This window comes from Shewanella holmiensis (genome assembly GCF_025370255.1).
In the GTDB taxonomy this organism is placed as follows: domain Bacteria; phylum Pseudomonadota; class Gammaproteobacteria; order Enterobacterales; family Shewanellaceae; genus Shewanella; species Shewanella holmiensis.
This window is the reverse complement of record NZ_JAMTCD010000006.1, coordinates 57,672-115,342: the sequence shown is the minus strand read 5'-3', so window position 1 is coordinate 115,342 and position 57,671 is coordinate 57,672. Positions and strand designations below refer to the sequence as shown.

58 protein-coding genes and 1 riboswitch (2 of these 59 cut by a window edge) are annotated in these 57,671 nt (G+C 41.7%); of the genes, 26 read left to right on the top strand and 32 right to left on the bottom strand.

Annotated elements, in window-relative coordinates; genetic code table 11:
* From sucA to NE535_RS06665, 8 genes are all read left to right on the top strand, one after another.
* Positions 1 to 1,508: the 3' portion of a 2-oxoglutarate dehydrogenase E1 component gene (sucA, locus tag NE535_RS06695; protein ID WP_261297884.1), read on the top strand. 1,315 nt of this gene lie to the left of the window's left edge; 1,508 of the gene's 2,823 nt are visible here — the last part of the coding sequence; its start codon lies beyond the left edge, outside the window; its stop codon occupies positions 1,506 to 1,508.
* Positions 1,509 to 1,536: 28 nt separating this feature from the next.
* Complete coding sequence (odhB, locus tag NE535_RS06690; protein ID WP_261297883.1) at positions 1,537 to 2,724, top strand: 2-oxoglutarate dehydrogenase complex dihydrolipoyllysine-residue succinyltransferase; 1,188 nt, start codon at positions 1,537 to 1,539, stop codon at positions 2,722 to 2,724.
* 78 nt (positions 2,725 to 2,802) lie between these two features.
* Positions 2,803 to 3,969 (top strand): ADP-forming succinate--CoA ligase subunit beta, encoded by a 1,167-nt coding sequence (gene sucC / locus NE535_RS06685; RefSeq protein WP_188739245.1) that lies wholly within the window; start codon positions 2,803 to 2,805, stop codon positions 3,967 to 3,969.
* Positions 3,969 to 4,841: a succinate--CoA ligase subunit alpha gene (sucD, locus tag NE535_RS06680; RefSeq protein WP_188839882.1), complete on the top strand. Its 873-nt coding sequence runs from the start codon at positions 3,969 to 3,971 to the stop codon at positions 4,839 to 4,841. Before sucC ends, sucD begins: the two co-directional genes overlap by 1 nt.
* 40 nt (positions 4,842 to 4,881) lie before the next feature.
* Positions 4,882 to 5,151 (top strand): hypothetical protein, encoded by a 270-nt coding sequence (locus NE535_RS06675; RefSeq protein ID WP_261297882.1) that lies wholly within the window; start codon positions 4,882 to 4,884, stop codon positions 5,149 to 5,151.
* Between the two features lie 130 nt (positions 5,152 to 5,281).
* Positions 5,282 to 5,479 carry a serine hydrolase gene (locus NE535_RS18740; RefSeq protein WP_371931112.1) on the top strand — a complete coding sequence of 66 codons (198 nt, stop codon included), beginning with the start codon at positions 5,282 to 5,284 and terminating at the stop codon, positions 5,477 to 5,479.
* A 782-nt stretch (positions 5,480 to 6,261) separates the two neighbouring features.
* The gene (locus NE535_RS06670) at positions 6,262 to 7,755 is read left to right on the top strand and encodes a lytic polysaccharide monooxygenase (protein ID WP_261297881.1); all 1,494 of its coding nucleotides are present in this window, start codon (positions 6,262 to 6,264) and stop codon (positions 7,753 to 7,755) included.
* A 529-nt stretch (positions 7,756 to 8,284) separates the two neighbouring features.
* Complete coding sequence (locus NE535_RS06665; protein ID WP_261297880.1) at positions 8,285 to 8,689, top strand: NUDIX hydrolase; 405 nt, start codon at positions 8,285 to 8,287, stop codon at positions 8,687 to 8,689.
* A gap of 114 nt (positions 8,690 to 8,803) precedes the next feature.
* Here the strand turns inward: NE535_RS06665 and NE535_RS06660 are convergent, their stop codons facing one another.
* Genes NE535_RS06660 through NE535_RS06645 form a run of 4 tightly spaced genes read right to left on the bottom strand, consistent with a single transcriptional unit; the run spans position 8,804 to position 11,080 of the window.
* Positions 8,804 to 9,205 (bottom strand): CBS domain-containing protein, encoded by a 402-nt coding sequence (locus NE535_RS06660; protein ID WP_261297879.1) that lies wholly within the window; start codon positions 9,203 to 9,205, stop codon positions 8,804 to 8,806.
* A complete protein-coding gene (locus NE535_RS06655) occupies positions 9,202 to 9,552 on the bottom strand; it encodes a P-II family nitrogen regulator (protein WP_261297878.1) in 351 nt (116 codons plus the stop codon). Before NE535_RS06655 ends, NE535_RS06660 begins: the two co-directional genes overlap by 4 nt.
* The gene (locus tag NE535_RS06650) at positions 9,542 to 10,336 is read right to left on the bottom strand and encodes a DUF1538 domain-containing protein (RefSeq protein WP_261297877.1); all 795 of its coding nucleotides are present in this window, start codon (positions 10,334 to 10,336) and stop codon (positions 9,542 to 9,544) included. Before NE535_RS06650 ends, NE535_RS06655 begins: the two co-directional genes overlap by 11 nt.
* Before the next feature lie 9 nt (positions 10,337 to 10,345).
* Positions 10,346 to 11,080 carry a DUF1538 domain-containing protein gene (locus NE535_RS06645; RefSeq protein ID WP_261297876.1) on the bottom strand — a complete coding sequence of 245 codons (735 nt, stop codon included), beginning with the start codon at positions 11,078 to 11,080 and terminating at the stop codon, positions 10,346 to 10,348.
* Positions 11,081 to 11,282: 202 nt separating this feature from the next.
* Between NE535_RS06645 and NE535_RS06640 the strand changes: the two genes are divergently transcribed.
* From NE535_RS06640 to NE535_RS06630, 3 genes are all read left to right on the top strand, one after another.
* Complete coding sequence (locus NE535_RS06640) at positions 11,283 to 11,696, top strand: PliI family lysozyme inhibitor of I-type lysozyme (RefSeq protein WP_261297875.1); 414 nt, start codon at positions 11,283 to 11,285, stop codon at positions 11,694 to 11,696.
* The gene (locus NE535_RS06635) at positions 11,693 to 12,862 is read left to right on the top strand and encodes a lipid-transfer protein (protein ID WP_261297874.1); all 1,170 of its coding nucleotides are present in this window, start codon (positions 11,693 to 11,695) and stop codon (positions 12,860 to 12,862) included. The genes NE535_RS06640 and NE535_RS06635 overlap by 4 nt, the downstream gene beginning before the upstream one ends.
* A gap of 83 nt (positions 12,863 to 12,945) precedes the next feature.
* A complete protein-coding gene (locus NE535_RS06630; protein ID WP_261297873.1) occupies positions 12,946 to 14,058 on the top strand; it encodes a TonB family protein in 1,113 nt (370 codons plus the stop codon).
* Here the strand turns inward: NE535_RS06630 and NE535_RS06625 are convergent.
* The 5 genes from NE535_RS06625 to NE535_RS06605 form a co-directional block, all read right to left on the bottom strand.
* On the bottom strand, positions 14,055 to 14,399 hold the full coding sequence (locus NE535_RS06625) for a hypothetical protein (RefSeq protein WP_261297957.1): 345 nt from the start codon (positions 14,397 to 14,399) through the stop codon (positions 14,055 to 14,057). The genes NE535_RS06630 and NE535_RS06625 overlap by 4 nt on opposite strands.
* Before the next feature lie 201 nt (positions 14,400 to 14,600).
* Positions 14,601 to 15,023 (bottom strand): CBS domain-containing protein, encoded by a 423-nt coding sequence (locus NE535_RS06620; RefSeq protein ID WP_261297872.1) that lies wholly within the window; start codon positions 15,021 to 15,023, stop codon positions 14,601 to 14,603.
* A gap of 116 nt (positions 15,024 to 15,139) precedes the next feature.
* Positions 15,140 to 16,873, bottom strand: coding sequence for a bifunctional ornithine lipid synthase OlsF (gene olsF, locus NE535_RS06615; protein ID WP_261297871.1), 1,734 nt, complete (start codon positions 16,871 to 16,873; stop codon positions 15,140 to 15,142).
* Positions 16,873 to 17,853, bottom strand: a complete 981-nt coding sequence (locus NE535_RS06610; protein WP_261297870.1) for a UDP-2,3-diacylglucosamine diphosphatase — start codon at positions 17,851 to 17,853, stop codon at positions 16,873 to 16,875. Before NE535_RS06610 ends, olsF begins: the two co-directional genes overlap by 1 nt.
* 314 nt (positions 17,854 to 18,167) lie before the next feature.
* A complete protein-coding gene (locus NE535_RS06605) occupies positions 18,168 to 19,199 on the bottom strand; it encodes a Glu/Leu/Phe/Val dehydrogenase dimerization domain-containing protein (RefSeq protein WP_261297869.1) in 1,032 nt (343 codons plus the stop codon).
* 392 nt (positions 19,200 to 19,591) lie between these two features.
* On the opposite strand from NE535_RS06605, the gene NE535_RS06600 reads away from it, so the two are divergent.
* Positions 19,592 to 20,032, top strand: coding sequence for a DUF4826 family protein (locus NE535_RS06600; RefSeq protein WP_261297868.1), 441 nt, complete (start codon positions 19,592 to 19,594; stop codon positions 20,030 to 20,032).
* A 70-nt stretch (positions 20,033 to 20,102) separates the two neighbouring features.
* On the opposite strand, the gene NE535_RS06595 is transcribed toward NE535_RS06600, so the two are convergent.
* From NE535_RS06595 to rluE, 6 genes are all read right to left on the bottom strand, one after another.
* The gene (locus tag NE535_RS06595; protein WP_261297867.1) at positions 20,103 to 21,233 is read right to left on the bottom strand and encodes a ribosomal protein uL16 3-hydroxylase; all 1,131 of its coding nucleotides are present in this window, start codon (positions 21,231 to 21,233) and stop codon (positions 20,103 to 20,105) included.
* A gap of 105 nt (positions 21,234 to 21,338) precedes the next feature.
* Entirely contained in the window at positions 21,339 to 22,709 is a 1,371-nt protein-coding gene (purB, locus tag NE535_RS06590) for an adenylosuccinate lyase (RefSeq protein WP_261297866.1), read from the bottom strand.
* Between the two features lie 44 nt (positions 22,710 to 22,753).
* Positions 22,754 to 23,374 carry a high frequency lysogenization protein HflD gene (gene hflD, locus NE535_RS06585; protein WP_261297865.1) on the bottom strand — a complete coding sequence of 207 codons (621 nt, stop codon included), beginning with the start codon at positions 23,372 to 23,374 and terminating at the stop codon, positions 22,754 to 22,756.
* A gap of 12 nt (positions 23,375 to 23,386) precedes the next feature.
* Positions 23,387 to 24,502, bottom strand: coding sequence for a tRNA 2-thiouridine(34) synthase MnmA (mnmA, locus tag NE535_RS06580; RefSeq protein ID WP_261297864.1), 1,116 nt, complete (start codon positions 24,500 to 24,502; stop codon positions 23,387 to 23,389).
* Between the two features lie 153 nt (positions 24,503 to 24,655).
* Entirely contained in the window at positions 24,656 to 25,114 is a 459-nt protein-coding gene (locus NE535_RS06575; RefSeq protein WP_261297863.1) for an NUDIX hydrolase, read from the bottom strand.
* Positions 25,115 to 25,118: 4 nt separating this feature from the next.
* Entirely contained in the window at positions 25,119 to 25,817 is a 699-nt protein-coding gene (gene rluE, locus NE535_RS06570; RefSeq protein ID WP_261297862.1) for a 23S rRNA pseudouridine(2457) synthase RluE, read from the bottom strand.
* A 517-nt stretch (positions 25,818 to 26,334) separates the two neighbouring features.
* On the opposite strand from rluE, the gene NE535_RS06565 reads away from it, so the two are divergent.
* Positions 26,335 to 28,560, top strand: coding sequence for an NADP-dependent isocitrate dehydrogenase (locus NE535_RS06565; RefSeq protein ID WP_261297861.1), 2,226 nt, complete (start codon positions 26,335 to 26,337; stop codon positions 28,558 to 28,560).
* A 124-nt stretch (positions 28,561 to 28,684) separates the two neighbouring features.
* Here NE535_RS06565 and cspD read toward each other — a convergent pair whose 3' ends face one another.
* Positions 28,685 to 28,891 (bottom strand): cold shock domain-containing protein CspD, encoded by a 207-nt coding sequence (gene cspD / locus NE535_RS06560; protein ID WP_188839529.1) that lies wholly within the window; start codon positions 28,889 to 28,891, stop codon positions 28,685 to 28,687.
* 195 nt (positions 28,892 to 29,086) lie between these two features.
* On the opposite strand from cspD, the gene clpS reads away from it, so the two are divergent.
* Both clpS and clpA read left to right on the top strand, forming a co-directional pair.
* Positions 29,087 to 29,395: an ATP-dependent Clp protease adapter ClpS gene (clpS, locus tag NE535_RS06555; protein WP_188839530.1), complete on the top strand. Its 309-nt coding sequence runs from the start codon at positions 29,087 to 29,089 to the stop codon at positions 29,393 to 29,395.
* A gap of 38 nt (positions 29,396 to 29,433) precedes the next feature.
* Positions 29,434 to 31,692, top strand: coding sequence for an ATP-dependent Clp protease ATP-binding subunit ClpA (gene clpA / locus NE535_RS06550; RefSeq protein ID WP_261297860.1), 2,259 nt, complete (start codon positions 29,434 to 29,436; stop codon positions 31,690 to 31,692).
* Between the two features lie 199 nt (positions 31,693 to 31,891).
* Here clpA and infA read toward each other — a convergent pair whose 3' ends face one another.
* The 3 genes from infA to aat form a co-directional block, all read right to left on the bottom strand.
* Positions 31,892 to 32,110, bottom strand: coding sequence for a translation initiation factor IF-1 (gene infA, locus NE535_RS06545; RefSeq protein WP_011496276.1), 219 nt, complete (start codon positions 32,108 to 32,110; stop codon positions 31,892 to 31,894).
* Positions 32,111 to 32,187: 77 nt separating this feature from the next.
* Positions 32,188 to 32,907 carry an arginyltransferase gene (locus NE535_RS06540; protein WP_261297859.1) on the bottom strand — a complete coding sequence of 240 codons (720 nt, stop codon included), beginning with the start codon at positions 32,905 to 32,907 and terminating at the stop codon, positions 32,188 to 32,190.
* A complete protein-coding gene (gene aat / locus NE535_RS06535) occupies positions 32,897 to 33,604 on the bottom strand; it encodes a leucyl/phenylalanyl-tRNA--protein transferase (protein WP_261297858.1) in 708 nt (235 codons plus the stop codon). Before aat ends, NE535_RS06540 begins: the two co-directional genes overlap by 11 nt.
* A gap of 53 nt (positions 33,605 to 33,657) precedes the next feature.
* On the opposite strand from aat, the gene NE535_RS06530 reads away from it, so the two are divergent.
* Entirely contained in the window at positions 33,658 to 34,146 is a 489-nt protein-coding gene (locus NE535_RS06530) for an outer membrane lipoprotein (RefSeq protein ID WP_261297857.1), read from the top strand.
* A gap of 222 nt (positions 34,147 to 34,368) precedes the next feature.
* On the opposite strand, the gene NE535_RS06525 is transcribed toward NE535_RS06530, so the two are convergent.
* Both NE535_RS06525 and NE535_RS06520 read right to left on the bottom strand, forming a co-directional pair.
* The gene (locus tag NE535_RS06525) at positions 34,369 to 34,746 is read right to left on the bottom strand and encodes a hypothetical protein (RefSeq protein ID WP_261297856.1); all 378 of its coding nucleotides are present in this window, start codon (positions 34,744 to 34,746) and stop codon (positions 34,369 to 34,371) included.
* Between the two features lie 145 nt (positions 34,747 to 34,891).
* A complete protein-coding gene (locus NE535_RS06520) occupies positions 34,892 to 35,062 on the bottom strand; it encodes a hypothetical protein (protein WP_261297855.1) in 171 nt (56 codons plus the stop codon).
* Positions 35,063 to 35,237: 175 nt separating this feature from the next.
* On the opposite strand from NE535_RS06520, the gene NE535_RS06515 reads away from it, so the two are divergent.
* Positions 35,238 to 35,990, top strand: a complete 753-nt coding sequence (locus NE535_RS06515; RefSeq protein ID WP_306134335.1) for a Nif3-like dinuclear metal center hexameric protein — start codon at positions 35,238 to 35,240, stop codon at positions 35,988 to 35,990.
* Between the two features lie 59 nt (positions 35,991 to 36,049).
* Here NE535_RS06515 and NE535_RS06510 read toward each other — a convergent pair whose 3' ends face one another.
* The 6 genes from NE535_RS06510 to NE535_RS06485 all read right to left on the bottom strand — a co-directional run bounded on the left by NE535_RS06510 (position 36,050) and on the right by NE535_RS06485 (position 42,013).
* Positions 36,050 to 36,373 carry a YdbL family probable chaperone protein gene (locus NE535_RS06510; RefSeq protein WP_261297853.1) on the bottom strand — a complete coding sequence of 108 codons (324 nt, stop codon included), beginning with the start codon at positions 36,371 to 36,373 and terminating at the stop codon, positions 36,050 to 36,052.
* 11 nt (positions 36,374 to 36,384) lie between these two features.
* Positions 36,385 to 36,576 carry a YnbE family lipoprotein gene (locus NE535_RS06505; RefSeq protein ID WP_261297852.1) on the bottom strand — a complete coding sequence of 64 codons (192 nt, stop codon included), beginning with the start codon at positions 36,574 to 36,576 and terminating at the stop codon, positions 36,385 to 36,387.
* 10 nt (positions 36,577 to 36,586) lie between these two features.
* Positions 36,587 to 39,706: an intermembrane phospholipid transport YdbH family protein gene (locus tag NE535_RS06500; protein ID WP_261297851.1), complete on the bottom strand. Its 3,120-nt coding sequence runs from the start codon at positions 39,704 to 39,706 to the stop codon at positions 36,587 to 36,589.
* Between the two features lie 103 nt (positions 39,707 to 39,809).
* Positions 39,810 to 40,655, bottom strand: coding sequence for a D-hexose-6-phosphate mutarotase (locus tag NE535_RS06495; RefSeq protein WP_261297850.1), 846 nt, complete (start codon positions 40,653 to 40,655; stop codon positions 39,810 to 39,812).
* A 96-nt stretch (positions 40,656 to 40,751) separates the two neighbouring features.
* The gene (locus NE535_RS06490; RefSeq protein ID WP_425347446.1) at positions 40,752 to 41,351 is read right to left on the bottom strand and encodes a DUF938 domain-containing protein; all 600 of its coding nucleotides are present in this window, start codon (positions 41,349 to 41,351) and stop codon (positions 40,752 to 40,754) included.
* Positions 41,351 to 42,013, bottom strand: a complete 663-nt coding sequence (locus tag NE535_RS06485) for a response regulator transcription factor (RefSeq protein ID WP_261297849.1) — start codon at positions 42,011 to 42,013, stop codon at positions 41,351 to 41,353. The genes NE535_RS06490 and NE535_RS06485 overlap by 1 nt, the downstream gene beginning before the upstream one ends.
* A 650-nt stretch (positions 42,014 to 42,663) precedes the next feature.
* Between NE535_RS06485 and katG the strand changes: the two genes are divergently transcribed.
* Positions 42,664 to 44,817, top strand: coding sequence for a catalase/peroxidase HPI (gene katG, locus NE535_RS06480; protein ID WP_261297848.1), 2,154 nt, complete (start codon positions 42,664 to 42,666; stop codon positions 44,815 to 44,817).
* A 488-nt stretch (positions 44,818 to 45,305) separates the two neighbouring features.
* Here katG and NE535_RS06475 read toward each other — a convergent pair whose 3' ends face one another.
* From NE535_RS06475 to kdnA, 5 genes are all read right to left on the bottom strand, one after another.
* Positions 45,306 to 45,746, bottom strand: a complete 441-nt coding sequence (locus tag NE535_RS06475) for an acyl-CoA thioesterase (RefSeq protein WP_425347445.1) — start codon at positions 45,744 to 45,746, stop codon at positions 45,306 to 45,308.
* A 259-nt stretch (positions 45,747 to 46,005) separates the two neighbouring features.
* Positions 46,006 to 46,221, bottom strand: coding sequence for a DUF2897 family protein (locus NE535_RS06470; RefSeq protein ID WP_261297847.1), 216 nt, complete (start codon positions 46,219 to 46,221; stop codon positions 46,006 to 46,008).
* Positions 46,222 to 46,241: 20 nt separating this feature from the next.
* Positions 46,242 to 46,979 (bottom strand): 8-amino-3,8-dideoxy-manno-octulosonate cytidylyltransferase KdsB, encoded by a 738-nt coding sequence (gene kdsB / locus NE535_RS06465; RefSeq protein WP_261297846.1) that lies wholly within the window; start codon positions 46,977 to 46,979, stop codon positions 46,242 to 46,244.
* A gap of 71 nt (positions 46,980 to 47,050) precedes the next feature.
* The gene (gene kdnB, locus NE535_RS06460) at positions 47,051 to 48,121 is read right to left on the bottom strand and encodes a 3-deoxy-alpha-D-manno-octulosonate 8-oxidase KdnB (RefSeq protein WP_261297845.1); all 1,071 of its coding nucleotides are present in this window, start codon (positions 48,119 to 48,121) and stop codon (positions 47,051 to 47,053) included.
* A 77-nt stretch (positions 48,122 to 48,198) separates the two neighbouring features.
* Positions 48,199 to 49,383 carry an 8-amino-3,8-dideoxy-alpha-D-manno-octulosonate transaminase KdnA gene (gene kdnA / locus NE535_RS06455; protein WP_261297844.1) on the bottom strand — a complete coding sequence of 395 codons (1,185 nt, stop codon included), beginning with the start codon at positions 49,381 to 49,383 and terminating at the stop codon, positions 48,199 to 48,201.
* 498 nt (positions 49,384 to 49,881) lie between these two features.
* Positions 49,882 to 49,981: riboswitch (TPP riboswitch) on the top strand.
* A 190-nt stretch (positions 49,982 to 50,171) separates the two neighbouring features.
* Between kdnA and thiC the strand changes: the two genes are divergently transcribed.
* The 8 genes from thiC to NE535_RS06415 all read left to right on the top strand — a co-directional run.
* A complete protein-coding gene (gene thiC, locus NE535_RS06450; RefSeq protein WP_261297843.1) occupies positions 50,172 to 52,148 on the top strand; it encodes a phosphomethylpyrimidine synthase ThiC in 1,977 nt (658 codons plus the stop codon).
* On the top strand, positions 52,148 to 54,037 hold the full coding sequence (locus NE535_RS06445; protein ID WP_342454495.1) for a bifunctional hydroxymethylpyrimidine kinase/phosphomethylpyrimidine kinase: 1,890 nt from the start codon (positions 52,148 to 52,150) through the stop codon (positions 54,035 to 54,037). The genes thiC and NE535_RS06445 overlap by 1 nt, the downstream gene beginning before the upstream one ends.
* A gap of 2 nt (positions 54,038 to 54,039) precedes the next feature.
* On the top strand, positions 54,040 to 54,819 hold the full coding sequence (locus NE535_RS06440) for a HesA/MoeB/ThiF family protein (RefSeq protein ID WP_261297953.1): 780 nt from the start codon (positions 54,040 to 54,042) through the stop codon (positions 54,817 to 54,819).
* Between the two features lie 45 nt (positions 54,820 to 54,864).
* Complete coding sequence (thiS, locus tag NE535_RS06435; RefSeq protein WP_261297842.1) at positions 54,865 to 55,068, top strand: sulfur carrier protein ThiS; 204 nt, start codon at positions 54,865 to 54,867, stop codon at positions 55,066 to 55,068.
* Between the two features lie 2 nt (positions 55,069 to 55,070).
* The gene (locus tag NE535_RS06430; protein ID WP_261297952.1) at positions 55,071 to 55,847 is read left to right on the top strand and encodes a thiazole synthase; all 777 of its coding nucleotides are present in this window, start codon (positions 55,071 to 55,073) and stop codon (positions 55,845 to 55,847) included.
* Positions 55,847 to 56,974 carry a 2-iminoacetate synthase ThiH gene (gene thiH, locus NE535_RS06425; protein ID WP_261297841.1) on the top strand — a complete coding sequence of 376 codons (1,128 nt, stop codon included), beginning with the start codon at positions 55,847 to 55,849 and terminating at the stop codon, positions 56,972 to 56,974. Before NE535_RS06430 ends, thiH begins: the two co-directional genes overlap by 1 nt.
* Before the next feature lie 69 nt (positions 56,975 to 57,043).
* A complete protein-coding gene (locus tag NE535_RS06420; protein WP_261297840.1) occupies positions 57,044 to 57,325 on the top strand; it encodes a chemotaxis protein in 282 nt (93 codons plus the stop codon).
* Between the two features lie 65 nt (positions 57,326 to 57,390).
* Positions 57,391 to 57,671: the beginning of a putative metalloprotease CJM1_0395 family protein gene (locus NE535_RS06415; RefSeq protein WP_261297839.1), read on the top strand. It continues 1,174 nt past the right edge of the window; only the first 281 of its 1,455 coding nucleotides appear in the window; it begins with the start codon at positions 57,391 to 57,393; its stop codon lies off the right edge, out of view.

Sequence of the window (57,671 nt, the reverse complement as noted above, 5' to 3'; positions counted from 1 at the left end):
TTATTTCTCAATTGGCTGTTGATTACCGTAACGAGTTCAAACGTGATGTTGTGATTGATTTAGTGTGTTATCGCCGTCACGGCCATAACGAAGCGGATGAGCCGAGTGCAACGCAACCGCTAATGTATGCAAAAATCAAAAAACACCCAACCCCACGTAAGATTTATGCTGACAAGCTGATTGCTGAAAACAGTATTCCTGCAGATGAAGTAACAGGGTTAATCAACCACTATCGTGACGCGCTTGATGCGGGTGATTGTGTCGTTAAAGAGTGGCGTCCAATGACGCTACATACGGTTGATTGGACTCCTTATCTGAATCGCGAGTGGGATGAAGATTACGCAGGTGCTATGTCTATGGAGCGTCTACAAAACTTAGCCAATAAGTTAGTGGATATTCCAGAAAGTCATAAATTACAATCACGTGTTGAAAAGATTTACGGTGACCGTGTATTAATGGCTAAAGGCGAGAAGCTATTAGACTGGGGGTTTGCAGAAACCTTAGCCTATGCTTCAATCCTTGAAGACAAGAAACGTGTCCGTATAACCGGTCAAGATTCTGGTCGTGGTACTTTCTTCCATCGTCATGCGGTATTGCATAATCAAAAAGATGCATCTACTTACATGCCGCTGCGCAATATTGCCGAAGAACAAGCCCCGATTGATATTACCGACTCAGTATTGTCAGAAGCGTCAGTGTTAGCATTTGAATACGGTTATGCTACTGCAGAACCTGGCGGATTAACCATTTGGGAAGCTCAATTTGGTGACTTCGTTAACTGTGCCCAAGTAGTGATTGACCAATTCTTATCGTCAGGTGAGCAAAAGTGGGGCCGTTTATGTGGTCTAACTATGTTGTTACCTCACGGCTATGAAGGTCAAGGTCCAGAGCATTCAAGTGCCCGTTTAGAGCGTTTCTTACAGTTATGTGCTAACCATAATATGCAAGTGTGTGTTCCTTCAACACCGGCACAGGTTTATCATATGCTGCGTCGCCAAGTGGTGCGTCCAATGCGTCGTCCACTGGTTGTGATGTCACCAAAATCTTTGTTACGTCATCCATTAGCCGTGTCTAGCATGCAAGAGCTTGCTGAAGGAACTTTCCAAAATATCATTGGTGAGATTGATACCTTAGATGCAAGCAAAGTTGATCGCGTGGTGTTCTGTAGCGGTAAGGTGTACTTCGAGCTACTTGAACGACGTCGTAAAGAAAACATCACTAACATTGCAATCATTCGTGTTGAGCAGTTGTATCCGTTCCCAGATGTGGAAATGCGTGCAGCATTAGAAACATATCAACATGTTACTGATTTTGTTTGGTGTCAGGAAGAGCCTCAAAACCAAGGTGCGTGGTACTGTAGTCAGCATCACTTCTGGGCTAATATTCCAGCAGGCGCTCAATTAACTTATGCGGGTCGTGAAGCGTCAGCTGCACCTGCTTGTGGTTATCCAGGGTTGCATGTACAACAGCAAGAATCATTATTGAATAGCGCATTAAAACTGTCGTAAAGATAATTTATATAAAGGGAAGCTTTCCATGAGTATCGAAATTAAGGTACCGGTATTACCAGAATCAGTTGCTGATGCAACTATTGCAACTTGGCATGTTCAACCTGGCGAACAGGTATCTCGTGATCAAAACTTAGTTGATATTGAGACCGATAAAGTTGTTCTAGAAGTTGTTGCCCCTGAAGATGGTTCAATTTCTGAATTATTGTTCCAAGAAGGCGACACCGTTTTAGGTGAGCAAGTTATTGCAAAGTTCATCGCAGGTGTTGTTGCTGGTCAAGAAGTGACTAAAGCGGAAGCTAAGGCTCCTGCTGCAGACGCTGCACCAGCTACTGATGAGTCTAATGACGCATTAAGCCCATCTGTACGTCGTTTAATTGCTGAGCATAATCTTGATGCTGCAAAAATTAAAGGTACTGGTGTTGGCGGTCGAATTACTAAAGAAGACGTTGAAGCGTTTGCTAAATCAGCTCCTGCAGCAAAACCTGCGGCAGCGCCAGTAGCACCTTTAGAAGGCCGCAGCGAAAAGCGTGTGCCAATGACGCGTTTACGTAAAACAATCGCAACGCGTTTGTTAGAAGCGAAAAACTCTACAGCAATGTTAACAACGTTTAACGAAGTTAACATGAAGCCAATCATGGATATCCGTAAGCAATATCAAGATATCTTTGAAAAGCGCCACGGTATCCGTTTAGGCTTTATGTCTTTCTACATCAAAGCGGTCACTGAAGCACTTAAGCGTTTCCCTGAAGTAAACGCATCTATTGATGGCGATGATATTGTTTACCATAACTATTTTGATATCAGCATTGCTGTATCTACACCACGTGGTCTGGTTACTCCTGTGCTACGTGATACCGATACTATGAACCTTGCTGAAATTGAAAAAGCAGTGCGTGAATTAGCAATCAAAGGCCGTGACGGAAAATTATCTGTTGCAGACATGACCGGCGGTAACTTTACCGTCACTAACGGTGGTGTTTTCGGTTCGCTTATGTCGACCCCAATTTTGAACCTGCCGCAAAGCGCTATCTTAGGCATGCATGCTATTAAAGATCGCCCAATGGCTGTCAATGGTCAGGTTGAAATCCTGCCTATGATGTACCTAGCACTCTCTTATGACCATCGTATCGTTGATGGCCGTGAGTCAGTTGGCTTCTTAGTCGCTATTAAGGACTTCTTAGAAGATCCAACTCGTCTATTGCTTGACCTATAAGAGTCAACTAGACACACCCTCGTCGCTGGCTCAAGTTGAGCCAGTAGGATTTGATTAGAAGTATATGGATAGATCATCATGAATTTGCATGAGTATCAGGCAAAATCTTTATTTGCCGAATATGGTTTACCAGTCTCTGAAGGCTTTGCATGTGATACTGCTCAAGAAGCAGTTGAAGCGGCTGGCCACATTGGCGGAAATATGTGGGTTGTTAAGTGTCAAGTACACGCAGGCGGCCGTGGTAAAGCAGGTGGCGTTAAAGTTACCGGCAATAAAGACGAAATCAGAGCATTCGCTGAAAACTGGTTAGGTAAAAACTTAGTAACATATCAGACTGACGCTAAAGGTCAGCCAGTTGCTAAAATCCTAGTTGAAAGCTGTACTGATATCGCCAACGAATTGTACTTAGGTGCAGTTGTTGACCGTAGCACGCGTCGCGTTGTCTTTATGGCATCGACAGAAGGCGGCGTTGAAATTGAAAAAGTGGCTGAAGAATCTCCAGAGCTTATTCACACAGCGATCATCGACCCGTTAACAGGTCCTCAAGCATACCAAGCACGTGATCTTGGCTTCAAGTTAGGTTTAAACCCAACTCAAATGAAGCAGTTCACTAAGATCTTTATGGGTCTAGCTAACATGTTTAACGACCATGATTTTGCGTTATTAGAAATCAACCCACTTGTTATCACCACTGAAGGCAACCTTCACTGTTTAGATGGCAAAATTGGTATTGATGGCAACGCATTATTCCGTCAACCAAAAATCAAAGCGATGCACGATCCATCTCAAGATGACGCTCGTGAAGCGCACGCGGCTAAGTTTGAATTAAACTATGTTGCGTTAGATGGCAACGTAGGTTGTATGGTTAACGGTGCAGGCCTAGCAATGGGAACAATGGACATCGTAAACCTACATGGCGGCAAGCCAGCTAACTTCTTAGATGTTGGCGGTGGAGCAACTAAAGAACGTGTTGCTGAAGCATTTAAGATCATTCTTTCTGACAGCAATGTTAAAGCGGTATTGGTTAACATCTTCGGTGGTATCGTTCGTTGCGATATGATCGCTGAAGGTATTATCGGTGCAGTGAAAGAAGTTGGCGTTAAAGTGCCAGTAGTTGTGCGTCTTGAAGGTACTAACGCCGAATTAGGTCGTGAAGTATTGGCTAAGTCTGGTCTTGATATCATCGCGGCAACAAGTCTAACTGACGCGGCTGAGCAAGTTGTTAAAGCTGCGGAGGGCAAATAATGTCTGTTTTAATTAACAAAGATACCAAGGTAATCTGTCAAGGTTTCACTGGTGGTCAGGGTACTTTCCACTCTGAGCAGGCGATTGCTTATGGCACGCAAATGGTTGGTGGTGTTTCTCCTGGTAAAGGTGGTCAAACTCACCTAGGTCTTCCAGTATTTAACACTGTTAAAGATGCTGTAGCGGCAACAGGTGCAACTGCAACTGTTATTTACGTACCTGCACCATTTTGTAAAGATGCCATTCTTGAAGCAATCGATGCAGGCCTTGAGCTAATCGTTTGTATCACTGAAGGCATTCCTACACTTGATATGCTTCAAGTGAAAGTGAAGCTAGAAGAAACTGGCACACGTATGATCGGTCCTAACTGTCCAGGTGTTATCACTCCTGGTGAATGTAAGATTGGTATCATGCCTGGTCACATTCACAAACCAGGCAAAGTCGGTATTGTTTCTCGCAGCGGTACATTAACGTACGAAGCGGTTAAGCAAACGACTGACGAAGGTTTCGGCCAATCTACTTGTGTAGGTATCGGTGGTGACCCAATTCCTGGTACTAACTTCATCGACGTATTGGAAATGTTCCAAAACGATCCACAAACTGAAGCGATTGTTATGATCGGTGAAATTGGTGGTAATGCTGAAGAAGAAGCGGCTGAATATATCAAAGCACACGTAACTAAGCCTGTTGTATCTTACATTGCTGGTGTGACAGCACCAGAAGGTAAGCGCATGGGCCATGCTGGCGCAATTATCGCTGGTGGTAAAGGTACAGCTGCTGATAAATTTGCTGCTCTTGAAGCGGCTGGCGTAACTACTGTTCGCTCTTTAGCTGACATTGGTAAAGCATTACGTACTCGTACTGGTTGGTAATATCGTTACTTACTAGAAAAAAGGCGCTTAGGCGCCTTTTTTGTTGCGCATTTTTTGTGTAATTTTTTTAGGTTTAACAAGCTTAATGGATAAAAAATATTACTTTAAGGATGAATTTCATGAAACCAAAAGTCGCGCTATTTTTACAATAATCGTCTCGTCATTTGTTGTTCAGCCAGTATTGGTTTCGGAACATAATTTTAACGCTAATTCTGACAAAATTGAGCGTGTTTCGCAGGGATTACCGGGACATATTGGCGTGGCTGCACAGGAAATAGCATCACGGTTAATGACGATGAATCGCTTGTGATTGCCAATACCTATAAATTGCGGTTACCTTGTTAAATCGTGTTGAGAAAGGTCAGGTTAAGTTGTCTGATTTAATTGATGTCACACCTGATCTGATGGTTGCTGGTGATAATGCATGAGCTGAAGCCTTTATTCATTCCGGTTTAAAGTTATCTGTAGCAAACTTGATTGAATTGATGCTAACCGCCAGTGACAATACGGCGACCGATATATGTTTAACACTTGCTGGAGGGCGAGAAGCCGTAACCAAGATGTTGCGTCGTCTTGGTATAAATGACCAGCGAGTTGATCGCTACACGAGTGAAATATTAAGGGGTTTTATGGTTTAGCTTTTTAGCTGACAAGGTTATCTGTTGTCGCCAAAGCTGCTGCCAATGATTTTTCTCTTATTGTCACTATGGCTGATCGAAATATGGATTTCGAAAAGGCCTCTCATGATCAATCTACCGCAAAAGCCATTTGGTATTTATCTAATAATTAGCCACAGCAGGTATTTTATGGCTGCTGTAGAAATGCCAATATTTTCTTTAAAACGACTTTAGTTGGTATTAAGCTGCACAATACCTCATTAGTCTTCAAGTGAATGTTATCTGGATTTTTCGCGTTAGTTTAGTTCGGTCAAAATGTTTGTTCATAGCTATGTTCAATGGTGTCAGCGAACTAAAACGCTTTTATTTCAGCGTTCATCCACAGTCCAATTCACCCATTAATATACTTCGTAGCTCCAAATTTAACACAAGATTGAACGCAACTTAATCAGCTTTAAGTATTGTTATGTTCAATCGTCATTTCTCTAGCTGCGCTATAAGCACATTCCCATTCAGGATTAGATTCAATCATTGATACATTGCAAATTCGTAACATAAAACGAGCGTAGAAAGTAAACTCATTACATCAATGAATGTTTACATAACAGGTGCATCATGTCTGGATGCGAATTAACAGCCTAAATGAGTATTAAGTAATCGTATGAGAGTTTAAAAAGTAAATTATTCATAAAGTTAACTAAAAATAATCTAAAGTCGTTTTATAATATTGGGCTGTGACTTAACACATGTTAGATGTTGAAAAAGATCACAGATTTTCTCATAAAATAATAAAGGACTTTTTAATGAAAAGTACAACATATTGGGGTGTAGCAATTGCTTTAACTGCAATTCAAATCACTCTCCCTGAACAACAAGCTCATGCGCATGGTTGGACCGAATTTCCTGAGGCGAGACAATCAATCTGTTATGAGCAAGGTGGACTGTGGTCTGGGACACCACCAAATGCTGCCTGTGCGCAAGCTAAAGCGCAATCTGGTACTTATCCATTTGTGCAACGTAATGAGTTTGCCATCAATATTGCCGCACCTCATTACAATAATATGGACGCAGTTAAAGCGGCAGTGCCAGATGGCAGTTTATGTTATGCCAACGATCCACAAAAAAGTGGTATGGGTGCTGAACATTCTGAGTGGACGCGGACTAAAATGCAGCCAGGCACTTTTGAATTAGTGTTTAATGCCACGGCACCGCATAACCCTTCTTTCTGGCAATTTTATATCACTAAAGCCGGTGTTGATGTTTCTAAGCCTTTAAAATGGGATAACTTAACGCTTATCCAGGAATATGGCAACGTCGCTGTGGATAGCGACAAAAAATACCGCATGAATGTGACTATTCCAGCTAATCGTAATGGTGATGCAATTTTGTATACTCGCTGGCAACGTGATGATGCTGTTGGTGAGGGGTTTTATAACTGCAGTGATATTACCATTTCAGATGAAGGTGCTATCAACCCACCTGAGCCAGGCTTGCCTTATTTAGAGCAGGGTGATGCATTTATTCCAAGTGATATTGAGTTATCGACGCCTAAAATTGGCGAGTCGGTTAACTACACTGTATTTAATAAAGATGGGGTCGAGCATAGCCGATTTTCATTAACCATCACTCAAGAAAATATCACAGATTGGGATCGTTTATTGGCCTCGCAAGTTAATGGCTACTATGAAACCAATTTCGGTGGTCATGTGTTTATTGGTCGTTGGCATGCACAAATGAATCACTATATGTATTTCCGTGATGAATTACATAATAACTTCATTAACACTAAAAACAGTGAAGCATCTGGTCAGTTCAGTATTTCGCCACCTAATCAATATGTCGAAGCGGTTATAACACCTACCGTTTTGCAAGCGATTGAAAATGCTACAGTTAACTATGGCGATTATGTTGTGTTAACGCCAAAAGACAGTGTAGGCGATATCGATTCGGTATCGTGGAATCAAATAAGTGGCTCAGCTGTTGAAACTGAAATTGGTTCGAATAATGAATTGATGATTCACACTGGTTCACTTGATAATTCTGAGCATCAGTTGAGTTTTGAATTAACCATTTCAGCTCAAGATGAGCAAGACACAACTGTGTATAGTTTTACGGTTTTACCTACTCAGGTCGATCCTGGTCCGGGGCCAAGCCCAGAGCCTGGTTCAAATTGGGATCCTAAAGCGGTTTATACTGGTGGCGACAAGGTTGATCATAAAGGCAAAGAGTGGACCGCACAGTGGTGGACTCAAGGTGAAGAGCCTGGAACCACTGGCGAATGGGGAGTATGGCGTTAGATTGTTAAAGGTAGGATTGGTTATATAGGGTTATTTATGCAATTTGGTGAATGCTCATGAGATTCGATCAGATTTAGCTATAGCCCATCACTATCGATTTTCAATTGATATTGATGCAACCTAACACAATATACCTTAACTCTTTGCATGCTCGCTGGTTATCTTTTTTTTGCTAACTAGGGCTGTTGATTTTGCTGGTTGAGTTTAGTTCGAGTTAAAAATGTTTTTAGCCGAACCCTTCGGGCAGCGTTTGTGGGTCATTTGTACTGCGTTATCGACTTATTCTGTAGAATAACTACACCACAAAGTCTCTGGCTTGTACAAATTACCAATAATTTGCTGCAAAATAACCTTGAAAGATCAACAGCCCTAGCGAGTATGCAACGGGTTGTTTGAGGTTTAAAGTGATGTTTTGCTTATTATCTGAGCGTTAATGACCGTAGAGGTTTTACCTTCAAATAATGGTGGCTATTTACTTTGTCGCTAAGCTCTATTTGGCGTTCAAATAATGAAATAGACAGGAATGACAATGGCATTTAATGATATGTTTCGGCTTAGTGCCCATGCAGTGATAACGAACACCCAAGGGCAGGTATTACAGGTTAAAGCGACTTATGGTGATAAATGTTGGGGCTTACCTGGTGGTGCACTAGAGTTAGGCGAAACAATACACCAAGCGGTTAAACGCGAATGCTTGGAAGAATTAGGCTGCGATATTAACATTGATTATCTTTCAGGTGTTTATTATCACAGTGCTTATCAATCACAAGTGTTTATTTTTAAATGCACACTTGTTGAACCTTTTACCATTAAGCTAAGTAATGAACACAGTGAATATCAATATACTGATTTATTAGCCTTGTCAGCAGTGCAGTTGCACAGAGTCAAAGCTTGTATTGGGTTTGTTGGCGAAGTCGACAGCCGAGTATTTTAATTCGGATTAAATGTAAACAGCAAAAATAAATAGAGCCGAGGTTTGAATACGGCTCACTTGTTTACACTTAATGATGCTTATGGCGTATGTCTTGTTAAAAACCATGTTATTTAATTAGGTGTTGATCATGCCTTTTAACACAATATCATCGTAGGTTACGAACCCTTTGATATCGTTGTCTTCTAACACTGGCGCTTTATTGATGTCAAAACGCTCAAATAGTCTGGCGGTATAACGTACGTCCATATCGGCCGAGACAGAAAAAACCGGTTTGATCATAATTTCATATACGTTGGTGCGATCTGGTGACTTGTCTTTAGCCAACACTTTGCGTGCAATGTCACTCATCAAAACTAATCCGTATTCGTCATGTTCAGAACGCTTGTTTACCACTAACACTTTGACATTTTTAGCCAAAGCCACGGCAATAGCCTCTGAAACCGTAATTGTGCCTTCTACCATGGCGTAATCTTGGTTTAATACATCGCGGTTTCTGACAGGGGTTTTAGCGTTCATATCTGGTCCTCAATTTCTTTTGTCAGCTCTTGCACTTGATGGGCAACCCCAACAGCGTCTTCCACATCAATTTGAATGGCAATGCCACGGCCTTTGTTAGTGTCAAACTTACCCACTTTGGCGATCTTTTCCAAAATATGGCGTGACATGTGCTCTTCAACTAACCATAAAATGACATCTCGTTGTACATCTAATCCTAAGCCCATAAAGGTTTTTTTCTTAATTAGCCCTTCGCCGCGCGCGTGATTAATGACTGTTGCGCCAGTCGCACCGGCTTCACGGGCCGCATCTAAAATGTCATCGGTACAGTCGTCATCAACAAAGGCGACAATTAATTTAAAGCGCATCTGTATGCTCCTCTTGCTGCTTAGCAGCAGCTTTACGTTTAGAGATATATTCGACTATTTGGGCATAGGCCATCACGGAAATAATCGGAAATAAACTGGCAAAAGCAATAAGGCCAAAGCCATCAATTAAAGGGTTACGACCTTCTACATTGGTGGCTAAACCTAACCCTAGGGCGGCAACAAGCGGCACGGTAACGGTTGAGGTGGTGACTCCACCAGAGTCATATGCCAATGGAATTATCATTTTAGGGGCGTAAAAGGTTTGAATGACCACAATAATATAGCCGCCCATAATGTAGTAATGAATGGGATCACCTACCACAATACGAAAACAGCCTAAAGAAATCCCAAAGGCGACACCAATCGCCACCGAGATCCGTAAACCCTGAATACCTATGGTACCGCCGGATACTTCATTGGCTTTAATTGCCACGGCGATTAGGGATGGCTCGGCAATGGTGGTACTAAATCCAATGGCGGCAGCAAAAATATAAACCCATAAATAGTCTTGCCAAATAAAGGGGGTAAGTGAGCCATCAGGGTGTAAAAACTCTGGTGTGGTTAATTGGTTCGCCATGCTTTCGCCAATGGGAAATAATGCCAATTCAAGGCCGACTAAGAAAAACGTCAGCCCAATAATGACATATACAAAACCCAGCGCGACTTTACGCCAGTTAGGAATAGGGCGTTTTAGTACACCTAGTTGAAAACCAAATAAGATAACGGCAATGGGGACAACGTCTCTGGCTGTCAGTAATAAGGTTTCCAATAACTGATAAAACATCTTGGCTCCTTATAAAAAAATCATGCCGTAAACCATTACAAAAATCATCGGAGTAAGGCTAGCAAATGCAATTAATCCAAATCCATCAAGCATGGGGTTTCGTCCTTTAATGACGGTCGCTAAGCCAACACCCAGCGCGGTCACTAAAGGAACCGTAATGGTAGACGTGGTGACGCCGCCGGAATCGTAAGCGATACCTATGATGCTAGGTGGTGCGAATGAGGTGAGGATCATCACTAATACATAACCGCCAATAATGATGTAATGAATAGGCCAGCCTTTTAAAATACGAATTACGCCGAGTAAAATGGCTAATCCCACAGATATCGCTACCGTTAAGCGCAATCCCATGGCGTAATCATCTAATGATGTTTCATCATTAGCGATTGCACCTGATTCGGCCGCAACTTTTGCGGCCTCATTGGCAACCGCGGTTAGGGCCGGTTCAGCTAAGGTGGTACCAAAACCGAGCGAAAATGAAAATATGACCAACCAAAAAACACTGCCTTTTCGGGCGAGGGCTTCTGCAAGAGATTCCCCAATCGGAAATAACCCCATTTCAAGGCCGAACACGAAAAAGGTTAGTCCAAGGACAATAAACATTAAGCCAATTAAGATTGAGCCTAAATGATCGGGTGCTTGTTGTAAGATAAAAATTTCGAAAAAGCCAACAACTAAGATAATCGGCACCAAATCTTTAAAGCTACTGAACATTGAGGTTAAAAGCTTCAGCACTGCAGACATCTATCCTCCATAAAAATCAGTAAGTCATATTTTCAGTGTGCCTTAGTAATCAAGGAACTCAACAAATTGTTTACAAAAGTCACCATTTGTTTGATGTTAATCAATAAATGTGCAATTGCTGTGAGATAGGTAACTGTGTTTAGCATTCACATTGCAATCATTCAGGGTATGATAACTTTCAAGATTTAAAAGGAGTTTTGTGATGTGGAAAACATGTAATATTTTAATGTTAGTGTGTGTATTTGTGTTCAATAGCCCCGCTATGTGTGCTGATAATGACGTAAGTAACATCACGGTCAATCAGTCTGATGGTTATTTACAGGTGCTAAGGTTGAAAAATGGCATGTCAGTAGTGATTGAAGAAGGGCGTTTAGAACCGCGTTCCATTGGGAGTATTAGCGTAAAACTGTATCGTGATATAGACGTTGGTGACTTTGCCTCGGCGGTAACTTTTGTGCGTGATGGGACGATTATCAACACAGCACTCAAGGATAATCTTGATGCAGGTAGTGAGATTGCAATAACGACTCTCACAGCCGGTAGCGGCCAATTTCAGGCTATTCATAATGTTTGTGTAACGGGTGATGTTGTTGCAATATGTCAGGTCGCGCCATGAATAACGTCGTGATCGCTGGCGTGGGAATGACGCCGTTTTGTAAGCCTGGTCAGCATCAGCCTTATCGGGTTATGGCTGCCAAGGCGATAGCATTAGCTTTAGCAGATAGTGGTTTATCGGCAGGCAATATTCAGCAGGCTTTTGGTGCTTATATTTATGGTGACAGCACCTGCGCGCAACATGCGTTTTATGATGTGATCCAAAGTGGTATTCCAATCATTAATGTAAACAATAATTGCGCTAGTGGCTCTACCGCGTTGTATTTAGCCAGACAGGCCGTGTTATCGGGTGAAGTGGATTGTGCATTAGCGTTTGGCTTTGAAGAAATGCAACCCGGAGCTTTAGGCGCACATTGGCAGGACCGTGAAAGCCCATTTACCAGAATGGACCCGGTATTATCAACCTTCACTGCTCCCGATGGTCCGATTGCTTTGCGTGCTTTTGGCTCGGCGGGTAAGCATTACATGGATAAATACCATGTGTCTTCTAAGCTATTTGCTCTGGTGGCGGTCAAATCTCGCCGTCATGCTATTAATAACCCTAACGCGTTATTTAGAATGCCACTGTGCACTGATCAGGTGTTAGCAGATAAGGTCATATATGACGGGTATTTAACTCGCCTAATGGCATGTCCGCCGACTTGCGGCGCCGCCGCGGTGATAGTGTGTAGTGAGCGCTTTGCAAAACAGCACAACCTTGGGGCAGCGGTGAAAATTTTGGCTCAGTCTATGGCAACTGATACTCAGGTTTCATGGCAAGATCCTATCAATGCCGTTGGTAAGTCAATGACAATGATGGCCGCAGCGAACGTGTATAATACAGCGGGTATTGCACCACAAGATATTGATGTGATTGAATTACATGATTGTTTTACCCCAAATGAAGTGATCACCTACGAGGCATTAGGCTTGTGTGCTGAGGGCGAAGCGGAGCAGTTTATCAATGCGGGCAATAATACCTATGGTGGTCAATTTGTTATTGGGCCGTCAGGTGGACTTATGTCAAAAGGTCACCCAATCGGGGCGACAGGCATAGCACAATGTGCTGAACTTGTTTGGCATTTACGCGGTCAAGCAGGTGATCGTCAAGTACAAGGTGCTCGCTTAGCTTTACAACATAATCTGGGTTTAGGTGGGGCTGTTGTGGTGACTTTGTACGGTAAGTGATGTTATTGTATCTGATGTAACATCTTATCTTTTGAGTGCCAAGTATAGGTACTTTACACTGACAAAAAGAGAATGGAATCTATATGAAACATAAAACCTTCCAGTTTAATTCTAATACTATTACTGCAAACATCAAAATGTGTGTTTACGGCAGTGTTTTAGTGTCGAGCATGCTTTCGCCTATGGTGCAAGCAGATGATTTTTCATCAAGTTATCAAGCTTATCAGCAAGCCGTTGCCGCAAATGATAGTAAGCAAACATTAGTCTTCGCTCAGCAAGCTTATGATTTAGGAAAAGTCAGCTTTGGTGAAAACCACATCGATACAGCGAAGTTACTGATGAACCTTGCCAATGCGCAGCGTAATAGTGGTGATAAGGTTTCCGCAAGTCAGAATTACAACAAAGTGCTGGCCAGCTACCAGGCACATTATGGTGACGATAACATTGAAGTGTTAGATCCTATGTTGTTAGCTGCAGAGTCAACAATCAATGATAAAAAGGCCCAAGCACTGTTTGAAGATGCCATTGATGTGGCTAAGTCATTAAATGATCCTCTAGTGATAGCTGAAGTGTATACTGCGGCATTTAAACACTTATATAAAACCCCCGAATATAATCACACCATAAAAAACTATGGTTTAAAGGCGTATGACATTTACAGCCAACATCTTCCAGAGGATGCTATTATCCGCGTTGATGCCACTTACTTGGCCGCATCCATCCAGTTTGCTGAAAAACACTATGACACAGCAGAGCGCTTATTTCTTGAGGTGATAAAACAGTATCAAGCCCTTGATTATAGCCATCCATCAGAGTTACATGCCCACGCTGTGCTGGTTGAGTTGTACGAGAAACAAAATAATAGCCAACAAGCGACGGCACACTGTATTGCGATCGGTAAGATGAAACCTTGGTCGGATGATCAGGATCAAGTGCCCTTATTTAGACATCATCCAAATTATCCAAAATCCTATGCAAAAGACAGAAAATCGGGATGGGTTGATATGGTGTTTACCATTGATGCAAATGGCTTTGTGAAATCGGCATCGGTATTAGACTCAAAGGGCGGAAAACGTTTTGAAAAAGAATCGTTAGAGGCCATTCAAAAATGGCGCTATGCCCCTAAGTTTGTTGACGGGAATCCGGTTGAAGCCGAAGCCAAAGTGCGTCTAGATTTCACCATTGCTGATAGCTAAATTACCATGTAAACCGTGACTAGCGAGAACAGCATACACACTAAGCCAGCCTCAATAAGTCGCTGGCTTTTTTGTAGCTGATTTTTGCCTTGTTTCAATACGGTGATTAAATTTTGTTGGTTATAAATTCTGCATGTGAGCAGATCAGTTTGTGGATCGACTAATAATTGTAGATTATATTGTTTACCATTTTTCAATAAGATATCGTGATTGCTTAAAATGCCAAAGTTGAACTTTTGCGATACCACTTTACCATTAAGCAGTACTTTTTCTAAGCCGCACCAATTGCTGGCTTGTAACTCAAAATTGTCCTGATTTAAAAGATAACTGAACTTAATCATGGCATCGCTCCATTGCACTTTACTCTCCTAAAGGTGTATTAATCTAAGCAGAGTAATGTGACAGTTTCCAGTACCAAAATATGACGATTTTAAGAATATGGGCTAATTGATTGGTGGCTAAACGAAAAATATATTTATCTATTTTTTCTTGCAAAATGTCTGGCTATACACTTATTTGAGATTGCGGAGACTGACCTCTATTTAGTCGTTATCGCTATAGGCTCTTAGTAAGTCTTTCCAGGTGATAATGCCCACTAAAGTACCATTATCTAATACTGGCAAACTGCCAATGCCGTGCTCAAGAATGATTTCACAGGCTTGTTTTAAGGTGGTATGAGGTGCAACTGTGATTGGATTGTGACTCATGACTTGATGTACGCGTTTGTTGAGGGTTTCAGTGTCTCTAATCAGTTCAGCAGCAGTGCCGAGATTGGGGCTTAGTGCTTTCAAAAAATCACGATGGGATAAAATACCCTGTAAATTGTCATCTTCATCAATGGCTAACAAATGATGAAAGCTGACATTATCGAAAATGTGTTTAGCAACAGATAAACGATCATCAATTGAAATAGTGACAATTCGCTTGGTCATAATGTGGCTAACAAGTGTGATTGCTGCAGGCATATTTATCCTCTTTAACTCGGCATCTTCAGCTTTGCTTAGCCGCGTTATTAATTTATAGCAGATAAACTATATTACAACAACGAGTTAGCCACATTGTTAAGTCATTCAAGTCAATTTTAAGGGGTGAGGCCAAGGTATTTTTGTGCCTTATGGGGTTTGAGCTGATGAATATCCACTAAGACTAAACCATCAATACAATCACCAAATTCAGCATCAATGCCAAAATCAATAAACTGCACGCCCTGATCTTCACACAGCTCACCATATTGCTTAAATAGTGTCGGTACTGATACACCCATGTTTGCTAATGTCCTTTTAAGAATTTTAAAATTGTCAGCATAATTATCCCCGTTAAATAGGCGGTGTAATTGGTGTGACCGTTCATCAGTTATAAAAAACGCGTTATGTGATTTGGCTAAATCAACCTGGCTTGGAAATTGGTTTTGATAGAAATGGATGAGTAATTCTTTCGCAGGTTCAGGATAGCTGTTACTTATCGTCACTGGGCCAAACAAGTATCGATATTGTGGGTGTTTTGCCAAAAAGGCACCAATACCTTGCCAAAGGTATTCAAGGCTTCTGCGGCCCCAATATTTTGGTTGTACAAAGCTTCTGCCTAACTCTAATCCCTGTTCAAAATAGGGGGCGAAATTGGCATGGTAAGTGAACAAGGTTTCGCTATATAAGCCATTGGCTGTATTTTGCTGATGCATATGTTTGGCACTGACAAAACGATATGCGCCGACTATCTCTAAATCGTCTTTGTCCCATAACACTAGATGCCAATAATCATTGTCATATTTATCTATGTCTCTGTGTTTTCCCGTACCTTCACCCACAGCTCTGAAAGCGATTTCCCGTAAACGACCAATTTCACGCATAATCGCGCTACTTTTTTTATGCTGGTAAAGGTAGATCACTTTATTGTCAGAAGTGTGTCCCAATGGCTCACATAATTGTAATTCCTGTTGTAAGTTGGTTCGAGATTCTGGGTGAGCAACGGCATTTTGGGTACTAAATAAAGGTGGCCGGTTTTTACCAATACGGTAAAGGTGATTTTTGAGTAACTTCACCTGTGTTTTTAGCGGAAAGTCATTGTTGGCAACGGTTTCTTTAGCAATCAATTTACCAATTCGAACTGGCATCACTTGGTTGACTTGACGAAACATCTCTTTGACCAGTAATAGTGTCGCTAAGGGTTTATACAGCATCGATGCGCCATAGAATGTAGCCGAGTTTTTCGCATCAACAAACATCGGCAGTAACGGCGCATGGCAGGCTTTGGCCATTTTGACAAAACCCGTTTGCCAGAGTAGATCTGTCACACCGCTGGGGCGTAAACGTGACACTTCACCGGAGGGAAATATTAATAACGCCCCTTCAGATTTTAAATGCTGGTGGATATTGTCTAAATGCTGTTTTGGGGTGCCACCTGTCATGTTTCTTACCGGTAGCAAAATGGCATGTAATGGCTTAATGGCCATGAGTAATTCATTGGCGACGACTTTGATATCAGGTCGAACTTTACTGATTAACTTTATCAGTGCCAATGCATCAAGCGAGCCGATTGGATGGTTGGCATAAATGATCACACGACCGTCAATGGGGATATTTTCAATTTCATTGTTGGGAACGCTATAACTGAAATTAAAGCTGGCGAGCACCTGTTCAACAAAATCTACGCCGGTAAGATGTTGGTGCTGCTGAGCGATATCATTACACTGCTGTTCGTGCAGCAAGTAGCGAAGCATGGCTTTAGTGGGTTTAGCTAACCAGGGTTTATTGGCTAATAGTGGCAGGTTTTGTTCCACCATTTGGTCGACTGTAAACATCATTTGCCTTGATTTCATTATGCCACCTTCTGGTTTGGCTGTTGTAATGGCTGTTGTAATGGCTGAAATGTGGCTGTTGGTAGAGGCTGATCCGTTTCAACACGTTCAATGATATTAGGGATTTTGTTCTGCTCATCCCACTTTAATAACTGAAACTCGCCTAATAAGGTTTCAACCACCAAGGTGCAGTTTTCAACCCAATCTCCGTCATTTGCATAGATGATTTGCCGTTCACCACTGTGATGAATGGAAAGCTCTGGTTGGTGGATATGGCCACAAATGACCATGTCGACCTGCTGTTTATCGGCAAATCGAATGACCGCATCACGAAAACTATTTATGGCCTGCTGTGCTTTGTTTACGCGTAATTTGATGTAACTTGCCAATGACCAATAGGGGTATCCCAGTTGACTACGTACATGGTGTAGATTGCGATTTAGCCACAATAAGACATCATATAAATGGTCTCCTAATTTGGCATAGGTGCGACTTACACACACTTCAGAATCAAATTGATCACCGTGTAACATTAAGCATCTTTTACCCAAGATTGATTGATGTACATAATCGGGTGCAATGGTGATCCCCCTAAAATGACTGTTAACATAGGCTTTAAATAACTCGTCGTGATTGCCTGGTATATAGAATACTTGGGTGCCGTTTTGGGCTAGTTCGAGTATTTTTGTCAACACGGCTTGATGGCTATCTGGCCAAAATACCCGTTTTTTTAATGCCCAAATATCGATAATATCGCCGACAAGATATAAATGCTGACAGTGAGTGTTATTCAAAAAATCTAATAAAAACTCAGCCTTACAATCGATACTTCCTAGGTGAACATCGGATAACCACACAGCATAAAAACCTTGTTGGCTATTTGATTCATGGGCTGTTTTTTTTGCTTTGGATAATGAAGAGGTTAAGGCGGGGGGCACATAGGTTGATGAATGCGCGTTAGCTTGAGTCGCTTGCTTGAATAGTGTGCTTATTTTATTCATTTATTTACTCTCTACCAAATAGCACTGTATTAAGTTAGCTTCAGCTTAATGGCGGAAATTGACTAAACGGTGACGGAAATATTGCAATTGGATGAATAATACGAGGGGGAATATTTACTGGTGGCATGTTGTTCGAGATCAAACGAATTTAGTGCGGTGAGTGTGGACTGGCTAGCTCTAAGGACGATGCACTGCAAAACAGTCTTGCAAGTTCAATCGACCCTATTGATGCTAGTAACAAAAAAGGGAAGCTAAGCTTCCCTTTTAAACGGTATAGTCTTGAACAATATAGTCTTTAAGATTATCGCGATGAACTATCGTGCAGCATCAATAATGGCTCTTGCCATTTCATCTGCCACAGAGCCTGTGGTGCGATTTTCTGCATCTGCGCGAGTAAAGATGGTCAGCAAGGTTTGATAGATTTGTTCTACCTTGGCAATAGATGCCGCTTTGTCGTAGTTATTTTCAAATGATACGTTAATAATACCACCGGCATTAATGACGTAATCTGGTGCATACAAAATGCCCATTTCTTTTAACTTTTCACCGTGACGCACTTCTGCCAGCTGGTTGTTGGCACAACCAGCAACAATCGTCGCTTTCAATAATGGCAGGGTAATATCGTTTAAGGTTGCCCCTAGCGCGCATGGTGCATACACATCAACATCTTGATTGTAGATATCTTGTGGTTCAACCACGGTTGCGCCAAATTCACTGGCAACACGATCTAACGATGCTTGATGAATATCGGTCACGACTAATTCAGCGCCTTCTTCATGCAAGTGCTTACAAAGGTAATATCCCACGTGTCCGACGCCTTGCACGGATACCTTAATGCCCTTAAGGCTATCAATACCACGTTGATGTTTTACCGCAGCTTTAATACCTAAATAAGTGCCTAAAGCGGTAAGAGGTGACGGGTCACCCGATTTGCCTTCTAATCCAGCAACATATGGCGTTTCGCGGTTTGCAATCATCATATCTGAAGTTGATACACCCACATCTTCGGCAGAATAGTATTTACCGCCTAAGCTATTAACGAAACGGCCAAATGCAAGAAATAATTTTTCACGATCTGTGGTTTTTGGATCAGCAATAATAACCGCTTTACCACCACCCATAGTTAAGCCTGCAAGGGCATTTTTATAGGTCATACCGCGCGACAGGCGCAATACATCGGTGAGCGCTTCATCGTCAGATTGATAATTCCACATTCTACAACCACCAACGGCAGGGCCTTTGTTGGTGTTATGCACTGCAATAATAGCTTTTAAGCCACTTTCTTTATCATGACAAAACACAACTTGTTCGTGCTCATCAAACGAGACATGATTAAATACAGCCACGTAAATTCTCCACTTGCTTTATGGTCGTGTGTTAGTTTTGACTAACACTTAATTATTAACGCTTTGGTTATTTATTCTGACGCTTAAGATAACAGTTATAACAACGCCAAAGTAGGGTAGATTAAGCTACCACACAGGCTTGGCGATACTTTATATCCTGTTCATATTAAATGTCGTAAATGAATCAAATTCGATATTTAGTATTGCAGCACGATAGCATTTAGCGATACTCTCAACAAAGCCTGATGACGTAATTTTTGTGATCAAGCTGGCAATTTTGCTTGCCACTTTACGTAAACGTAAAGTATTTTAGTGTTGAGTGTGAATTTCAGCATAATGGATGAATAAAAAATAACCCATGTATGCTTAATAACAATAAGATAGGAAGTGTTATGGCTGATGAAGTAGTTGAACAGGTTGCAGAGCCTGCTGTTGATCAAGAAGCATTAAGACAGCAATGGGTAAAAACACAATTCCAAAAAGCAAATCGTTTTCTCGCGGAAAAAGGCGTGATCCCTAATAAGGTTTTTGCAGATGAAAGTCGTTATCTTGCGCCATACCTTGCGATTTGGAAAATGGACTCAAAACAGCCTACCAAACAAACATTTTGGGTCATGTCAGGTGATTTACCGTCTGACTATGTTGATGTAAAAGTTGCACAAACTGCTCGTGATGCACTGCGTCACTTTTCAATGATGTGGCAACTTAAAGCTGAAAACCTTCATAAATCTGGCGCAACACGCGATGCGACTCAGTTGAAGTTTGCTAATTTGTTAGTTTCACGCGCAGAAAGCTTATACAAAATGCATGAAGATGAAAAACTCTGGTCTTAAACCTCATTTCATTCTGGCTAAATAAAAAAGGCACATAATGTGCCTTTTTTATTGTTCCCGCGAGTGGATGTTATTCAGCCAGGTAATATAACCCTTGATTGATTAGCTCAACTAGCAGTTGCCCAATAGATGCGTTTGCCAATAAATCAGTGGCGTTTTCGCTATCTAAAGTCATTGTGTTGGCTAACAGGATTAGCTGTGCTTCTGTAACATCTTCAAGTGGGTATACTTCGCCATTAATAAATAAACGACATTGTTGGTCGTTCTCTAAACGCAACACTTTTAACCCGCCGATGCGCGCAATAATGGCATTGTCTTGTACCATTTCTTGTAATTCTTCGAGTGTGACAGGTTCTTCACCTTCACAAATATCGAGTTCAAAACGGTTTTGACTTAATAATTTACCAAGCATGGTTTGATATTTTTCAGGTTGAGTGGCTAGCTCTGCCAATAACTGCATAATACCTTGCTGCTGAGTTTGACTTACCACACCTGGATCTGTTGCCTCAGACTTTGAGGTGAAACGTTTGTGACCGCTGTTATTATCAATCAGCGAATCTGCAAGTTGAGTTAGCAGTTCTTGCTGGCTAGGGGCTCTAAAGCCAATTGAATAGCTTAAGGCTAGAGACAATGTCTCGCCACAGTGTGGATAACCTGGTGGGATATATAACACGTCACCCTTTTTTAATACAACGTCGATAATAGGTTCAAAATCGTCCACTAATGGCGATGTAGCATCACCACCGCGACGTTGATGATTGCCTTTGTCGCCCACTTTCCAGCGACGTTCACCTTCACCTTGAATAATAAACACATCATAATTATCAATGTGTGGGCCTACGCCGCCTTCTGGTGTGGCAAATGACACCATTAAGTCGTCAAAGCGCCAATCGGGTAAAAAACGAAATGCATCAACCAATGGTTGAGAGTCTGGATACCAGTGATTTACCGCTTGCACTAATAGTTGCCATTTCGTTTCACCATAAGCATCGTAATCTTCAAAGGGGCCTTGGATAACGTCCCATTGATTGTCTTTAGTGACAACAATACGCGATGAAATTTCTTCTTCGCAAGCAAGACCAGCTAATTCATCTGCGGCAATTGGGTCAACAAAGTCAGCGAAGGCTTGTGTGAGTACCACAGGGGTTTGTTGCCAGTGCTGCTTAATGAAGGCTTGGGTGTCAAAAGTTAATTGATACATGGTCTTACTCTCTGTACGTTGTGAAAGCAGTGTAAAAGAAAAGCGGCAACTCGAATGTCGAGCTGCCGCTAAATTAAGTGAGGCTTTTTATCCTCAGCTGACAAATTATTTTAATTCGTCAACAAATGCCTCTGCACGGCCAATGTAGTTAGCTGGTGTCATTTTTTTAAGTTCAACTTTAACGTCAGCGGGTAACTCAAGTCCGTCAATAAATACCGCTAACTGTTGTGCATCAATACGTTTACCACGTGTTAACTCTTTTAGTTTTTCGTATGGTTTTTCAATACCGTAACGACGCATTACCGTTTGAACGGGCTCTGCTAACACTTCCCAGTTTACGTCTAATTCAGCACGTAAATGCGCTTCGTTAACTTCTAATTTGCTGATCCCTTTTAGGGTAGCTTGGTAAGCAATTAATGAATGAGCAATACCAACACCTAAATTGCGTAATACGGTAGAGTCAGTTAAATCACGTTGCCAGCGAGAAACTGGCAATTTAGCGGCTAAATGCTGCATAAGCGCATTGGCGATGCCTAAGTTACCTTCTGAGTTTTCAAAGTCGATTGGGTTAACTTTATGCGGCATGGTTGAAGAGCCAATTTCGCCAGCAATAGTGCGTTGTTTGAAGTGACCTAACGCAATGTAACCCCAAATGTCACGATCGAAATCGATTAAGATGGTGTTGAAACGTGCCATAGCATCAAATAATTCTGCAATGTAATCATGCGGCTCAATTTGTGTTGTGTAAGCGTTCCAGTTAATGCCTAGGCTTGTCACAAAACGCTGTGACAACGCGTGCCAATCAACCTCAGGGTAAGCAGATATGTGAGCATTGTAGTTACCCACAGCTCCATTGATTTTACCCATAATTTCAACAGCTTGAATTTGCTTCAGTTGGCGTTCTAAACGTACAACCACGTTAGCCATTTCTTTGCCTAAGGTACTTGGTGAAGCAGGTTGACCATGAGTACGTGACATTAATGGCACAGTTTTATTGTCATGGGCTAACTTCTTGATTGCATCAACGATTTGTTGACACTGTGGCACAACAACGAGTTCACGAGCTTCTTTAAGCATTAGGCCGTGTGATAGGTTGTTAATGTCTTCTGAAGTACAGGCAAAGTGAACAAATTCATCGATTGCGACTAACTCTGGGTTGTTGGCAATTTTTTCTTTGATGAAGTATTCGACCGCTTTCACGTCATGGTTAGTGGTGCTTTCAATGGTTTTAACACGTAGTGCGTCTTGCTCACTGAAGTTATCTTTAATGCTATCTAATAATGCTAATGCTGACTCGCTAAACGGTGGTACTTCTTCAATTTCTGGGCAGCTAGATAATAATTTTAACCAGTTAATCTCAACTTGTACGCGGTACTTAGTAAGACCGAACTCGCTGAAAATCCCTCTTAATGACGCGGTTTTACTACCATAACGACCGTCTACCGGAGAGATAGCAGTTAGTGCGGAAAGATCCATTTGAAGCTCCTTGGTGAACTTTTATTGTAGGGTGATTCGATTATTTATTTTTGTTGGCTTTTAACAGCCGTATCAAATATCGCTTTTCGTGCAAAGACTAAATGGCGACGTTTGCCACCTAATTGACGCCATAACACGGCGCTGCGCATAGCTGATAGTAGCAATGCGCGAATTTTGTTTTGCACGTTAGTTTGTTTTAAAAATGCTGGATTACCTGATATCTGAAGTTTAGGGCCAAGAGCACTAATCACATCACTGTAAATGCTAGCTAGATTTGCGAGCACTTGTTCATCGGTAATCGAAAAATGGGCTAACTGACGATGCACCTGATTAATGCGTTCAGCCAACATGCCTAAACCGTTAGGTGAGCGAGACAGTTTGCGCTCTAATGCCAATACACCAACTAAATAACGGGTGGTTTCGACATCTTTGTTACTGCCATCGCCAAGTTGATTTTGGATAAGCTGGTAGCCTTTATCCAATATTTCTTTGTTTGGATAAACATCAGCGGTGCTTTCAGGGTTAGTGACTAAAATGGTATTCAAGCTAGCCGCTAACGCTTGTTCGTCACTTTCACCATGACGGGCGATGTATTGCACTTGTCCGATGGCCTGTAAAATGCCAGCAAATGCCATGGTGCGTTCATATAAGATATTGTCAGTCACGATGTGGCTTACCTATCCTCTGATTAACGTATCGATGATCCCGCCGCCTAAGCAAACTTCACCATCATAAAAAACTGCCGATTGCCCAGGCGTGACGGCGGCAACAGGTTCATCAAAGAACACTTCAATGGTGTCTTCATTGATATGTTTAATTTTGCATTGTACATCACGTTGACGGTATCGGGTTTTGACGCTTATGTGTTCAGCATCCGCAGGCCCTTTACGGTCAACCCAATCTAATTGTTTTACGCTCATGCCAACAGACATTAATCGCGGGTGATTACCGCCTTGGGCAACCACTAATACATTGCGGTCTAAGTCTTTATCAACGACATACCATGGGTCTTCGTTGCTATTCTTTAAACCGCCGATACCTAAGCCTTTACGTTGACCTAATGTATGGTACATCAAACCTTGGTGCGTACCGATCACTTCACCTTCAGCGGTTTCAATATCGCCAGGCATAGCAGGTAAGTAGGTGGCTAAAAAGTCGGTAAATTTGCGTTCACCAATGAAACAAATACCCGTACTGTCTTTTTTATCATGGGTAATGAGTCCCATTTGTTTTGCGATATCACGTACTTGATGCTTTTCAAGTTCGCCAACAGGGAATAAGCTTCGCGCCACTTGCTCATGGCTTAGTGTGTATAGAAAATAGCTTTGATCTTTGTTGTTATCGACTCCGCGTAACATTTGAGTGCTGCCATCAGCATTGTCACGACGACGAACATAATGGCCCATTGCAATAAAGTCAGCGTCTAATATTTCATCAGCGAATTCTAAAAAAGCTTTGAACTTGATTTCTTTGTTACACATGATATCGGGGTTAGGGGTACGACCTGCTTTGTATTCAGCGAGGAAATACTCAAAAACGTTATCCCAGTATTCAGAGGCAAAATTGACGGTATGCAGTTTTATGCCTAGCTTGTCGCAAACCGCTTGTGCATCTTTTAAATCTTCACTCGCAGCGCAATATTCATCCGTGTCATCTTCTTCCCAGTTTTTCATAAATAGACCTTCAACTTCATAGCCTTGCTGCATTAGCAGATAAGCTGAAACTGAAGAATCTACACCGCCAGACATGCCAACGATGACTTTTTTACCATTAGTGGGTGTGATTGATGTCATAGATCCTATAAACCGTTCTGTATACCTATGAAAAGCCAAAATTCGACGTTTCAAGAGAGAAATTATGTGTAAATTCTGCGGCGCGTATTCTATCACGCATTCGCTTTAGGGGCTATCTTGGGACGGTAATTGTTGAATTCAATGACAGACCGATTATAAATAGTCTGAATTTAACAGCCGAACCGAATAATGTTTACCTTGTTGCTTAATAAAATCATCAATAGATTTAAGCACTAACGGGCTTCGCATTTGATCAGCTTTTTTCGCTATTTGCTCTCTGCTAAACCAATGGGTTCGAGTAATTGCAGGATCAAGTGGCTCGCATTTTACTTGAATGGGTAATTCTGCACAAAAAGTGAAACGTACAAATGCCAACTCAGGGCTGGCGGTAAATTGATAAATGCCTACCAATGAAAACGGAGTAATGATTAAGCCCGTTTCCTCTAGTATTTCACGTTTGCATGCCTCAATGATCGATTCGTCGGCTTCAAGATGACCCGCGGGTTGGTTATAACGCACTTCACCGTCGATGAGCTCTTCTACCAGTAAAAATTTACCGGCACAGTGAATGATAGTGGCAACCGTGGTATTGGGTTTATAGCGTTCACTCATTGCATTAACTCTTGGCGGATGCAGTTTGATTAATCACTTGGTATTCACCATTGGCTAAGTTATCGAGACTCCATTGACCTATTTTGTAACGGATTAATCTGAGTGTGGGATAGCCAACATGCGCCGTCATTCGTCTGACTTGACGGTTTTTGCCTTCACATATTTGAATTTCTAACCAGCTGGTTGGAATGGATTTTCGTTCCCTTACAGCTGGCGTACGTGGCCAAATGTTAGGTGTAGGCATTACACGTACTTTGGCTGGCAAGGTTTTACCGTCTTTTAATACAACACCTTGCTGAAGCGATTCAATCGCTTGTTGAGTCGGTTCACCTTCAACCTGCACCCAATAAGTTTTGAAGGTTTTCTGATTTGGTTGAGTGAGCTTAGCCTGTAATTGACCGTCATTGGTCAGCAGCAATAAACCTTCACTGTCTCTGTCGAGTCTTCCTGCGGCATAAACATCGGGTATGGCGATAAAATCTTTTAACGTTTTTCTGCCAGCTTCATCGGTAAATTGGCATAACACATCAAATGGCTTATTAAATAGCACGATGACGGGATTGGCTGTTCGAGGTTTTTTAGGTGACGATTTATTGGCCAATGATTTATTCGGCGATGCTTTCGACGAGCGCATAGCTGCATTCTTAGCAAGGCTTTTATTAAAACGTGCTTTAAATGATTGGTTTTTTACAGGGGTTGCCATAGTGAAAGCTTGATGCCTTTGCGTTCAGTTATGCCACCGTCCTGAATAAGATTGAAACTTCCAAGCTGGAAACTTTTCACTAATGAATCAGGTTGGCATAAAAAATTTACGTTAAATATGCGTAAAAAGGGTTAAAAAATCGGAACAACGACCAGTTTACTGCTTATTCGCCATAAGTGGAATTTGAATATTATTCAGAATGCTCTATGATGTTGGCCTGAAAATTGTGATCTGTACCTAATTTTTTCTTAAATTGGCTTGTAGAGATATATTTAACTAGCTGATTTTTCATTGTTTCAAGTAAAACAATGAAGGAAGTATTAATAAAAATAAAAAATGGGATAGGGGATTTCACAAATGTTACCGCATCAAAACCTCACTTGAGGCATGTGGCAAACAACGTTTCATCACAGCAAACAGATAATCATCTTGCTTGATGACATCATCGTGAAATCGTCAACATATCCGCACCAAATATTCTAATAAATTATTAATTTACAATAATGTAGGAAAAACCATGAAAGATAACTCTCCAACGATTATTTATACTGAAACGGACGAAGCGCCAGCATTAGCAACACTTTCTCTGTTACCTATTATTCGTACCTTTACAAATGCTGCGGGCGTTAAAGTTGAAACACGTGACATTTCTTTGTCTGGCCGTGTGATTGCAAACTTCCCTGAAAAATTAACAGCAGAGCAAAAAATTGCTGATGCATTAACTGAACTCGGTGAACTTGCTAATCTTCCTGAAGCTAACATTATTAAATTACCTAATATCAGTGCTTCAATTCCTCAATTAAAAGCGTGTATTGCTGAACTTCAAGCGCAAGGTTATGACGTCCCTAACTACCCGGATGAGCCAAAAACTGACGCAGAAAAAGAAATTCAATCACGTTATGATAAAATCAAAGGCAGTGCGGTAAACCCTGTATTACGTGAAGGTAACTCTGATCGTCGTGCGCCAACGTCTGTGAAAAACTATGCTAAGAAAAACCCACACTCAATGGGCAAATGGGCGAGTGATTCTAAGTCACACGTTGCGCATATGTCAGAAGGCGACTTCTACGGTAGCGAACAGTCAGTGACTTTAGCTGCAGCCGATAAGGTTAGCATCGTATTAGTGAAAGCTGATGGCAGCGAGCAAGTATTAAAAGCAGGTTTAGCCTTATTAGCTGACGAAGTGATTGATACTGCTGTGATGAGCAAAAAAGCCCTTGTTGATTTCTATACTCGTGAAATTGAAGCGGCTAAATCAGAAGATGTTTTATTATCGCTTCACTTAAAAGCGACCATGATGAAAGTGTCTGACCCAATTCTTTTTGGTCATGCAGTAAAAGTATTCTTCAAAGACGTATTCGACAAGCACAGCGCATTATTTGCTGAGCTAGGCGTTGATGTTAACAATGGTTTTGGTGATGTATATGCCAAAATTAAATCATTACCAGATGCACAACGTGCTGAAGTTGAAGCCGATATTGCAGCTGTTTATGCCGCTCGCCCAGCGCTTGCTATGGTTGATTCAGACAAAGGTATCACCAACTTACACGTGCCTAGCGACATCATTATTGATGCTTCTATGCCTGCAGCAATTCGCTCTTCTGGCCAAATGTGGGGCCCTGATGGCCAATTGAAAGACACTAAAGCCATGATCCCAGATCGTTGCTATGCAGGTGTTTATCAAGAGACCATCGCATTCTGTAAAGCTAACGGTGCTTTCAATCCAACGACGATGGGCAGTGTACCAAACGTGGGTTTGATGGCTCAAAAAGCTGAAGAATACGGTAGCCACGATAAGACATTTGAAATCAAAGCAGCGGGTACCGTCAAGGTTATTAACCAAGCGGGTGATGTGTTAATGACTCACGCTGTTGAAGCTGGCGATATTTACCGTATGTGTCAGGTGAAAGATGCGCCAATTCGTGACTGGGTAAAACTTGCAGTTAAACGTTCACGTTTAAGTAATACTCCAGCGGTATTCTGGTTAGACAGTAATCGTGCACATGATGCTGAATTAATCAAAAAAGTGAACACATATTTAGCCGATCATGACACTGCAGGATTAGATATCCGCATCATGTCACCGGTTGATGCTACACGTTTCACCTTAGACCGTATCATCAAAGGTGAAGACACTATTTCTGTTACTGGTAACGTGTTACGTGACTATTTAACCGACTTGTTCCCAATTCTTGAGCTAGGTACAAGTGCTAAAATGCTCTCAATCGTACCTCTAATGAATGGTGGCGGATTATTCGAAACAGGTGCAGGCGGTTCAGCACCTAAGCACGTTCAACAAGTTGAAAAAGAAAACCACTTACGTTGGGATTCTTTAGGCGAGTTCTTAGCACTTGCAGCATCTTTAGAACACCTAAGCCAAACGACAGGCAATACTCAAGCACAAGTGCTCGCAGATGCGCTTGATGTCGCTATCGGCCAGTTCCTTGATAGCAACAAGTCTCCTTCACGCCGTGTGGGTGAGTTAGACAACCGTGGATCGCACTTCTTCTTAGCACTTTACTGGGCCCAAGCCCTTGCAGCGCAGACATCTGATCCAGAATTAGCCGCGAAGTTTACAAAACTAGCGACTGATTTATTATCGAATGAAGCTGTTATTGTGGCTGAGTTAAATGCAGCACAGGGGCCAGCGGTAGATTTAGGTGGTTACTACCGCTTAGATGCAGCTAAAGCTGAAAAAGCAATGCGCCCAAGTAAAACCTTAAATAGCTTTATCGTGGCATAAGTCACTTTTTAGCCAATAAAAAACGCGCCTGAATGGCGCGTTTTTGTTTTTTTAGCATTTATTTTGGTTAAATAAAAAGACAGGGATTAAAATCCCTGTCTTTTTGCTTTATAGTTTCACCTAACTAATTAGTTGGTGAAATGGCTGATGCATGCATCCCTTTAGGGCCTGCTTCTACCTCAAAAGAAACTGGTTGTCCCGCCTTTAGCGTTCGATAACCTTCCATTTCTATGGTTGAATAATGTGCAAAAACATCCTCGCCACCCTGATCTGGGCAAATAAACCCGAATCCTTTGGCGTTGTTGAACCATTTTACAGTTCCGCTTGCCATACTTCCACTTCCTTCTTTTGTCTACTTACCAGTAAGATAGTAAAACTTATTATTCAGCGGTCTTGAATTGCCGCCTGACAAACAGAATGAAATTTGTACGAAAAGAAGTCAAGCATAAATTAACAAAAAGACAACATTTAATTAATTTAATATTATCATGTGGTCGGCATTGAAATGAGAGGCTAGTATTAGAGCATGGCTAAAATAGGCAGCATTGAAAAAACGGAAGAAAAAGTTGAATCAGACCTACAAAGACCCAACTTATATAAAGTGGTTCTGAATAACGATGATTACACTCCAATGGATTTTGTAGTGGAAGTACTACAACGTTTCTTCGATAAGAATGAGCAACAGGCCGTGGATATTATGTTGGCCATTCACCACAAAGGGAAAGGTTTATGCGGTGTGTATCCATTTGGCATTGCAGAAACTAAAGTTTTACAAGTAAATCAATTTGCAAGAGAAAACCAACATCCGTTACTGTGTAGTTTAGAGAAAGAATAATCTTACTCTGCTGTTTGTGGTTAATTTAGGGGGTGCTTATGCTGAACAAAGACTTAGAGGTCACTTTGAACCTAGCGTTTCAGCAAGCTAGAGATTCGCGTCATGAATACATGACGGTAGAACATTTATTATTAGCGTTATTAGATAACCCTGCAGCTTACGAGGCATTAATGGCTTGTGGAGCAGATATTAATAAATTGCGTGAAGAAGTACATAATTTCATTCAACAAACCACGCCAATTATTGCAGAAAGCAGCGAAGACAAAGAAACTCAACCGACATTAGGATTTCAGCGTGTGCTTCAGCGCGCCGTCTTTCATGTTCAATCATCAGGCCGCAATGAAGTTACAGGCGCTAATGTGCTAGTGGCTATTTTCAGCGAGCAAGAATCACAAGCTGTTTATTTGTTACGCCGCTGTGAAATTACCCGATTAGATGTGGTTAACTTTATTTCCCATGGTTTTTCGAAAGATGAAGATAAAGCGGACGACAGTGACAATTCAAATATCGATGATCCAACCGATGCACCTGAAGAGCGGAGTATGTTGTCGCAATTCGCGGCTAATTTGAATCAGCTTTCAAAAGACGGAGTGATCGATCCATTAATCGGTCGTGATGCAGAGGTTGAGCGTGCGGTACAAACCTTGTGTCGTCGTCGTAAAAATAACCCACTGCTAGTGGGCGAGGCAGGTGTGGGTAAAACCGCAATTGCTGAAGGTTTGGCTTATCGCATCGTTAATGGTCAAGTGCCTGATGTCATGGCCGATGCTACTGTGTATTCACTTGATATGGGATCCTTGTTAGCCGGAACAAAATACCGCGGGGATTTTGAAAAAAGGTTTAAAAGTTTATTAAAAGAACTCGCGGCCGATGAACACGCCATTTTATTTATCGATGAGATCCACACCATCATTGGTGCTGGTGCGGCGTCCGGCGGGGTAATGGATGCCTCAAACCTACTTAAACCATTGTTGTCGAGTGGTAAATTACGTTGTATGGGCTCTACGACATTCCAGGAATACCAAAGTATTTTTGAAAAAGATCGTGCCTTGGCTCGTCGCTTCCAAAAAATTGATGTGAATGAGCCTTCAGTTGCTGAAACCACTAAAATTTTGATGGGATTAAAGTCGAAGTACGAAGAGTACCATGGTGTGCGTTATACACAGGCGGCTATCAGCAGTGCAGCCATTTTGTCAGCCAAACACATTAATGATCGCCATTTACCCGACAAAGCCATTGATGTGATTGATGAAGCGGGTGCGAGAATGGTGATGATGCCTGCCAGTAAGCGCAAGAAAACCATCGGTCAGGCTGAAATTGAATCCATTATTGCTAAATTAGCCCGCATTCCGGAAAAATCGGTGTCGTCGTCTGACAAGGATTTACTGAAAAACCTTGAACGTAACCTTAAGATGGTTGTATTCGGTCAAGACAAAGCGATTGAGAGCTTGTCAGCCGCCATTAGATTGTCTCGCAGTGGCTTAGGTAGCGATAAGAAGCCCGTGGGTAGTTTCTTATTTGCAGGGCCAACAGGTGTGGGTAAAACCGAAGTCACTAATCAGTTAGCCGCGGCATTAAGTTTAAAGTTAATTCGTTTTGATATGTCTGAGTATATGGAGCGTCATGCCGTTTCTCGTCTTATTGGCGCACCTCCAGGTTATGTCGGGTATGATCAAGGCGGTCAATTAACCGATGCCGTGATTAAAAACCCTCATTGCGTGGTGTTATTGGACGAAATTGAAAAAGCGCATCCTGAAGTTTATAACTTGCTGTTGCAGGTTATGGACCATGGTACGTTAACGGATAATAACGGTCGCAAAGCAGATTTTCGCAATGTGACCTTAGTGATGACCACCAATGCGGGGGTGCAGGAAACCATTCGTAAGTCGATAGGCTTCCAGCAACAAGATCACACTCAAGATGCGATGGCAGAAATTAATAAAGTATTTTCGCCAGAGTTTCGTAATCGCTTAGATTCAATCGTCTGGTTTAACCATTTGGATATGACAGTAATTGCCAAAGTGGTTGATAAGTTCTTAGTTGAGCTGCAAGCGCAATTAGATGATAAGCGTGTGGTGCTAGAGGTGAGTGATGAGGCGCGTACCTTATTAGCTGAGAAAGGATATGACAAAAACATGGGCGCTCGACCTATGAGCCGTGTGGTGACTGAATTGATTAAACGTCCATTAGCGGATGAGATTTTATTCGGCAAACTCGAAGCCGGTGGTATTGCACATATTGACGTTAAAAATGGTGAAATTCACATTGAATGTGAAACACCGGAAAAAGTGTCTTAACTGAAATGTGTTAGTGAAAAAAGATGGCATAAGCCATCTTTTTTTATGCTGTAAATTAAAGAGTGCGATTGCGAAAAAATCACGATAAGGCAGACCGCGATGGGATTAACGCGCGTGCAACTTTAACAATTGAGCATAAAAATTAGTTATAAAAAAACCGACATCTGAGTCGGTTTTTTTCATACGAAAACTATAATCATTAACGTGCGCGGAAGACGATACGTCCTTTAGATAAATCATAAGGAGTCAACTGAACAGTGACTTTGTCACCCGTTAAAATACGGATGTAGTTTTTGCGCATTTTGCCAGAAATGTGGGCTATCACCACATGTCCATTTTCAAGCTCTACGCGGAACATTGTGTTTGGCAAGGTCTCAAGGATAGTGCCTTGCATTTCAATGTTGTCTTCTTTCGCCATTAATAAATTATCCCATTAGCCTTCAAATATGAAAATCGGGCGTATCATGCCGCAAAATCGCCTTGCTGTAAAGGCCGTTAACACGAAAGAGGGTGAAGTTGTTCACCATTTTGCCAACCTTCCGCGGTTAAAATTTGATATGGACGATACTGTCGCTTGTAAGACATTTTTCGGTTTTCATCGATTTGATAGCCTAGATAGACGAAGTGTTTTCCTAATGATTTTGCCAATTGGCATTGAATCAAAATCATTAACGATCCTAATGAATGTTTTTCATATTCGGGGTCGAAATAGCTGTATATGGCCGATAGGCTATGGGTCAGGTTGTCGGTAACGGCAACACCAATCAGTTTATCTGCATCATAAAGTTCGATAAAAGTGGGCGGTAGCCAGTCACAAAGTAAAAAGTCATCAAACTGTGATTGGCTTGGGGGAAACATAGGTCCATCGTGATGCCGAGCATTGATATAACGTGTATAAAGAGCGTAATGTTCAAGTGTTGTTTTTGTCACCACTTTCCAATGCAAAAGTTGGTTATTTCGTAATGTTCGCTTCTGCCTTTTAGACAACTTAAAGCTGTGAACGGGTACTCTTATCGATTGGCAAGCCTGACATTGTGGACAACGTGGTTTGTAAATGGCATTACCATTGCGCCTAAATCCCATGGATAACAATTGTTCGAATAGTTGGGCATCCAATTGTTCTTCTTGAATCACCAGGAGCTGTTCTTGGTTACCTTCAATGTAGCTGCAATCGAATGGCTTACTGATACCAACAGATATGGATTTAGAGTTCAAATTTTACCTCTTGCTTTAGCCACATTTCGGGGGCAACAAGGTTAGTGCGCTTTTGCCTTAAAATCGACAAAAATGATGCTCGAGTAATGGCTTTAGCCCCTAAGTTGACTAAATGCGGATTGATAAGCTGCGCATCAATTAAAGCAAAGTCATGTTTTGCTAGATGCTGGTTTAATAGGGTAAATGCAGCTTTGGATGCATTTGTTTGTCGATGAAACATGGATTCCCCGCAAAATATATTGCCTACCGGAATGCCGTATAAACCGCCGACTAATCTGTCCTCATCCCACACTTCAAATGAATGTGCAAAACCTTGTAAATGCAGTTCGTAATATGCCATTTGGATTTGTGGTGTGATCCAGGTGCCTTGCTGATAGGATCTAGGTTGAGCGCAACCTGCCATGACATCTAAAAAGGCATGGTTAATGGTGTATTTCCAAGTTGCATGCTTGAGTGTTTTTCTTAAACTTCTGCTGCCAAAGTTTAATTTGGGTACAAAAACAGCCCTGGGACTTGGTGACCACCAAAGTATTGGGTCTTCTGCGTTGAACCATGGAAAAATACCGTGATAATAAGCCTCTAGCAGTCTTGCTGGAGATAAATCACCGCCAACAGCAAGTAAGCCGTTGGGTTCCGCTAACGCCTCTTCAGGAGCGGGAAAGTTGATTAAATCATTTAAATAAGACAGTGAATTCACAATTGATTATAGTTAGCATATAAACCTTATTATTAAGTTAGCGGAAAAAGTCTATGTTGAACATCTTAGGTCGTAAATTTACTGCTTTTTTATTGATAATATTATGCTTGGGCAGTGTAAACCTGCCTGCACGGGCTGCCTATGATAGGAACCAAGCGGTCCCAGTTGAAAAGGTCTTATATGGCCATGTTGAGTCGGTCAAAAACATCACCGAAAAGCAATTGGTTGAAGACAAAAACCAAGGCTGGCGGACATTTGGTGGCGCATTGGTTGGTGGCGTCATCGGCCATCAATTTGGCGGCGGGTCGGGACAAGATGTTGCCACTGTACTTGGGGCGCTGTTAGGTGGTGGCATTGCGAATCAATATGGTAATCAACAATATTATCTTGAGTACAAATTAGTTGAAATGATGATCAAACAAGAAGATGGTACACAGGTTATGATCATTCAAGATGTTGATCCTGGCATGACGTTTAATGCCGGTGATGAAGTCAGAGTGGTTTATTTACAAGGTTATGTCCGAGTGGATTTAGCGATGTAACCTGAACTCGAGTCTAGAGATTGACTGACCATCATCAGCGATTATTTTTAATGGCAACTAGTCACATTAAGCGTTAATAACTGGTCTATTACAGGTCAATTCAACGCCGTTAGCGTTGAGAGTCGCTGCTGATGATAGAGTAACTAGAACCTAGGTTATGTTCGTTTCGTCGCAACAAAAAAAGGCGCATTAAGCGCCTTTTTTGTTAGGGTTTACACCAATTTAAAAACCACGTGGCAGGGTATTTTTACCTTTCGTGTTTTCAAGTTTTGCTCGCCATAATTCTTTTGGACTTAAGCCTGAACCTTTACTTGATTGAGTTGACTTTGCCGAAGCAGAAGGCGTTTTTTTAGCGGCAGCTGGTTTTGCTTTTGTCACAGATGCTTTTTTAGCAGCGGGCTTTGTTGCCGGCTTCGCTTTGCTTTGTGCGCCGTTATCCAGTTCTGCTAACATGGATTCTAGCTCGCTAAAACGAACTGATTTTCCGCCATCAATTTTGTACCAACTTCCAGATTGTTCGATGTTAACTGCAGTACCTGTCTGTTTTTCTAATGCAGCCTGCAATGAACTGATCACGTCTTCCTTCGATAATGTTGTCATAAATTAACCTATTTTTATATAATTGACTTTTTTGGTTTCAGGTAATTTTATAGGTTAAATGACATAAAAGTCCAATTTAGGACACTTTTAGTGCTACAACTTTACACCTATCTTAACAAATAGATGATCTTGAGAGTCGAATAAGTTAGCTGTAAGAAGGACTTTTTTTAACAATGAAAACACCCCAAAACAACACCTCGAAGAATATGCCTAAGCCGATAAAAATGACCATACCCGATGATAATCCCATCGCATAACAAGTGATCGCGGCAAAAACACTGAGTATTAGTATCCATAGTCGTGCTGATTGTTTCATATTGCGTTCCACACATTGATGAAGAGGAGGAATTTATCTTAGGCTTTAGTATTATCGTACTCAAATGAATCATTTTTCATGCACTTTTTGAGGGTGTCACTTGATTAGCGGATATTGTAAAATGGTTTAATTAACCCTGCATCAATAATGGATTACCAGTATGACTAATAACGAAATAGATCGTCATTCTTTGTCAATGTACTTAAATGAGTTTTTAAATGTCGCAAAATTTAAAGATTATGCACCAAATGGATTACAAGTGCAGGGCAAAGACACGATTCGCACAATCGTTACAGGGGTAACCGCTTGCCAGCCGTTAATCGAACAAGCTATTGCATTAAATGCTGATGCCATTTTGGTTCACCATGGTTTTTTTTGGAAAAATGAGCCTGAAGTGTTAACCGGAATGAAGTACAAGCGCATTAAAGCCCTTATAGATCATGATATCAGTTTATTTGGTTATCACTTACCTCTAGATGCCCATCATGGCGTGGGTAATAATGCGCAACTTGCGCAACAGTTAGGTATTTTAAACCCTGCGGTATATGAAGATGTTCCGCAAGATTTGTTGTGGCATGGTCATCTAATGCAACCAGTATCGGCTACAGAGTTTAACGCTCACCTTAGTCACGTTTTACATCGGGATGCTTTACATATTGGTGATTGTACTAAACCGATTCAAACGGTTGCTTGGTGTACCGGAGGGGCGCAAGATTATATTGACCATGCAGTGGCTATGGGGGTTGATGCCTTTATTAGTGGTGAGGTGTCAGAGCGAACTTATCACAGTGCAATGGAGCAAAATATTCATTATTTTGCTGCAGGACATCATGCGACAGAGCGTTATGGAATACAGGCTTTAGGTGAGCATTTAGCAGAAAAGTTTGGCTTAAATCATCATTTTGTTGATGTGGTTAATCCGGTTTAGCGTTTAGCTAGCGGATATGCTGGCTAATGCCGATTAGCCTGCAAATTTGATTTAATGTCTTACTTTCTAATTTGCCATTGGCCATTATTATCTTGATAAACATGGCCTTTATCGGTAGCCGCAATAGCTTTTTCTGCCGCTAATTTGGCAATACTTGCGGTACTTAAGCCGTTTTTAGTCGCGATACGTTGATAGTGTTGTAAACGTTTTGCATTGATATCTTTGACGAGGGCTTCAATTTCAGTTGAAGGTTTTACCACGCCTAAATACCCATCGGTTTGTTCTCCGACTAAAGCACTGGATTTAGCGTCTTGCAGTGTTATAGCCCAAGCATTAACACAAAAAAATAGACTGATTAATAACGTCGAAAAGGCGAGTTTCATAAGTATTCCTATTAAAATAGTTGTTCATTTTCTAATAAGTTATCGAGTTCTTTATCGACTTTTATTCTGATCTCATGCTCAATTTTCACGTTCAAATTGATCACGATTGGTTTATCCGGGGGCTCTATTTTTACCGTAGGCGTACAACCAGCTATTAAGCTGGTGAGTAACAAGGTTGAGGTCAGTGCTGCGGCAAGTTTCAAAGTATCTTCCTTATTTAACAGACTTTTCTATATTCGATTGTAGCTGATTACCAATTTGAGTGCTGCGGTATAATTGAATCAAATTTTCTTCATGGGCGTAATTGAGGTGTATCGGTCTTTCAATATCTCGGCTTTTACCTTTGACTGCAATATTAAATTGGGCGTCACCATTATTTTGCATATCGAGAGTGCCTGCAAGTTGTTGATAATTTAAATGCTCTAAGGCATCAAAGACTAAACCTAAATACGGTTGAGTTTGTTTTAATTGCTCAATTGCCTCGCTGTTAGCAACTTCTATAAGCCCTCCAGGGGCACGAGCAGCCAGATGTCCTCCTGTGATAGAGAGCTTTCCATCAATAAATTCAGCAGGTAAAACGCCATCAAAGGTGCCATTAGCATACACCCCCACTTGCGGCTGTTGTGCGAGTAATTGTTCTAGACTTAAGCCCTGTAATAACAAGTATCCATGGGATCTGTCTTGCAATTTAAAGACAAATTCAGGAATGAAAAACTGACCACCCAGTGCATCGCCGGATAACGTCATACTGATATCGGTATGACTTAAACCAGTGAGTTTTTGCAACCAATTATTTACTGGTTTATTTGGATCAATTGCCAGCGCCACATTGGCTTGGATATTAACGTCTTTGAAGATTAATCCTGAACGGCCATTAGCAATGTTGATATGTGTTTCCGGGCAACTAAGTTGACTGTATGAATCCGTTTCAGTCATTGCTTGCTGCCAATTGAATTTACACTCAGTGTTAATATTAGTATCGGCAATATATTGATCAATATAATCAATATTCAGCTTATCGATATCTGGCTGGATTAACATTTCAAAATAATTGATGCCCTCTCGCTGGCTCATTGAAAAGCTACTAGCTAGCTTCATCAGCCCCGCAATGTTTAAACCTGATGGCAGCTTTTGGTTTTTAGTGATTGTGGGAAGGGCGTCAGTGATATTGGTTTCTAACTGCCATTGTCCTGCTAACGAAAATAATTTCGGCTGAAAGAAATGTTGGCTGCTGGCATGAATTGTATCAAATTGCCATTTATCATCACTTTGAATCAAGCCATTGTGGATATTAAATTGCTGGTTAATCGTCAATTGATTTAAATTAAGCAACGTTTGTTTACGTTGCTTTAACGGTGTTTTAGTGACTTTTAGTTGTTCAATGTGGGTGTCGAGTGAATGGTTACTGCTGTGCGCGAGTAGTTGTTCCGTGAGTGGTAAATTGGTGTTCAATGAAAGTGAATATGCCGTTAAGGCTTGCCATGAAAACTGAGCTTTGTCAGCGTTAATTTGTTGCTTGGCAACAGGAGTTGAAAACAGCGAAGTGACCTTGGTAAAAGTGGCCTGCACTGGAGAGATGTTTAGCTGCACGTTATTATGGTTAGCCATAATTTTGCTGATTTGGTTTAACCGAATATCGGCATGATCACTGGTCATTTTTTGCGTGTTAGATCCAGCATCATTTTGAGTCGTTTTAGCCACTTGAAGTTGATTGAGGATCATTTTACTTGAAGGCAGCAATGTAATGACCTCTTCAAAGCCACTATTAACCCATTCACGCTGATAATCACCAGCAATTACCATTACTCCATGGTCTAAGGTTAATTCATCAACAGGTAAGCTAAGAGACAAAGGCTCGGCTTGCAGGGGAGAGAGTAAGCTTACAATATCTGTCGGTTGTGCCACTGCTAATTCACTACTGAGCGCAAAGTACACTTCACCTAGGCTATTCACCTTTAATTTAGCCAAACTAAATTGATTTTTGAATGTTATGCCGGCTAAATTGGCGCTCATCTTTGGTGTGCTAAAGGTCACTGGCAAAGTATGCGATAAGTCTGGCACTGATGTGTGGGACTGAGCCGCGCGAATTAATGGTAACCACAGCGTGCTTTGTTCAGGTAATGAGGCTGATAACGTCACTTGGGCGGGGTTATCGTCTATGTTAGGCAGCAATAAACCCTTAATAAATTCAGTGAACTGATTAGCTTCCGCTGTTGTTAAAAATCGATTAAAAAATTGATTTAATTGAATGTGTTCAAAAGTAAATTGTTGTGTAAAAGGTGCTATATCGACTTTGGCACCATAGGCCATTTGTAATGTTTCACCAATTGTAACGGGTATTAATTGCTCTTTAACTGTGAGTTTTATCGTAAATTCATCCTGCAGCTCAAATTTCAACGAGGGATACAGGGCTGAATGAACTTTGAGTGATGTAAAATGGTTTGAAGATGTCATCTCACCATCAGCTAAATCAAAATGAGTTGTGGTATGCCATTCACCTTTAATGTTTATTTTTTGTTGATTTATTGGCGATAGTGTTTGTGCAAGTTGTTGTTCGAGCTGAACGATTATGCTGTTTATTGCGGGTTCTTTATCTTGTAGAGATAACTTGTGTAACGCCGCAGTGAGGTATGATGAAAATGCATTTAATCCAAGTTGGCTCTGCTCCAAATCTAGCGTCGATGTCAATGTAACAGAGTTGGGCTTAAGCTGAGCTTGAAGATTAAATAACTCATTATTGTCAAATCGCCAGCGCGTATTAAGATCACCTTGATTGTTCAGGGTTAACTTATCCATTTTTAAACTATGGCGAAAACTCACCGCCGCAGACTTGGCGGAATCATTTCCTGCGATAACATCAGTTTCGGGTATTGAGGGCAGGTTAATCAGAACTTCGCCTAAATCAATATTAGGTATTTGATTAAAGACCAGTTGCCACACAGCACTGGATTCGGTTTTTTGCTGACGTTGGCGATTGAAGAAACTTGCACCTAAATCAATATACACACTTTGGCTGGTGAGCTTAATGATATCACTGGGGGCGAGTTGTTGTTTTTGCACGATTGCCAAGGTATCCGTTAGGCGTAACTCAAAGCCTTGAATCGCGATATAACTGTCTTCGATTTGCAGAATAAGCCTTGGGATCTGCAGTTGATTGATAGACACAAATTGTGAGTCTAGGTTAAGTACCTGAATGTCATAAGGCGCGAGAAGTTTATTCAGCACTTTGACACTGATGGGATGAATATTCTGGCTGACATACCAACCCGCACCGATAAACATCAGCAGGAAAAATAGCAATAATCGCTTAACGGTGAATATGCCTTTAATCATTAAGACTTCATGGTCAATTAAAAAGCCAGAGTATCAAACTCTGGCTTTAAAAGTAATGCTAAAAACTATTTGGTTTAAAACAGATTAGCAGGATCGATAAAGACTAAACCCAACGGATGTGCGTTGTTAATGTATGACTTTGACCCGGAGCTAAAATCACTTTATCTTCAAGTACGTTTGCCGCTTCTAAACACACCATTGTTAAATAATCATCGGCTTTGAAACGTGAAAGCCGAGTCGATTTTTCTATCCAAGGATTCCATAATACAGCAGAACGGCTATTTTCACGGCTAACTTCAATTGTGCCTTGAGGCGTATGCAATTGCTGTACTAATGCTAAATCGGTATATACACGATCAGTTTCTTTATCAAAAATGACATAATCATCAGGTTGTTTATATGGGCCTTCGCCAAATTCAATGTATTTAGATTGACTGAAACCAGATGCTTTGAGTTGATGAATATCTTCTACTGGAAAATAAGTATGTAATGCTTGCGTAAGGCTAACCTCATAATCAGTATTGTTTTGGTTCACTATGCTTACAGATAGGGTTTCACCTAAAGTGAATAGCACTTTGACTGCTGTATCATGGGGCCAATATTGTTTATCTTGTTCTGTGATTTTTAAACTGAACGTCAAATCCACTAGTTGATTGCGCATTTTCACTGAATCTAGGTTCCAGATACGTGTGCGAGCAAAACCGTGTTGCGGAAAACCTTCAACCTCGTTCATACCAAACCATGGCCAACAAACCGGAATGCCCCCGCGGATCCCATTACCTATTTGGTAATCGTCTGCTTCTGAAACCCATAATAACGGAGCTTTTCCTGTGGGGGTAAACTGATCAATTTGTGCGCCTTGCATAAAAATACGTGCTTGACATAAATCAGTGTTCACCTCGACATAATCAAGGCCATTAGGATGCTTCTTAGTGGTCACTGAACCCATAATATATTTCCTTGTGTTCAACTACGTAGTGCTTTTAAGATAGATGCTTAACTTAACTGTTTTTGGGCAAAAAAGTAAGCCAACAAACTGTGGAAATTATCGCTTGATAAAATGCAGTAAACGATTATTGGCAGGCATAGAAACATCTTCGACGAGTTCAAATTGTTGAGCTTTGGCTAATTCCACTATCCATTCAATATCCCGAATACCACTGTGTGGGTCGCGATCTTTCAGCCAAAGATCAAAATTAGCATTACTGTCACTGGTATATTGTTTTTGATAATTAAATGGTCCATAAATCAACAGATTTGCGTTTGTGCTCGTTATTAGGCCTACACCTGCAAAAAATGCTTCAACAAGTTGTTTACTGATTATGTGTAACGTATTCGACGTAAAAACAGCATCATAGTGTTGTTCCGTCCATGTATTCCCAATATCTAGTACAACAGCAGCCGGTAAATTAGGCAGTTTAAAATGTTTGATACGGCAATTGATATGATGAAGGTTGCAATGTTGATCACTGGCTTGCCAAGTTAGATGGGGAAGGTGGCTAGCAAAAAATGTTGCATGTTGCCCTGTGCCAGAACCCACTTCAAGTAGATGAAGTGAGTCTGCTAGCTTATGCGTTAAAACGGCTAAAATAGGGCGTTGGTTATTTTCACATGCTTGAGAAAACGGCAGCTGCGTTATCTCTATCAAGATAAGTTAACCTTTTCCATTTCAAGTTGCTGTAAAGCAATCACAGCCTGGGTACGGTTTCTGACACCAAGCTTTCTAAAAATGGCCGTCGCATGGGCTTTAATTGTCGCTTCAGAAACCCCAAAATCATATGCAATTTGTTTATTGAGTAAGCCTTCTGCAAACATCTGCAACACTTTGTATTGCTGTGGTGTTAAGTCAGACAAACGGCTGGCCATTTGATCTGTTGCATCATCACTTACTGGCACAATTTGTGTTCCTGCGGGTAACCAAATATCGCCATAAAGCACAGCGTTAAGCGCTTCAGCAAGGGTTTCCATTGATGAAGATTTAGGAATAAAACCACTGCTGCCGTAATGAATGGCACGACTAACAGTATTGATATCCTCATGGGCAGATATGACTACTACAGGAATGTCTGGGTAGTGGCTGCGCAAATGAATAAGGGTTGAATATCCATGTGAGCCTGGCATTTGTAAATCAAGCATTATGAGATCAAATGGGGCTTCGTTTTTATCCATTAATTGTTGTAATGCTTCGGCACTGTCAGCTTCAAACCATTGAGTGTTATTAAAAGCTGAGCTTAATGCTTGACGTAGGGCATTGCGAAATAAGGGATGATCATCGGCAATGATAATGTTTAAATTTTCTAGCTTCATGGCTGTTATATTTCGTTGTGGCGCGTGAAGATTAAGTCAATGTAACAGAAAAGTAACTGGTAATTCCAACGCTTTATATCCGAATTCACTAAGATTTATAAAAAGTTAGACTTTGGTCTAATAAGCGTTTTGCGTCATACCTTGTTAAAGCGTTTGCTGATATCCCACATTATGTTTTTGTTTTTCAAATTCTCCATCCACCAAGCTTACTTTGTGAAACATCATTGATCCTAAATATTCGATACCCAGTATAGAAGTAGCCTAGTTTGGTTTATTGAACAAAAGAAACATATATTAATTTTCAATTTCAATTTCAATTTCAATTTCAATTTCAATTTCAATTTCAATTTCAATTTCAAAACAAAGCCAGATAATAATTTTAACGCAAGCATAATTCAGATTGATTAAGACTAGATATTTGATTTTAAGTTATTGATGTTAAACGCATCACATTTCTGCACTTGTTTTATCGATAAATATCAACGTCTGATTTAGATTTCATGCGCACGTTTTAATTCATTGATTTTGTTAAATTTAATTTATTCATTGTTGTCAGTTTGTAGCGCACGTAACGTGAATGTATGCGCACAATTTTTATTCAACGCTAAACTGATTGAGTGTTGTTTTCGGTTACATATAGGAGATTAGCAATGACAGGTAAGTGTCCAGTAATGCATGGTGGCGTGACAACTCAGCCTATGGCGAGTACTGAGTGGTGGCCTAAGTCTTTGAACTTAGACATTCTTCATCAGCATGATAGTAAAACAAATCCAATGGATGCCGATTTTGATTATCAACAAGAAGTGAAAAAGCTTGATGTCGATGCATTGAAAAAAGATCTGCACAATTTAATGACCCAAAGCCAGCCTTGGTGGCCAGCAGATTGGGGCCATTATGGTGGCTTGATGATCCGTATGACATGGCATGCAGCAGGTACTTATCGTGTCGCTGATGGCCGCGGCGGGGCAAGTACGGGTAATCAACGTTTCGCACCATTAAATTCATGGCCAGATAACGGCAACCTAGATAAAGCCAGACGTTTACTGTGGCCAATCAAAAAGAAGTACGGCAACAAACTGAGCTGGGCAGACTTGATCGCTTATGCGGGAACGATTGCCTATGAGTCGATGGGATTGAAAACGTTTGGTTTTGGATTTGGTCGAGAAGATATTTGGCATCCAGAAAAAGACATTTATTGGGGCGCTGAGAAACAATGGCTGGCACCAAGTGATAACCCTAATAGTCGCTATTCAGGCGAACGTGATTTAGCAAATCCATTGGCAGCAGTAATGATGGGGCTGATTTACGTTAACCCTGAAGGGGTTGATGGTAAACCTGATCCATTGAAAACGGCTCAAGATGTGCGAGTCACATTTGCACGTATGGCCATGAATGATGAAGAAACCGTTGCTTTAACTGCTGGCGGCCACACTGTGGGTAAAGCCCATGGTAATGGTAAAGCCAGTTTATTGGGGCCAGAGCCAGAAGGGGCTGAAATTGAAGATCAAGGTTTTGGTTGGCTAAATAAAACGGCCCGCGGTATTGGCCGTGATACCGTAACCAGTGGTATTGAAGGGGCGTGGACCACCCATCCTACTCAGTGGGATAACGGTTATTTCGACATGCTACTAAATTACGATTGGGAGCTGAAAAAAAGTCCAGCAGGAGCCTGGCAGTGGGAACCGATTGATATTGCTGATGCGCATAAGCCTGTTGATGTAGAAGATGCATCTATTCGGCATAACCCTATTATGACCGATGCCGATATGGCAATGAAAATGGATCCGGAATATCGCAAAATTTCAGAGCGTTTTGCTAAAGATCAAGACTATTTCTCAGATGTATTTGCCAGGGCATGGTTTAAACTAACTCACCGCGATATGGGGCCAAAAGCGTGTTACATCGGTCCAGATGTGCCAAGTGAAACATTGATTTGGCAAGATCCTGTCCCACAAGGGAAGACAGATTACGATTTACAAACGATTAAAGATAAAATCTTGGCGAGTGGGTTAACCGTGACTGAAATGGTCACCACAGCTTGGGACAGCGCGAGAACATTTAGAGCATCAGATCGTCGTGGTGGAGCCAATGGCGCGCGGATCTGTTTGGCACCACAAGCACAATGGCAAGGCAATGAGCCTACTCGATTAGCCAAAGTGCTTGATGTACTTAAACCTATTGCTAACCAAAGCGGCGCTAGTGTTGCGGATGTCATTGTGATTGCCGGTAATTTGGGTATTGAGTTAGCGGCTAACAAAGCTGGCCATAAACTCACTGTACCGTTTACCCCAGGTCGAGGTGATGCAACCGCTGATATGACAGATGCTGCATCATTTGATGTTTTAGAGCCACTGCATGATGGTTATCGTAATTGGTTAAAAGGCGACTATGTTGTCAGTGCAGAAGAGTTACTGTTAGATCGCACCCAATTAATGGGATTGACAGCTCATGAGATGACGGTATTAGTTGGCGGTATGCGCGTTATGGCGACTAACTATGGCGATACTAAGCATGGGGTGTTAACCGAAAATGAAGGTGCATTGAGCAATGACTTTTTTGTTAACTTAACGGACATGAATTATAGCTGGAAACCGGTAGGCAAAAATCTGTACGAAATCTGCGACCGCGCTTCTGGAAAAGTGAAATGGACAGCAACTCGGGTTGATTTGGTGTTTGGTTCTAATTCAATTCTTCGTGGTTATGCAGAGGTGTATGCCCAAGACGATAATCAGGATAAGTTTGTTAAAGATTTTGTCGCTGCTTGGACAAAAGTAATGAATGCAGATAGGTTTGATCTGAACTAACACGTTTAAGCTAAGCTCATGTTTGATTAACGATGTTGTTAATTTGACAGCTAAAACTGACAGAAATGCTGATTGAGTGAGTAATTAAGAGCGTGAAAAAATCCATCCGAGTTGTTTATTCATAACGATTCAGGATGGATTTTTGTTTCTTGGCGAGCCAGTGTTGACCTTTACAAGGTTGTTGTCGCTATTTGTTGGCGACCTCTACAAGGCTGAGGCTTATTCTACACAATAGCTGATGATGCAGTAAAAATGCTCAACAGACGCTGTCAGAAGGATTGGATTAAAAACGAATTATACTGAGTTGGGTGAATCTTGCTTAGAGAGGGTGTAATAGGATTACTAAGCTGCACTCAACTCATCACGCATAATTGTTTTTATCTTGAACACAACGCCTCTAGTAAAGTTCAACAGACTCTAGTGATAATAGCCGCTAATGAATGTCAGCAGTTAATAGTTAACATACTGAAGTCAATTGGTTATCACTGTTAGCTTAAAGGCCATACCTTAGTTGGATTGCGCTGTTCATCAACGGCAACAAAGGTAAATACACCTCTAATAGCATGCTCACGATGGTCGTTATACATATCTTCAACAAAAATATTCACTTCAACTTTCAGTGAAGTATTACCCACATGGATCACTCGAGCCACTAATTCGGCAAGACTACCTGCGGGGATGGCTTTTTTAAAATCAATCCTGTCTGAGCTGACGGTAACTAATGATTTACGGCAAAAACGTGTGGCCGCAATAAAGGCTGTTTCATCCATCCAGGCTAAGGCGTCACCGCCAAATAGGGTGTTATGGTGATTAGTATTTGATGGGAAAATGGCTTTAATAACACGAGCTTCAGAGTGTTCTATACGGGCAAGCATTTCATCAGAAAGTTGACTTGTTTCTGAGCGAGTATCTGTAACGGTAAGGGGCATATTACTACCTGGTTTGTATCAAAATGGATGGTCAGTAAAATAATTCAAAGCTTCTTTTCATTTACATGAGAAGCTTTGAATAATCGATTAAATTGATTTGAGTTAGTGAGTGCTCAGGTTTTTAGTTGAGAATGCTTGTCCATTTCGTCGACTAACAACATCACGGCTGAATGTTGCGGTATTACGTAATGGTATTAGATAACAAGCCAACTTAAACAACGGCCAACAAATGATGACCGAGTTTTAGTGCACGCTAAAATTAATCTGGTTTTGAAGGTGGGTTATCTTTTGAATTAACCTGACTCTGTTGTTCAGATACTTTGGCATCATCTTCAGACACAATGCTTTTATCCTTGTGTGAGCCTAAATGAGGCATTTTAAATTTAGCGCTGTACTTTAATACGGCTAAATTACTGGCAATAACACCTACCACTAAACCAATGATAATCCAAACTTCAAAACCTGATAAATCCATGATGGTTCTCCAAGATTTTGTTAGTCAACTGCTAAACGTAATTCACATTTGCGAATATCTTCAGGGGTGTCGACTTCGGGAGAATCAAATGCGCTGATCGCCACTTTGATTTTGTGGCCGTACTCTAATGCGCGCAATTGTTCTAACTTCTCTAAATCTTCAAGCTTACCTAAGGGCAACTGAGCAAATGCATTTACAAAACGACGCGTGTAAGCATACACACCTAAATGTTTATATACAGGGTAGTCATTGGTGTCACGGCCAAACGGAATGCGCGCACGTGAGAAGTACAAGGCGTTAAAGTCATTATCGAACACCATTTTAACGTGCATTGGGTCGTCTAATTCTTTTTTATCAACAATTTCAAACCCTAAGGTCGCCATTTCAAACTCACCTGGGTGACGTTCAAATAAGCTAATGATTTGTTCAATTGAAATAGGATCAATTAACGGCTGATCGCCTTGAAGGTTAATGACTAAATCATCGTCGGCTAAACCTAATTGGCTAATGGCATCATTAATTCTGTCGGTACCTGATGCAGCATCAGCACTGGTCATAACCACTTTGCCACCAAAGCCTTCAACAGCGTCTTTAATGCGCACATCATCTGTTGCAACATAAATGTTGTCTAATCCCTTGGCTAAAGACGCGCGTTCGTATACGTGTTGGATCATAGGTTTACCATTAATCGGCGCTAATGGCTTACCAGGAAAACGACTTGAACCATAACGAGCTGGAATTAATAGAGTAACATTCATCAATAAAAACCTATTTTAATGGTAAACAAAAGGGCTCATCTGAGCCCTTATGACAAAATGACTTAGACGTATTATATACGACGGAACAGCTTAGTCAGCATTTCATCGGTAACTTTTTCTTCCCAGCCTTTACCGTAAACATTGTCCCATAGTGGTCCCATGCTCTTAGTGACAGCAACCATCTTAGCGATCGTTTCATCTGGTAAGTCTTTACAGATGTTTTTCGGTAATGTGATGTTATGAATTTCCATCATTTTACGGAACTCAGCTACACCTTCAGGATAGAATTCTTCTAACACATCAAATGCTAAACAGTTACCGATACCATGGTGATAACCCAATACATATCCTAAACCATAAGATACTGCATGACATGCACCTACTTGGCTATAAGCGATACTCATTCCGCCCATATAAGAAGCCATCATTAGCTTGTCATCTTTTTCTGGATGATCGTCTAAGTAAACTTCACGACATAAATCCATCGATTTTTCAGCGAAGGCCTTAGCAAATTCGTTAAGGTAAGTCCCTTGTAAAGACTCAACACAGTGGATAAAGCAGTCCATACCTGTGTAGAACCATTGATCAGTAGGTACACCGGCGATGAGCTCTGAGTCCATAATGATTTGATCAAATACAGTGTAGTCTGAGTTCAAGCCTAACTTACGCACTGGGCCACACAATACTGCGGTGCGTGAAGCTTCTGCGCCAGTTCCTGATACAGTCGGAATACCAATATGGTGGATTGCTGGATTTTTGATTAAATCCCAACCTTGATATTCAGATGAACTACCTGGGTTCGTTAGCATAAGCGATACGGCTTTGGCTAAATCCATTGTAGAACCACCACCTAAACCAACAACACTGACTGGCTGTTTAGTATTAAAGGCTTTTACCTGTGCGGTTAACGCATCAACTTGTACTGTCGTTGGCTCGTCATCTACGTTAACGTAAATCACTAAGTCATGACTTTTGCTAGGAACTCGGCCAGCTAATGGTTTTTCTTGGTGAACGTCGTCTACAAGGAATACCACAAAATCATCAGCTTCTTTGCGTTCTTGAGCTAATACGTCATCAAGTTGTGCGAATGAGCCACGGCCGAAAATCATTTTTGGTACACATTTAAAATTTTTAAAACTCATTACAACACTCTCCAGTTGAGATATTTACTGTAAAAAGTACTGTCACCTCAAAGGAAGTGACAGAATTAAAGGCTAAATTACGCAAAAGCACGTTTGATATTTTCAATACGTTCAGCAATTTGCTCGTCAGTCCAAGACAATTTGATCAGCATCGAAATGGTGCGGCTCATAATGGCATCAGACTTTGGTGTTTTAATTTGAGTATAATCAGGGCGATCAGCGATAAGCATGATAGGTAAAGCAGCAGGGGCTTTTAATTCCTGAATGTGTTTCCAGTTTTTCAAGTAGTGCCAGTTGTTAATATACCAGTAAAAACAACCATCTACTTTGTTAGCAGCCAGTTTTTTGTTGATTTCAATAGTGCGTTCTTCTGTTGGTAAGAAGAAGGTTAAGAAACCGGCAGAGTCACCCTGTGGATCCGGAATTTCACGGAATGTCACTTCAGGAATGCTGGCCATGGCATCTTTGATGGCTTTTTTGTTTTTACGCTGAATCGCGATAATTTTATCTAACTTGCGTAACTGAGCTAAACCCATAGCAGCATTCATTTCAGAAATACGGAAGTTCAAGCCCATAATAGGGTGGCCTTCAGCACCACGATCGTTACCAACATGGTCATGGCCATGATCTGAGAACATGTGGCTATGGTTGTAGATTTCAGTGTTGTTAGTGACTACAGCACCACCTTCACCACAAGTGATGGTTTTTACTGAGTCAAATGAGTAACAGCCTACATCACCGATAGTACCTAATGCTTGACCTTTATAACTGCCACCAATGGCTTGGCAAGCATCTTCTAAAATCACTAAGTTATGTTTTTTACAAACGGCTTTAATCTCGTCCATTTTTGCCATAGAGCCACACATGTGGACTAAGTTGATGGCTTTAGTACGAGGAGTAATAACGGCTTCAATGCCTTCTGGCGATAAACATAAGGTTTCATCAATTTCAGCAAAAATAGGGACAGCGCCTGCCATGAAGACTGCTTCAACTGAAGCAACAAAGGTAAATGGTGGCACGATAACTTCATCACCAGCGCCAATACCCGCAGCAGCCATAGCGGTTTGAAGAGCGGCTGTGCCACTTGATAAAAGATGAGCATGTTTAACATTCATCTTTTCACAAAGTAACTGCTCCATGTCGCGAGTTTTCCAGCGATCATTGCGCATGTGGTCAAAGTTGTAACGGAAGGTAAAACCGTTTTCCATTACATCAGCGACTTCCTGCTTTTCTTCTGGACCGAATAATTCAAAACCTGGCATGGAAATTATCTCCTAAAATTCTACGCATCTTTGCGTTTACATAAACACGCTAATTATAACTAGGTTAATGGGGAGACTGCGACAGTTATTGAAAAATAATTCATTTTTCTTTAGTGCTGTAGATTAATTAGTCTAACCCGCGCCTCACAGTAACATATCACCATCTTTATTTAACGATGATTTGGGTGTGATAAGGCATGTATTTAAGCCGAACTGCAAGTTAGCTGATGAGGCCCAAAAGCCTTAACTTGCTTACACTAATAGCGGCGAGTCACAGCAAATAGCTGCTTCAGTGTCGAGGTGAAATTTAAAGTAAGTTATTGCCTCAAATATTGAGTGATGATTGCTGGATAACAGTAATATTTTTAACAGAGGGTATATAAGAGGTGAATCTGAATACAACAACAGACGCTAAAAAAGCGCATGGATTATAAGGGGATAAATATTTAATCTGATTGGTATGACTTGTTTTTAATGAATAATTCTGATTATACTGCTGCCATCTTGTCGGAGTGCCATTAAGGCTGAGACCGTTAATTCGGGATCCGTTGAACCTGATCAGGCTAAAACCTGCGTAGGTAACAAGCATAATAATCTTTAGCGATTATTCATGCGTAAAACTGAAGTGGTTTTACCATACTCACTTCGTTTTACCCGTGTTTCCTCCTTTCGATTATTGACAGTAACTTGAGTCTCACAGTGCTTTTAAACCTGTTATTCATATTGCTGGCTCTCAACACATTTTCCTCCAGACAAGCAACTTTCTCTCATTTAATTCGAGGTTGCTCATGTCAAATCGTCGCCAAACCCGTGCTAGCGCACAAGCTTTTATCGATACCTTAAAACCGTTACAACATCCTAATTCTGAGAAAATTTACCTCTCTGGCAGTCGTGCTGATCTTCGGGTGGGGATGCGTCAAATATTGCAAACCGATACCTTAATTGGTGGCGATGATCACAATCCAATTATGGAAGCTAATCCTCCGATTAAAGTGTATGACTGTGCTGGCGCTTATTCTGATCCTCAGGCAAACATTAATGTTCGTGAAGGGCTAGCAAAGTTAAGACAAAGCTGGATTGAAGAACGTCATGATACCGAGCAGCTCGATAGTGCAAGCTCGCATTTTACCCAGCAAAGATTAGCCGATGATGGTTTAGACCATTTACGTTTTGATGCATTGGTACCACCACGCCGTGCCAAAGTGGGTAAGCGGGTAACCCAAATGCATTATGCTCGTCAGGGTATTATTACCCCAGAAATGGAATACATTGCCATTCGTGAAAACATGGCAAGACAAGACATTGCCGACACAGTGTTAACCCAAAAAGCACAAGGCGAGGCGTTTGGCGCAGAAATTGGCGCATTAATCACCCCAGAGTTTGTGCGTAGCGAAGTGGCAAGAGGCCGAGCAATCATCCCGCTTAACATCAATCATCCTGAATCAGAACCTATGATTATCGGGCGTAATTTTTTAGTTAAAGTGAACGCCAATATTGGTAATTCAGCAGTAACATCTTCAATCGAAGAAGAAGTGGAAAAGCTGGTTTGGTCGACTCGTTGGGGCGCTGATACCGTGATGGATTTATCGACTGGGCGCTATATTCATGAAACCCGTGAATGGATCATTCGCAATTCACCCGTGCCTATTGGCACAGTACCGATTTATCAAGCACTAGAGAAAGTGAATGGCGTGGCTGAAGATCTCACCTGGGAAGTCTTTAGGGATACCTTAATTGAACAAGCCGAGCAGGGCGTTGATTACTTTACCATTCATGCTGGAGTGTTATTACGTTATGTGCCGATGACGGCAAAACGCTTAACTGGCATTGTGTCCCGTGGTGGTTCAATAATGGCAAAGTGGTGTTTAAGTCACCATAAAGAAAGTTTTTTATATGAGCACTTTCGCGAAATTTGCGAGCTGTGTGCGGCGTATGATGTGTCATTGTCTTTGGGCGATGGTATGCGTCCAGGCTCGATTGCTGATGCCAATGATGAGGCACAATTTGCAGAACTTGAAACCTTAGGTGAACTGGTGAAGATTGCCTGGGAATATGATGTACAAACCATCATAGAAGGTCCAGGGCATGTACCAATGCAGCTCATTAAAGTGAATATGGAAAAACAATTAGCCCATTGTGATGAAGCGCCATTTTATACCTTAGGCCCTCAAACCACAGATATCGCACCGGGTTATGACCATTTTACTTCTGGTATTGGCGCCGCCATGATGGCTTGGTATGGCGTAGCGATGTTGTGTTATGTCACCCCAAAAGAGCATTTAGGCTTACCCAATAAAGAAGATGTAAAACAAGGACTCATTACCTACAAAATTGCCGCCCATGCCGCCGATGTGGCTAAAGGGCATCCGGGAGCGCAGGTAAGAGACAACGCATTATCAAAAGCGCGATTTGAATTCCGTTGGGAAGACCAATACAACCTTGGCCTTGACCCTGAAACCGCCAGAGCCTTTCACGATGAGTCATTACCGCAAGAGTCCGCTAAGGTTGCGCATTTTTGCTCTATGTGTGGGCCTAAATTTTGCTCGATGAAAATTACTCAGGATGTGCGTGAATATGCCGCGAATCTTGAAAAACAAGCCGAGCAAAAAGTAGAGGTGATTTCACCTGCTGATTATCAGTCTTACCAAACAAGCGGCAGTAAAGTTGATGAAATTGCTCAGCAGATGGCGCAAAAATCAGTTGAGTTTAAAGCAACAGGCTCATCGCTTTATCATCAAAAAACGCTGGTTGAGGTTGTGGAATAATGTCTGCCACGGATATGTTGTTGCCGTTATCTGCGGCTGAAACGCCCAGTCGCCAGCAAAAATCAGTGAATAAAATCGTCTGGTCGATAGCGGGATCTGATAGTGGCGGCGGTGCTGGTATTCAGGCTGATTTAGCCACTATTCAAGATTTAAATTGCCATGCATGTACGGTGATCACTACGCTGACGGCGCAAAATTCGGTCAATGTTAATTTGGTCGAGGCGGTATCTGAGGCAATGTTATTTGCGCAACTGGATAGCCTGTTGTCAGATATGCCACCAGATGCAATTAAAATTGGCTTAATTGCTAATCAGCAGCAAGTGAACCAATTGGCACAATGGTTATCAGCCTCTATTGTGAAGGCTAATCGATACGTCCCGATTATTTTAGATCCTGTGATGGTGGCCAGTAGTGGCAATTTGTTAAATCAGCATGTAGTTGATTTTTCACCATTACGTGGTGTCGTCAGTGTGATCACTCCAAATCAGTCAGAGCTGATTGCTCTGGCGCGCGCTTTTAAAAGTGATGCACGCAATCAAGCTTCCAGCCAAGCAGGCAATCATGCTGAAGTGAACCATCAAGCTGACCCACAGATAAACATCAAAGATGAGTTTACCTCGATAACGCCTGCCATTACGTCATCCAATGAGGCGTTAACTCTGGCAAATATGGTGTTTATGGCGCAGCAAGTCAGTCGCTATTTGGGTTGTCATGTTGTTGCCAAGGGCGGCGATGCAGCATGGCAAGCTGATAGGGCGATGGATGTGTATGTTTGTCAGCACGTTGAGGGGGGCAGCGCTGAACATAACGACAGTGTTTTTGTGCTCAGCAGTCAGCGAGTCGACACGGCTAACAATCATGGCAGTGGCTGCACTTTATCCAGTGCAATGGCTTGTTTTTTGGCACAAGACTTTGTGTTACATGATGCGGTAGTGCTAGCAAAAGCCTATGTCACTAGCGGACTAAAACAAAGCATTAAAGTCGCTAGCGGTCCAGGCTATTTAGCCAGAACGGGTTGGCCAACATCGCTTGAGTTAATGCCGCATATTGTACCGTTAATAGTAAGGGATAGCGCGAATAGGTTACTTAATGATGCCAGTTTTGAGCAGCAAATTAGCCAGTCGATGCGGCAAAAAAAGCAATATCAATTTAGCAAACTGTCCACGCCTCTTGAGGTTTATCCGGTGGTGGCAAACATTTCAATGTTGGAGATGTTGTTAGGCGCTGGTTGTAAAACCTTACAGTTGCGGCTTAAGCCAGAGATCAGTTGTTGCGATAAAGGCATCGCCTTTGAAGATGAGCAGCAAAAAGCCCAATGGATTGAGCAGCAAGTGTTTAACGCCATTCAATTAAGCCGAAAATTTAATGCACAGTTATTTATAAATGATCATTGGCAGTTAGCCCTAAAATACGGCGCATTTGGTGTTCATTTAGGCCAAGAAGATGCCTTGTCAGCTGATTTAGCCGCTTTAGCGGAAAATAACATCGCACTGGGGTTATCCAGCCACAGCTATTTTGAAATATTACTCGCCACTCAAGTTAATCCATCTTATATCGCACTGGGTCATATTTTTGCCACCACCACAAAAAACATGCCCTCTACACCTCAAGGGTTAACTAAATTAGCTAAATATACTTCGTTATTGAAACATCATTTTCCAACGGTAGCCATTGGCGGTATTGATAGCCAAAACCTCAAGGATATTGCCGTCACTGGGGTGGATGATGTGGCTGTGGTCAGGGCGATAACTCAGGCGCGCGAACCTGTTGAGGCATATAAGTCATTAAATAAGCAATGGCAAACGCTCAAAAGCTTATCCGTTATCGCTGATTCAAAGGGATTAAATAACAGCACTACTAGTACTGAACCCTATCAGGAGGCATTGTGAAAATGAGTTTGAACGATCATCAATACATACTCTATTCCAAACAAATGTTATTGGCTGATGTTTCTGAGCAAGGGCAACTAACCTTGATGAAAGCTGAAGTGACAGTGGTAGGCGTGGGCGGGCTTGGACAGCTGGTGGCACAATATCTGGCTGCATCTGGCGTGGGCCATGTACATCTGATTGATGACGATAAGGTTGCGTTATCCAATTTGCCAAGACAGTTATTGTTTAGCGCAAATGATATCGAGGTTAATAAAGCGCAAGTTGCCGCCAAGAAGCTACAACAGCGTAATCCCGACAGCCAGGTGTCAGCCCACCCAACACGGTTAACCTCGGACAATTATCAGACGCTATTCAATACGATATCGCCACAAGTGATATTTGATTGCAGTGATAATTTTGCAACGCGCCAGTTAATTAATCGCATTGCGGTTGAGCGACACCTGCCGTTGTTCAGCGCAGCTATTTCAGGCGATCAGGGCCAATGGTTTGCCTACTTACCTGAGTCTGTTTTGACAAAAAATCCGGCATTAAACACAAAGCCACATGGATGTTACCACTGTGTATTTCCAGCTGACAGTTTGCTCAGTCAAAACTGCAGCCAAATGGGGGTGTTAGGACCTGCGGTAGGGATCATGGCATCAATGCAGGCATTAGCTGGCATGAACCACATTATTGGCAGACAAGTTGAATTTGGTGTACTGCATCGATTTGATGCTAAGCGGTTGTCATGGTCAAAAGCGACGATGGCCATTGATAAACACTGTTGCGTTTGTCGCTAATTTATTCACTAGCAGATAGCAGATAGCAAAGCATAAGGGATTTAAGTGATAGAAATATACATTAATGGTGAGCGGCACAAGCTTACAGCCAATATCACTTTGGTAGAGATACTCGCGCTAAAGCAAGTCGCAGAACAAAGTGTTGCTGTGGTGGTTAATCAAGTCATTATACCGCGCAGCGAATGGCCACATTACCAGTGTCAGATTGGTGATCAGGTAGAATTTTTTTCTGCAGTAGCAGGAGGGTAATGATGTTAACGATAGCCGATCACCAATTTGAATCTCGTTTATTTACGGGAACAGGTAAATTTGCCAATTCGACAACCATGCTTGCGGCAATTGAAGCGTCAGGTTCACAATTGGTGACTTTAGCCATGAAGCGCATCGATTTTAAGATGGGCTTAGATGATTTACTCAGTCCATTGCAATCGCGTGGCGTTAAACTGTTACCTAATACCGCTGGGGCAAGAAATGCCAAAGAAGCCATATTTGCCGCTGAGTTGGCTTATGAAATGCTTGGCACAAAATGGCTAAAACTAGAAATTCATCCCGATCCCAAATATCTACTGCCCGATCCTATTGAGACCCTCAATGCAGCCAAAGTGCTGTGTGAAAAGGGTTTTATTGTATTGCCTTATATTCATGCTGACCCAGTGCTATGCAGAAGATTAGAAGAGGTAGGGTGCGCTGCGGTGATGCCTCTTGGCAGTCCAATTGGCAGTAATCAGGGGCTTGCCACTGAAGCGTTTTTAAAAATTATCATCGAGCAGTCATCCGTTCCCGTGATTGTTGACGCAGGTATTGGCGCGCCTTCACAAGCGTGTCGAGCGATGGAAATGGGCGCTGACGCAGTGCTGGTCAATACTGCCATAGCCAGCAGTGCCAATCCTATTTTAATGGCTCACTGTTTTCAGCAAGCAGTAGAAAGTGGTCGTAAAGCTTACAAGGCAGGCTTAGGCGTGGTAAGCCAAAATGCGAATAATACAAGCCCTCTAACTGGTTTTTTAGCCACTCGCAAGGTGTCGTAATGAGTTTTTCAGTGCGTTTTAGTCAGTTGAATCTTGATGATTTATCAATGAAGCTATACGCCTCAACAGCAGCTGATGTTGAGCGGGCACTACAGCATCCCAGTGGCAATTTAAATAGTTTGCTGGCATTGTTATCACCCGCAGCACAGCCGTATATTGAACAAATGGCTCAGGCGGCTGCACAATTAACTCGCCAGCGTTTTGGTGCTAATTTAGGATTGTATCTACCGCTATATCTATCCAATTTATGCGCTAATGAATGTGATTATTGTGGTTTTAGCATGAGTAATAAAATCAAGCGCAAAACCCTTAATGATGCAGAAATACTGGCAGAAGTCGAAATCATAAAATCGCGAGGTTTTGATTCGATTTTATTGGTTTCTGGTGAACATGAGACAAAAGTGGGGATAGAGTATTTTGCCCATGTGCTACCACTCATTAAGCAGCATTTTAGTTATGTCGCGATGGAGGTACAGCCGTTAAAAGCGGACGAGTATCAACGTCTGGTTGCATTGGGATTAGATGCCGTGATGGTCTATCAAGAAACCTATCGCGCACAAACTTATGCAAAGCATCACACTCGTGGAAAAAAACAAGATTTTACCCACCGTTTAGATACTCCTGACCGAGTGGCTAAGGCTGGCGTTGATAAAATCGGTTTAGGCGTGCTGCTTGGGTTAGATGATTGGCGATTAGATGCACTGCTAATGGGTTATCATCTGGATTATCTTGAGCGGCACTATTGGCGAACGCGTTATAGTATTTCACTGCCAAGGCTTCGGCCATGTACAGGTGGTATTGAGCCTAAAGTGCTGTTAACCGATACCGGTTTAGTGCAAATGATTTGTGCTTTTAGATTGTTCAATCAACAACTTGATATCAGCCTTTCAACCCGTGAAACGCCAGAGTTAAGGGATAATTTACTGCCACTTGGGGTTACACAATTAAGCGCGGGCAGCTCCACTCAGCCAGGAGGCTACCAGCAACCTGACAGTCAGTTAGATCAATTTGAAATAAGCGATGAACGTTCAGTAGATGACGTTATAGTCGCCATGAAAACCCGCGGCTTTAATCCAGTATTTAAAGATTGGGAAAAAGCGTGGGGAGTAAATAACGTCAATGGTTAAATACTGTACATTTAAGCCTGCATGAGCGATACTGTTCAGCAGGCTCACCTGTTTATTTAAGGACGTTTTATGCAAATTCAATCCGCGTATTCATCGGGTGTTCAAGGTTTACAAAGTGCGCAACAAGGTCTTGCTCAAGCCACTACGGCAGTTGCTGCGCCAGATCCAAAACCAACAGCACCTCCAGCTCAACAAGACACGGTCACATTAAGTAGTCGTGCTGTTGATCAGTCTGATAAAACGAGTGCATTGGTGTCTGCTGTTGAGTCCCAACAGCAGGGCGAAGCCTCAGTTAAAGTGATAGAAGCTGCCACTGAAACAGTGGGTAGCATTATCAATATTGAGGCATAATAACTAACTAGGTGTTGACTGACCAATCAAGTCTGCAGCCAAACTTAGCTTATTAGTGATGAAAAATGGATATTCGTCAATCAAGCTTAACCATGAATTCTTTACAACCTGCTGCGACTCAATCAAAGCAGGTTTTGTCGTTATCCGCGAATACCCATTCAGTCAATTCAAGCTCTGCTAAACCTGCGTCGATTAATGCCGCTGCGATAAATCATCAGCAATCTGTTAATCCTGGTTTAAGTGCAACCACTGCAGCGATCACTAAATCAGCTGTACTTTCTAGCCCAAATGTAAACTTAACCTCTACAACGGTTGCTGCTATTTCTAAGGTTACGCCAGCGGCAAC

Excerpts from the sequence above, each read along its gene's own strand:
- kdnA (WP_261297844.1), bottom strand. The coding sequence starts at position 49,383 with ATGCCAGGTTTTGAATTATTCGGTCCAGAAGAAAAGCAGGAAGTCGCT.
- NE535_RS06640 (WP_261297875.1), top strand. The coding sequence starts at position 11,283 with ATGTGGAAAACATGTAATATTTTAATGTTAGTGTGTGTATTTGTGTTC.
- NE535_RS06635 (WP_261297874.1), top strand. The coding sequence starts at position 11,693 with ATGAATAACGTCGTGATCGCTGGCGTGGGAATGACGCCGTTTTGTAAG.
- sucC (WP_188739245.1), top strand. The coding sequence starts at position 2,803 with ATGAATTTGCATGAGTATCAGGCAAAATCTTTATTTGCCGAATATGGT.
- katG (WP_261297848.1), top strand. The coding sequence starts at position 42,664 with ATGACAGGTAAGTGTCCAGTAATGCATGGTGGCGTGACAACTCAGCCT.
- olsF (WP_261297871.1), bottom strand. The coding sequence starts at position 16,873 with ATGAAATCAAGGCAAATGATGTTTACAGTCGACCAAATGGTGGAACAA.
- NE535_RS06520 (WP_261297855.1), bottom strand. The coding sequence starts at position 35,062 with ATGAAACAATCAGCACGACTATGGATACTAATACTCAGTGTTTTTGCC.
- NE535_RS06475 (WP_425347445.1), bottom strand. The coding sequence starts at position 45,746 with ATGCCCCTTACCGTTACAGATACTCGCTCAGAAACAAGTCAACTTTCT.
- NE535_RS06620 (WP_261297872.1), bottom strand. The coding sequence starts at position 15,023 with ATGCCTGCAGCAATCACACTTGTTAGCCACATTATGACCAAGCGAATT.
- NE535_RS06670 (WP_261297881.1), top strand. The coding sequence starts at position 6,262 with ATGAAAAGTACAACATATTGGGGTGTAGCAATTGCTTTAACTGCAATT.
- NE535_RS06660 (WP_261297879.1), bottom strand. The coding sequence starts at position 9,205 with ATGAACGCTAAAACCCCTGTCAGAAACCGCGATGTATTAAACCAAGAT.
- odhB (WP_261297883.1), top strand. The coding sequence starts at position 1,537 with ATGAGTATCGAAATTAAGGTACCGGTATTACCAGAATCAGTTGCTGAT.
- clpA (WP_261297860.1), top strand. The coding sequence starts at position 29,434 with ATGCTGAACAAAGACTTAGAGGTCACTTTGAACCTAGCGTTTCAGCAA.
- NE535_RS06485 (WP_261297849.1), bottom strand. The coding sequence starts at position 42,013 with ATGAAGCTAGAAAATTTAAACATTATCATTGCCGATGATCATCCCTTA.
- sucD (WP_188839882.1), top strand. The coding sequence starts at position 3,969 with ATGTCTGTTTTAATTAACAAAGATACCAAGGTAATCTGTCAAGGTTTC.
- NE535_RS06440 (WP_261297953.1), top strand. The coding sequence starts at position 54,040 with ATGAGTTTGAACGATCATCAATACATACTCTATTCCAAACAAATGTTA.
- kdnB (WP_261297845.1), bottom strand. The coding sequence starts at position 48,121 with ATGAGTTTTAAAAATTTTAAATGTGTACCAAAAATGATTTTCGGCCGT.
- thiH (WP_261297841.1), top strand. The coding sequence starts at position 55,847 with ATGAGTTTTTCAGTGCGTTTTAGTCAGTTGAATCTTGATGATTTATCA.
- cspD (WP_188839529.1), bottom strand. The coding sequence starts at position 28,891 with ATGGCAAGCGGAACTGTAAAATGGTTCAACAACGCCAAAGGATTCGGG.
- NE535_RS06500 (WP_261297851.1), bottom strand. The coding sequence starts at position 39,706 with ATGATTAAAGGCATATTCACCGTTAAGCGATTATTGCTATTTTTCCTG.
- purB (WP_261297866.1), bottom strand. The coding sequence starts at position 22,709 with ATGGATCTTTCCGCACTAACTGCTATCTCTCCGGTAGACGGTCGTTAT.
- NE535_RS06625 (WP_261297957.1), bottom strand. The coding sequence starts at position 14,399 with ATGATTAAGTTCAGTTATCTTTTAAATCAGGACAATTTTGAGTTACAA.
- rluE (WP_261297862.1), bottom strand. The coding sequence starts at position 25,817 with ATGGCAACCCCTGTAAAAAACCAATCATTTAAAGCACGTTTTAATAAA.
- NE535_RS06595 (WP_261297867.1), bottom strand. The coding sequence starts at position 21,233 with ATGTATCAATTAACTTTTGACACCCAAGCCTTCATTAAGCAGCACTGG.
- NE535_RS06575 (WP_261297863.1), bottom strand. The coding sequence starts at position 25,114 with ATGAGTGAACGCTATAAACCCAATACCACGGTTGCCACTATCATTCAC.
- kdsB (WP_261297846.1), bottom strand. The coding sequence starts at position 46,979 with ATGAATGTTACTCTATTAATTCCAGCTCGTTATGGTTCAAGTCGTTTT.
- mnmA (WP_261297864.1), bottom strand. The coding sequence starts at position 24,502 with ATGACATCAATCACACCCACTAATGGTAAAAAAGTCATCGTTGGCATG.
- infA (WP_011496276.1), bottom strand. The coding sequence starts at position 32,110 with ATGGCGAAAGAAGACAACATTGAAATGCAAGGCACTATCCTTGAGACC.
- NE535_RS06445 (WP_342454495.1), top strand. The coding sequence starts at position 52,148 with ATGTCTGCCACGGATATGTTGTTGCCGTTATCTGCGGCTGAAACGCCC.
- NE535_RS06470 (WP_261297847.1), bottom strand. The coding sequence starts at position 46,221 with ATGGATTTATCAGGTTTTGAAGTTTGGATTATCATTGGTTTAGTGGTA.
- NE535_RS06645 (WP_261297876.1), bottom strand. The coding sequence starts at position 11,080 with ATGTCTGCAGTGCTGAAGCTTTTAACCTCAATGTTCAGTAGCTTTAAA.
- NE535_RS06655 (WP_261297878.1), bottom strand. The coding sequence starts at position 9,552 with ATGCGCTTTAAATTAATTGTCGCCTTTGTTGATGACGACTGTACCGAT.
- NE535_RS06650 (WP_261297877.1), bottom strand. The coding sequence starts at position 10,336 with ATGTTTTATCAGTTATTGGAAACCTTATTACTGACAGCCAGAGACGTT.
- NE535_RS06420 (WP_261297840.1), top strand. The coding sequence starts at position 57,044 with ATGCAAATTCAATCCGCGTATTCATCGGGTGTTCAAGGTTTACAAAGT.
- NE535_RS06525 (WP_261297856.1), bottom strand. The coding sequence starts at position 34,746 with ATGACAACATTATCGAAGGAAGACGTGATCAGTTCATTGCAGGCTGCA.
- NE535_RS06600 (WP_261297868.1), top strand. The coding sequence starts at position 19,592 with ATGGCTGATGAAGTAGTTGAACAGGTTGCAGAGCCTGCTGTTGATCAA.
- clpS (WP_188839530.1), top strand. The coding sequence starts at position 29,087 with ATGGCTAAAATAGGCAGCATTGAAAAAACGGAAGAAAAAGTTGAATCA.
- NE535_RS06610 (WP_261297870.1), bottom strand. The coding sequence starts at position 17,853 with ATGAATAAAATAAGCACACTATTCAAGCAAGCGACTCAAGCTAACGCG.
- NE535_RS06630 (WP_261297873.1), top strand. The coding sequence starts at position 12,946 with ATGAAACATAAAACCTTCCAGTTTAATTCTAATACTATTACTGCAAAC.
- NE535_RS06530 (WP_261297857.1), top strand. The coding sequence starts at position 33,658 with ATGTTGAACATCTTAGGTCGTAAATTTACTGCTTTTTTATTGATAATA.
- NE535_RS06510 (WP_261297853.1), bottom strand. The coding sequence starts at position 36,373 with ATGAAACTCGCCTTTTCGACGTTATTAATCAGTCTATTTTTTTGTGTT.
- NE535_RS06665 (WP_261297880.1), top strand. The coding sequence starts at position 8,285 with ATGGCATTTAATGATATGTTTCGGCTTAGTGCCCATGCAGTGATAACG.
- NE535_RS06430 (WP_261297952.1), top strand. The coding sequence starts at position 55,071 with ATGTTAACGATAGCCGATCACCAATTTGAATCTCGTTTATTTACGGGA.
- thiC (WP_261297843.1), top strand. The coding sequence starts at position 50,172 with ATGTCAAATCGTCGCCAAACCCGTGCTAGCGCACAAGCTTTTATCGAT.
- NE535_RS06495 (WP_261297850.1), bottom strand. The coding sequence starts at position 40,655 with ATGGGTTCAGTGACCACTAAGAAGCATCCTAATGGCCTTGATTATGTC.
- NE535_RS06565 (WP_261297861.1), top strand. The coding sequence starts at position 26,335 with ATGAAAGATAACTCTCCAACGATTATTTATACTGAAACGGACGAAGCG.